Origin of the sequence: Mycobacterium sp. (assembly GCF_035697385.1) — a bacterium.
Taxonomy (GTDB): domain Bacteria; phylum Actinomycetota; class Actinomycetes; order Mycobacteriales; family Mycobacteriaceae; genus Mycobacterium.
On the sequence record NZ_DASSCY010000115.1, the window covers coordinates 1 to 56,695 of the forward strand.

58 protein-coding genes (1 of these 58 cut by a window edge) are annotated in these 56,695 nt (G+C 65.4%); 29 read left to right on the forward strand and 29 right to left on the reverse strand.

The features are described from left to right. Both VFH65_RS09825 and mmsB read left to right on the forward strand, forming a co-directional pair. The coding region (locus VFH65_RS09825) for a sugar ABC transporter ATP-binding protein (protein WP_353321034.1) at nt 1-922 on the forward strand (922 nt) is incomplete at its 5' end. Next, nucleotides 923-2,173, forward strand: coding sequence for a multiple monosaccharide ABC transporter permease (gene mmsB / locus VFH65_RS09830; RefSeq protein WP_353321035.1), 1,251 nt, complete (start codon nt 923-925; stop codon nt 2,171-2,173). Between the two features lie 5 nt (nt 2,174-2,178). Here the strand turns inward: mmsB and VFH65_RS09835 are convergent, their stop codons facing one another. Beyond that, nucleotides 2,179-3,192 carry a LacI family DNA-binding transcriptional regulator gene (locus VFH65_RS09835; protein ID WP_353321037.1) on the reverse strand — a complete coding sequence of 338 codons (1,014 nt, stop codon included), beginning with the start codon at nt 3,190-3,192 and terminating at the stop codon, nt 2,179-2,181. A gap of 101 nt (nt 3,193-3,293) precedes the next feature. Between VFH65_RS09835 and VFH65_RS09840 the strand changes: the two genes are divergently transcribed. Next, nucleotides 3,294-4,319 carry a zinc-binding dehydrogenase gene (locus tag VFH65_RS09840; protein ID WP_353321038.1) on the forward strand — a complete coding sequence of 342 codons (1,026 nt, stop codon included), beginning with the start codon at nt 3,294-3,296 and terminating at the stop codon, nt 4,317-4,319. On the opposite strand, the gene VFH65_RS09845 is transcribed toward VFH65_RS09840, so the two are convergent. The 6 genes from VFH65_RS09845 to VFH65_RS09870 are packed head-to-tail and all read right to left on the reverse strand — an operon-like array spanning nt 4,320 to nt 9,789. Further along, nucleotides 4,320-5,252 carry an aldose 1-epimerase family protein gene (locus VFH65_RS09845; RefSeq protein ID WP_353321040.1) on the reverse strand — a complete coding sequence of 311 codons (933 nt, stop codon included), beginning with the start codon at nt 5,250-5,252 and terminating at the stop codon, nt 4,320-4,322. A 33-nt stretch (nt 5,253-5,285) separates the two neighbouring features. Then, entirely contained in the window at nt 5,286-5,699 is a 414-nt protein-coding gene (locus VFH65_RS09850) for a nuclear transport factor 2 family protein (protein WP_353321041.1), read from the reverse strand. Further along, nucleotides 5,687-6,565: a TIGR03619 family F420-dependent LLM class oxidoreductase gene (locus VFH65_RS09855; protein WP_353321043.1), complete on the reverse strand. Its 879-nt coding sequence runs from the start codon at nt 6,563-6,565 to the stop codon at nt 5,687-5,689. Before VFH65_RS09855 ends, VFH65_RS09850 begins: the two co-directional genes overlap by 13 nt. Continuing rightward, entirely contained in the window at nt 6,562-7,731 is a 1,170-nt protein-coding gene (locus tag VFH65_RS09860; RefSeq protein WP_353321044.1) for a thiolase domain-containing protein, read from the reverse strand. The genes VFH65_RS09855 and VFH65_RS09860 overlap by 4 nt, the downstream gene beginning before the upstream one ends. 4 nt (nt 7,732-7,735) lie before the next feature. After that, nucleotides 7,736-8,791, reverse strand: a complete 1,056-nt coding sequence (locus VFH65_RS09865; protein WP_353321046.1) for a thiolase domain-containing protein — start codon at nt 8,789-8,791, stop codon at nt 7,736-7,738. A gap of 8 nt (nt 8,792-8,799) precedes the next feature. Further along, entirely contained in the window at nt 8,800-9,789 is a 990-nt protein-coding gene (locus tag VFH65_RS09870; RefSeq protein WP_353321047.1) for a Zn-ribbon domain-containing OB-fold protein, read from the reverse strand. Nucleotides 9,790-9,847: 58 nt separating this feature from the next. On the opposite strand from VFH65_RS09870, the gene VFH65_RS09875 reads away from it, so the two are divergent. The 3 genes from VFH65_RS09875 to VFH65_RS09885 are packed head-to-tail and all read left to right on the forward strand — an operon-like array spanning nt 9,848 to nt 12,847. Beyond that, nucleotides 9,848-10,879: an LLM class F420-dependent oxidoreductase gene (locus VFH65_RS09875; RefSeq protein WP_353321049.1), complete on the forward strand. Its 1,032-nt coding sequence runs from the start codon at nt 9,848-9,850 to the stop codon at nt 10,877-10,879. A 43-nt stretch (nt 10,880-10,922) separates the two neighbouring features. Continuing rightward, nucleotides 10,923-11,654, forward strand: a complete 732-nt coding sequence (locus VFH65_RS09880) for an acetoacetate decarboxylase family protein (RefSeq protein WP_353321050.1) — start codon at nt 10,923-10,925, stop codon at nt 11,652-11,654. Then, a complete protein-coding gene (locus VFH65_RS09885) occupies nt 11,651-12,847 on the forward strand; it encodes a cytochrome P450 (protein WP_353321052.1) in 1,197 nt (398 codons plus the stop codon). The genes VFH65_RS09880 and VFH65_RS09885 overlap by 4 nt, the downstream gene beginning before the upstream one ends. Before the next feature lie 54 nt (nt 12,848-12,901). Here the strand turns inward: VFH65_RS09885 and VFH65_RS09890 are convergent, their stop codons facing one another. Further along, entirely contained in the window at nt 12,902-13,738 is an 837-nt protein-coding gene (locus tag VFH65_RS09890) for a hypothetical protein (RefSeq protein ID WP_353321054.1), read from the reverse strand. A 101-nt stretch (nt 13,739-13,839) separates the two neighbouring features. Next, a complete protein-coding gene (locus VFH65_RS09895; RefSeq protein ID WP_353321055.1) occupies nt 13,840-14,640 on the reverse strand; it encodes a crotonase/enoyl-CoA hydratase family protein in 801 nt (266 codons plus the stop codon). 69 nt (nt 14,641-14,709) lie between these two features. Between VFH65_RS09895 and VFH65_RS09900 the strand changes: the two genes are divergently transcribed. Beyond that, nucleotides 14,710-16,362 (forward strand): acyl-CoA synthetase, encoded by a 1,653-nt coding sequence (locus VFH65_RS09900; protein WP_353321057.1) that lies wholly within the window; start codon nt 14,710-14,712, stop codon nt 16,360-16,362. After that, entirely contained in the window at nt 16,362-17,483 is a 1,122-nt protein-coding gene (locus VFH65_RS09905) for an NAD(P)H-dependent flavin oxidoreductase (RefSeq protein ID WP_353321059.1), read from the forward strand. The genes VFH65_RS09900 and VFH65_RS09905 overlap by 1 nt, the downstream gene beginning before the upstream one ends. A 4-nt stretch (nt 17,484-17,487) precedes the next feature. Here the strand turns inward: VFH65_RS09905 and VFH65_RS09910 are convergent, their stop codons facing one another. After that, a complete protein-coding gene (locus VFH65_RS09910; protein ID WP_353321060.1) occupies nt 17,488-18,204 on the reverse strand; it encodes an LpqN/LpqT family lipoprotein in 717 nt (238 codons plus the stop codon). A 253-nt stretch (nt 18,205-18,457) separates the two neighbouring features. Here VFH65_RS09910 and VFH65_RS09915 point away from each other — a divergent pair, with 253 nt between their 5' ends. Next, complete coding sequence (locus VFH65_RS09915) at nt 18,458-18,847, forward strand: VOC family protein (protein ID WP_353321062.1); 390 nt, start codon at nt 18,458-18,460, stop codon at nt 18,845-18,847. Here the strand turns inward: VFH65_RS09915 and VFH65_RS09920 are convergent. After that, entirely contained in the window at nt 18,784-19,512 is a 729-nt protein-coding gene (locus VFH65_RS09920) for an AraC family transcriptional regulator (protein WP_353321064.1), read from the reverse strand. The genes VFH65_RS09915 and VFH65_RS09920 overlap by 64 nt on opposite strands. Nucleotides 19,513-19,535: 23 nt before the next feature. Between VFH65_RS09920 and VFH65_RS09925 the strand changes: the two genes are divergently transcribed. Then, the gene (locus VFH65_RS09925) at nt 19,536-20,045 is read left to right on the forward strand and encodes a hypothetical protein (protein ID WP_353321066.1); all 510 of its coding nucleotides are present in this window, start codon (nt 19,536-19,538) and stop codon (nt 20,043-20,045) included. Here the strand turns inward: VFH65_RS09925 and fadD17 are convergent. The 3 genes from fadD17 to VFH65_RS09940 are packed head-to-tail and all read right to left on the reverse strand — an operon-like array spanning nt 20,042 to nt 23,874. Beyond that, nucleotides 20,042-21,550 (reverse strand): long-chain-fatty-acid--CoA ligase FadD17, encoded by a 1,509-nt coding sequence (gene fadD17 / locus VFH65_RS09930; RefSeq protein WP_353321068.1) that lies wholly within the window; start codon nt 21,548-21,550, stop codon nt 20,042-20,044. The genes VFH65_RS09925 and fadD17 overlap by 4 nt on opposite strands. A 35-nt stretch (nt 21,551-21,585) precedes the next feature. Then, nucleotides 21,586-22,683 (reverse strand): acyl-CoA dehydrogenase family protein, encoded by a 1,098-nt coding sequence (locus VFH65_RS09935; RefSeq protein WP_353321070.1) that lies wholly within the window; start codon nt 22,681-22,683, stop codon nt 21,586-21,588. A 9-nt stretch (nt 22,684-22,692) separates the two neighbouring features. Continuing rightward, entirely contained in the window at nt 22,693-23,874 is a 1,182-nt protein-coding gene (locus VFH65_RS09940) for an acyl-CoA dehydrogenase (RefSeq protein ID WP_353321144.1), read from the reverse strand. 139 nt (nt 23,875-24,013) lie between these two features. Here VFH65_RS09940 and VFH65_RS09945 point away from each other — a divergent pair, with 139 nt between their 5' ends. From VFH65_RS09945 to VFH65_RS10000, 12 genes are all read left to right on the forward strand, one after another. Beyond that, entirely contained in the window at nt 24,014-24,205 is a 192-nt protein-coding gene (locus tag VFH65_RS09945) for a ferredoxin (protein WP_353321072.1), read from the forward strand. Nucleotides 24,206-24,218: 13 nt separating this feature from the next. Then, on the forward strand, nt 24,219-25,139 hold the full coding sequence (locus VFH65_RS09950) for a 3-oxoacyl-ACP reductase (RefSeq protein ID WP_414688390.1): 921 nt from the start codon (nt 24,219-24,221) through the stop codon (nt 25,137-25,139). Nucleotides 25,140-25,400: 261 nt separating this feature from the next. Beyond that, complete coding sequence (locus VFH65_RS09955) at nt 25,401-26,162, forward strand: MlaE family ABC transporter permease (protein WP_353321074.1); 762 nt, start codon at nt 25,401-25,403, stop codon at nt 26,160-26,162. A gap of 31 nt (nt 26,163-26,193) precedes the next feature. Then, nucleotides 26,194-27,048 (forward strand): MlaE family ABC transporter permease, encoded by an 855-nt coding sequence (locus VFH65_RS09960; protein ID WP_353321076.1) that lies wholly within the window; start codon nt 26,194-26,196, stop codon nt 27,046-27,048. A 13-nt stretch (nt 27,049-27,061) separates the two neighbouring features. Continuing rightward, nucleotides 27,062-28,252: an MCE family protein gene (locus VFH65_RS09965; protein WP_353321078.1), complete on the forward strand. Its 1,191-nt coding sequence runs from the start codon at nt 27,062-27,064 to the stop codon at nt 28,250-28,252. Beyond that, entirely contained in the window at nt 28,252-29,286 is a 1,035-nt protein-coding gene (locus tag VFH65_RS09970) for an MCE family protein (protein WP_353321079.1), read from the forward strand. Before VFH65_RS09965 ends, VFH65_RS09970 begins: the two co-directional genes overlap by 1 nt. Then, entirely contained in the window at nt 29,279-30,325 is a 1,047-nt protein-coding gene (locus tag VFH65_RS09975; RefSeq protein WP_353321081.1) for a virulence factor Mce family protein, read from the forward strand. Before VFH65_RS09970 ends, VFH65_RS09975 begins: the two co-directional genes overlap by 8 nt. Then, a complete protein-coding gene (locus VFH65_RS09980; protein WP_353321083.1) occupies nt 30,322-31,743 on the forward strand; it encodes an MCE family protein in 1,422 nt (473 codons plus the stop codon). The genes VFH65_RS09975 and VFH65_RS09980 overlap by 4 nt, the downstream gene beginning before the upstream one ends. Before the next feature lie 5 nt (nt 31,744-31,748). Further along, complete coding sequence (locus VFH65_RS09985; RefSeq protein ID WP_353321148.1) at nt 31,749-32,936, forward strand: MCE family protein; 1,188 nt, start codon at nt 31,749-31,751, stop codon at nt 32,934-32,936. Beyond that, the gene (locus VFH65_RS09990; protein WP_353321085.1) at nt 32,936-34,663 is read left to right on the forward strand and encodes an MCE family protein; all 1,728 of its coding nucleotides are present in this window, start codon (nt 32,936-32,938) and stop codon (nt 34,661-34,663) included. Before VFH65_RS09985 ends, VFH65_RS09990 begins: the two co-directional genes overlap by 1 nt. Next, a complete protein-coding gene (locus VFH65_RS09995) occupies nt 34,663-35,355 on the forward strand; it encodes a mammalian cell entry protein (RefSeq protein WP_353321087.1) in 693 nt (230 codons plus the stop codon). Before VFH65_RS09990 ends, VFH65_RS09995 begins: the two co-directional genes overlap by 1 nt. Further along, nucleotides 35,355-35,843: a mammalian cell entry protein gene (locus VFH65_RS10000; RefSeq protein ID WP_353321089.1), complete on the forward strand. Its 489-nt coding sequence runs from the start codon at nt 35,355-35,357 to the stop codon at nt 35,841-35,843. The genes VFH65_RS09995 and VFH65_RS10000 overlap by 1 nt, the downstream gene beginning before the upstream one ends. Here VFH65_RS10000 and VFH65_RS10005 read toward each other — a convergent pair. The 4 genes from VFH65_RS10005 to VFH65_RS10020 form a co-directional block, all read right to left on the reverse strand. Next, nucleotides 35,830-37,296 (reverse strand): alpha,alpha-trehalose-phosphate synthase (UDP-forming), encoded by a 1,467-nt coding sequence (locus VFH65_RS10005; protein WP_353321090.1) that lies wholly within the window; start codon nt 37,294-37,296, stop codon nt 35,830-35,832. The two genes, VFH65_RS10000 and VFH65_RS10005, sit on opposite strands and share 14 nt — an antisense overlap. Then, complete coding sequence (locus VFH65_RS10010) at nt 37,297-37,461, reverse strand: hypothetical protein (RefSeq protein ID WP_353321091.1); 165 nt, start codon at nt 37,459-37,461, stop codon at nt 37,297-37,299. It lies immediately after the preceding gene. A 51-nt stretch (nt 37,462-37,512) separates the two neighbouring features. After that, on the reverse strand, nt 37,513-37,905 hold the full coding sequence (locus tag VFH65_RS10015) for an intersectin-EH binding protein Ibp1 (RefSeq protein WP_353321092.1): 393 nt from the start codon (nt 37,903-37,905) through the stop codon (nt 37,513-37,515). 220 nt (nt 37,906-38,125) lie between these two features. Then, a complete protein-coding gene (locus VFH65_RS10020; protein ID WP_353321149.1) occupies nt 38,126-38,470 on the reverse strand; it encodes an intersectin-EH binding protein Ibp1 in 345 nt (114 codons plus the stop codon). A gap of 251 nt (nt 38,471-38,721) precedes the next feature. Here VFH65_RS10020 and VFH65_RS10025 point away from each other — a divergent pair, with 251 nt between their 5' ends. Both VFH65_RS10025 and VFH65_RS10030 read left to right on the forward strand, forming a co-directional pair. Further along, complete coding sequence (locus VFH65_RS10025; RefSeq protein WP_353321094.1) at nt 38,722-39,657, forward strand: enoyl-CoA hydratase; 936 nt, start codon at nt 38,722-38,724, stop codon at nt 39,655-39,657. 44 nt (nt 39,658-39,701) lie between these two features. Continuing rightward, nucleotides 39,702-40,538, forward strand: coding sequence for an SDR family oxidoreductase (locus VFH65_RS10030; protein WP_353321096.1), 837 nt, complete (start codon nt 39,702-39,704; stop codon nt 40,536-40,538). An 80-nt stretch (nt 40,539-40,618) separates the two neighbouring features. On the opposite strand, the gene VFH65_RS10035 is transcribed toward VFH65_RS10030, so the two are convergent. The 8 genes from VFH65_RS10035 to VFH65_RS10070 form a co-directional block, all read right to left on the reverse strand. Next, on the reverse strand, nt 40,619-41,515 hold the full coding sequence (locus VFH65_RS10035; protein ID WP_353321098.1) for an NAD(P)-dependent oxidoreductase: 897 nt from the start codon (nt 41,513-41,515) through the stop codon (nt 40,619-40,621). Then, nucleotides 41,512-42,378: a hypothetical protein gene (locus tag VFH65_RS10040; RefSeq protein WP_353321099.1), complete on the reverse strand. Its 867-nt coding sequence runs from the start codon at nt 42,376-42,378 to the stop codon at nt 41,512-41,514. Before VFH65_RS10040 ends, VFH65_RS10035 begins: the two co-directional genes overlap by 4 nt. 109 nt (nt 42,379-42,487) lie before the next feature. Further along, nucleotides 42,488-42,802 carry a DUF732 domain-containing protein gene (locus tag VFH65_RS10045; RefSeq protein WP_353321101.1) on the reverse strand — a complete coding sequence of 105 codons (315 nt, stop codon included), beginning with the start codon at nt 42,800-42,802 and terminating at the stop codon, nt 42,488-42,490. A 66-nt stretch (nt 42,803-42,868) separates the two neighbouring features. After that, nucleotides 42,869-43,339: a (2Fe-2S)-binding protein gene (locus VFH65_RS10050; RefSeq protein WP_353321103.1), complete on the reverse strand. Its 471-nt coding sequence runs from the start codon at nt 43,337-43,339 to the stop codon at nt 42,869-42,871. Then, nucleotides 43,332-44,222, reverse strand: coding sequence for an FAD binding domain-containing protein (locus VFH65_RS10055; protein ID WP_353321105.1), 891 nt, complete (start codon nt 44,220-44,222; stop codon nt 43,332-43,334). Before VFH65_RS10055 ends, VFH65_RS10050 begins: the two co-directional genes overlap by 8 nt. Further along, a complete protein-coding gene (locus VFH65_RS10060) occupies nt 44,219-44,842 on the reverse strand; it encodes an SRPBCC family protein (protein ID WP_353321107.1) in 624 nt (207 codons plus the stop codon). Before VFH65_RS10060 ends, VFH65_RS10055 begins: the two co-directional genes overlap by 4 nt. Nucleotides 44,843-44,844: 2 nt before the next feature. Then, nucleotides 44,845-47,193 (reverse strand): xanthine dehydrogenase family protein molybdopterin-binding subunit, encoded by a 2,349-nt coding sequence (locus tag VFH65_RS10065; protein ID WP_353321109.1) that lies wholly within the window; start codon nt 47,191-47,193, stop codon nt 44,845-44,847. Nucleotides 47,194-47,292: 99 nt separating this feature from the next. Next, nucleotides 47,293-48,414 carry an XdhC family protein gene (locus tag VFH65_RS10070; protein WP_353321110.1) on the reverse strand — a complete coding sequence of 374 codons (1,122 nt, stop codon included), beginning with the start codon at nt 48,412-48,414 and terminating at the stop codon, nt 47,293-47,295. A gap of 122 nt (nt 48,415-48,536) precedes the next feature. Here VFH65_RS10070 and VFH65_RS10075 point away from each other — a divergent pair, with 122 nt between their 5' ends. From VFH65_RS10075 to VFH65_RS10090, 4 genes are read left to right on the forward strand one after another with little or no spacing between them, the layout of a single operon-like run. Continuing rightward, a complete protein-coding gene (locus VFH65_RS10075) occupies nt 48,537-49,394 on the forward strand; it encodes an alpha/beta fold hydrolase (protein ID WP_353321111.1) in 858 nt (285 codons plus the stop codon). A gap of 3 nt (nt 49,395-49,397) precedes the next feature. Next, nucleotides 49,398-50,777 carry a WS/DGAT/MGAT family O-acyltransferase gene (locus VFH65_RS10080; RefSeq protein WP_353321113.1) on the forward strand — a complete coding sequence of 460 codons (1,380 nt, stop codon included), beginning with the start codon at nt 49,398-49,400 and terminating at the stop codon, nt 50,775-50,777. Between the two features lie 47 nt (nt 50,778-50,824). Continuing rightward, entirely contained in the window at nt 50,825-51,418 is a 594-nt protein-coding gene (locus VFH65_RS10085; protein WP_414688391.1) for a M15 family metallopeptidase, read from the forward strand. 16 nt (nt 51,419-51,434) lie between these two features. Further along, complete coding sequence (locus VFH65_RS10090) at nt 51,435-52,304, forward strand: DKNYY domain-containing protein (protein ID WP_353321116.1); 870 nt, start codon at nt 51,435-51,437, stop codon at nt 52,302-52,304. On the opposite strand, the gene VFH65_RS10095 is transcribed toward VFH65_RS10090, so the two are convergent. The 3 genes from VFH65_RS10095 to VFH65_RS10105 form a co-directional block, all read right to left on the reverse strand. Further along, nucleotides 52,301-52,771, reverse strand: coding sequence for a hypothetical protein (locus VFH65_RS10095; RefSeq protein WP_353321117.1), 471 nt, complete (start codon nt 52,769-52,771; stop codon nt 52,301-52,303). The genes VFH65_RS10090 and VFH65_RS10095 overlap by 4 nt on opposite strands. 4 nt (nt 52,772-52,775) lie before the next feature. Next, on the reverse strand, nt 52,776-54,884 hold the full coding sequence (locus tag VFH65_RS10100) for a DUF4185 domain-containing protein (RefSeq protein ID WP_353321118.1): 2,109 nt from the start codon (nt 54,882-54,884) through the stop codon (nt 52,776-52,778). A 158-nt stretch (nt 54,885-55,042) separates the two neighbouring features. Then, nucleotides 55,043-55,411 carry a hypothetical protein gene (locus tag VFH65_RS10105; RefSeq protein ID WP_353321120.1) on the reverse strand — a complete coding sequence of 123 codons (369 nt, stop codon included), beginning with the start codon at nt 55,409-55,411 and terminating at the stop codon, nt 55,043-55,045. 59 nt (nt 55,412-55,470) lie between these two features. Between VFH65_RS10105 and VFH65_RS10110 the strand changes: the two genes are divergently transcribed. After that, nucleotides 55,471-56,695, forward strand: the 5' portion of a protein-coding gene (locus tag VFH65_RS10110; protein ID WP_353321122.1) for a spinster family MFS transporter. The gene runs 29 nt beyond the window's last position; 1,225 of the gene's 1,254 nt are visible here — the first part of the coding sequence; the start codon lies at nt 55,471-55,473; its stop codon lies off the right edge, out of view.

A 56,695-nucleotide genomic window follows, 5' to 3' on the forward strand; every position in this document is an offset into this window, starting at 1 on the left:
CAACGAGGTGATGCAGGTCGCAGACACGGTGACGATTCTGCGCGACGGCAGCGCGATCGAGACCATCGACGTCGACGACGGGCTCACCGAGGACCGCATCGTTCGCGGAATGGTGGGCCGTGACCTCACCCACCGCTTCCCGCCCCGCGCGGCCCGCGAGATCGGCGACGTGGTGTTCGGTGTCGCGCACTGGACGGTGCTTCATCCGATCGACCAGCACCGCAAGGTCGTCGATGACGTATCGCTTCAGGTGCGTGCCGGCGAGATCGTCGGTATTGCCGGCCTGATGGGCGCGGGCCGAACCGAACTCGCCATGAGCATCTTCGGCCGAATGTACGGAAAGTATCTGAGCGGCAAGGTGTTCAAGGATGGCCGCGAAGTCAGCACCAAGACCGTCTCTGACGCGATCAAACACGGGATCGCCTACGCCACCGAGGACCGCAAGCAGCTTGGCCTGAACCTGATGGACAGCATCGCGAAGAGCATCAGCCTGGCCTCGCTGCGCAAGGTGAGCAAGCGATGGGTGATCAACGAGCACGAAGAGGCTGGTGTCGCCGAGCGGTTCCGCGCGTCGATGAGGATCAAGGCCTCGTCGGTGTCGGCGGCCACCGGCAAGCTGTCGGGCGGTAACCAGCAGAAGGTCGTGCTGAGCAAGTGGCTCTTCACCGATCCCGATGTGCTGATCCTCGATGAGCCAACGCGCGGTATCGACGTCGGCGCGAAGTACGAGATCTACACGCTCATAAACGAACTCGCCGCGCGGGGTAAGGCCGTCATCGTCATCTCCTCCGAACTGCCCGAGTTGCTCGGTCTGTGCGACCGCATCTACACCCTCAGCCAGGGCCGGCTCACCGGAGAGGTGACGCAGGCCGACGCCACCCAGGAGACCCTGATGCGCTACATGATGAAAGGACGTGCCTAGGTGACCACCACCGTCGAGCAATCGCCGCAGAACCCAGCGGCCCCGCCGGACGGCGGCGACACCCCGCCTGCGTCGCCAAGCCTGAGACAACGCGTTTCGGCGTTTCTGATGTCGCATGTGCGTCAGTCCGGGATGGTCGTCGCCCTTGTCGCCATTGTGTTGCTCTTCCAGGTCTGGACCGTCGGCATCCTGCTCAAGCCGCTCAATGTCACCAACATCATTCAGCAAAACGGCTACATCCTCGTGCTGGCGATCGGCATGGTGATCGTCATCATCTCCGGCCATATCGACCTGTCCGTCGGATCGATCGCCGGCTTCATCGGGGCGATGGCCGGGGTGCTCATGGTGCGTAACGACATGCCGTGGGTGATAGCCGTCGGGGTGTGCGTGGGGATGGGCGCGCTGATCGGCGCCTGGCAGGGATTCTGGATCGCCTACGTCGGAATTCCGTCGTTCATCGTAACCCTCGGCGGCATGCTCGTATTCCGCGGTGCCACACAGTATCTGCTCGAAGGTCAGTCCATCGCCCCGCTACCGCACGGGCTGGAACAGGTCAGCAGCGGCTTCTTGCCGGAACTCGGCGTCGACGCCGTCTACCACTGGCCGACTGTGATTCTTGGCGTCGTGATCATCGCCGCTGCCCTTGTCGTGCAAGTTCGGCGCAGGCGCTCGCAGCGCCGCTACGGTCAAGAGGTCTCACGGACAACGATTTTCGCCGCCAAGTGCGCGGGGATCGTCGCGGCTCTTGCGGCTGTGACGCTGTTGCTCGCCAGCTACCGCGGCGTGCCGATCGTCGGCATCATCCTGGTGGTGCTGACCATCGTGTACGCCTTCGTCATGCGCAACACGGTCGTCGGAAGGCAGGTCTACGCGGTCGGCGGAAACTCCTCCGCTGCACAGCTTTCCGGCATCCGCAACCAGCGGGTCACACTGCTGGTCTTCGTAAACATGGGTGTCCTCGCTGCCGTCGCCGGCCTGCTGTTCGCGGCGCGGCTGAACTCGGCGACGCCGCAGGCGGGTGTCAACTTCGAACTCGAGGCCATCGCGGCCGCGTTCATCGGCGGCGCATCGTCGAGCGGCGGTGTGGGCACCGTCTTCGGCGCGATCGTCGGCGGACTGGTTCTCGGCGTACTCAACAACGGCATGTCGATCCTCGGCATCGGCAGCGACGTCCAGCAGGTGATCAAGGGCCTGGTGCTGCTCGCGGCCGTCGGCTTCGACGTCTACAACAAGCGGAAGGGCGGGCGTTGACCGGCTCAGCGTCTGCGGGTGCTCTGCCGGATGACCAGTTGCGCGGGCACCAGAATCGGTTCGTCGGTGGTCCACTGCCCGCCGTCGCCGTCGATGCACTCGATGACCATCTCCACGCTTTTACGTCCCACCGTCGGAAAGTCCTGGCGGACGGTGGTCAGGGGAGGGGAGTAGAACTCCGCCTCTGGCACGTCGTCGAAGCCTGCGACGAGAACGTCGTCCGGCACCGACCGGCCTGCCTCGGCGAACGCGCGCAGCAAGCCCAGCGCCATCTGATCGTTGGCGACGAAGATCGCGTCGACCTCAGGGCGACGCACGAGTTCGATCCCAGCTTGGTATCCCGAAGCGGGTAACCAGTTGCCGCGCACCGGTTCTGGAGCGGAGCGGCCGTTGGCCGCCAGCTCCTCGCGCCACCCGGCCAGGCGGGCATCGGTTTCGGTCCAGCCCTGAGCGCCGGTGACGTGCCAGACATTCTTGGCACCCTGCTCGAGCAGATGCCGGGTGACCTGCCGTGCGCCGTCGAACTGGTCCACGCTGACGGTCGGCAGGCCGAGTCCGCCCGCCCCGTCGACAGCCACGAGCGGCATATCGCCGCGCAACCGCAGGAGCGCCTGGCGCGTTTCCGACAGCGGCGCGATGACCACGACGCCCTCAACTGCTTGCTCCTCGAGCCGGCGCAGCGCGTTTGGCAGCGTCGTGCTGTCGATGGTGGGTTCGCTTGCCACGCTGACGTAATAGCCCGCTTCGCGCGCGGCGTGCTCGATGGCGTACAGCATGCTTGCCGGCCCGTAGAGCGTGCTGTCGAAGCACACGACGCCGATCGTCTTGGACCGGTGGGTCGCAAGTGCGCGTGCCGCGAGGTTACGCCGGTAACCGAGCTGGTCGATCGCCTCGTTCACCCGGCGGCGGGTGGACTCCTTGACCGCGGCTGAACCGTTGAGCACGCGGGAAACCGTCTGATGGGAGACGCCCGCCACCCTGGCAACGTCGAGCATGTTGACCGACCGGCGTTCGCTCACGCTCGAATCGTAGTCCGGTGCGCGCAGGGATTCCCAACGCCCAATGTTAGCGTTAACATCGACGGAGTAGATTCGGAAATTTAAGCGCAGCTGGAGTTTTCATGACGTTGACTTTGCAGACCGTAGCCCGGCTGCACGGCATCGGGGATGTCCGCCCCGAGACCGAACGCGTTCCGAAACCCGGCCGCGATGAGGAGTTGGTGCGGGTCACCGCCGTAGGGCTGTGTGGATCGGACGTGCACTGGTTCACCGAGGCCGGAATCGGCGATGCCCGGCTCTTGAGCCCGGTCGTGCCTGGCCATGAGCTGGCCGGCGTGATCGAGGGCGGTCCGCGTCACGGAATACCGGTGGCAATCGACCCGGCGCTGCCGTGCCGGCAGTGCGATACGTGTCTGCGTGGTGACCAGAACCTGTGTCCCGACGTGGTTTTCGCCGGGCATTCGGGCCGCGACGGCGGATTGCAGCAATACCTGGTGTGGCCATCGTGGGCGCTTCATCCGCTGCCCTCCGGCATCGACGGGGTCGACGGCGCCATGCTCGAGCCGCTCGGTGTCGCCTTGCACGCGCTGGACCTTGGACACATGCGAATCGGCGCGGTCGTGGTCATCGTCGGTGCGGGTCCGATCGGACTGCTTCTGCTGCAAGCGCTTCGACGATCAGGTGCCACCCGCGTCGTCGTGGTCGAGCCGCTCGCGCACCGACGCGATGCCGCACTGCGGTACGGCGCCGACGCCGCTCTGGATGTCGACGAGGCGGACGAGGCGGCGCTGACCGACGCGACCGGAGCTTCGGGCGCCGACGTCGTCTTCGAAATGGCAGGCTGCGATCAAGCGGTCGAGATCGGGCTGCGCGCTGCGCGACCGGGTGCCCGCGTGGTGCTTGGCGGCATCCCCGACGGGGACCGGACGTCGTTTCCCGCCTCGCTGGCGCGGCGCAAGGGACTCACGCTGGTTCTGGTCAGGCGAATGAATGATGCGTATCCACGCGCAATTCGGCTCGTCGAGCATGGCATGGTCGACGTGTCCTCGATAGTGACGCATCGGTATCCGCTCGATCGTGTCACCGAAGCCTTCGCAATGGCCGCTCGTCGTGGGGGTTTGAAAGTGGTCGTCGAGCCCGGCGCTTGATTACCCGCCGTCCTGGTACCGGATCGCCCACTGTGCCGACCAGTCTTCGCCGGGGTGAAGCCAGCGCAGTCCTTCGCCGCTGTTGAAGGCGTCGGCAGGCGCGGTCATCGGCTCGATTGCGACGGCGGCCTGGTAGCCGCCTTCGCGCGGGAACTTCCTCGTGATGAACACCTGCACGTAGCCGAAATGTTCATCGGCCCAAAGCGAGACGGTTCGCCCGTCGGGCGCACGTAGGGTTTGCGTACTCCCTCCATCGAGAACGGTTACGCCGGACCAGGCGTCGTCGAGTTCGAGTGTCCCGACGGCGCGGCCCCCGCGCAGATCCCACGCGGTGCCCTGCACAGGAGTCATGCCAATCGGGTTGAGCCGATCGTCCACGTCGATGTGGTGGTCCGCCGAAACGGTCAACACAAGCTCGTCTGCGGCGACGTCACCCATGGTGAGAAACGGGTGCGCACCCAGAGCCACTGGCGCGCAGACGGATCCGGCATTGCGTACGGTGTGGGTGACTTCGAGACCGGTATGGGCCAAGGTGTACTGCACCCGCGTGTCGAGGTGGAACGGATATCCGTTCTGCGGGAACACCTGTGCGCCGAGCGTCACCGAACACGCCGTACGCTCCACGAGTTGGTATGGCGTGCTGTGCAGAAGGCCGTGCAGCGCATTGCCGCGTTCGGGTTCGGTGATATCGAGTTGCAGCGTGCGCCCTTCGTGAGTCCACCGACCGTCTCGCACCCGGTTCGGCCAGGGCACCAGCACGATGCCGCTGCTGAACGGCGCGGGGGCATCGGCGGGATAGCTTGCGGTGAGCTCGACACCGTCAACCGACAGGTGCCGCACCGCGGCTGCGACTTCGGTGATCACCGCGCGCACGGAGCGGCCAGCGGCTTCCAGCGTCAGCTCGTGCTGTTCTCCGAGCGCGGGCCTTTCCACACCTGGATGTTAGCGTTCACATCCCGGTCACGGCTAGGTCTTGCGGGCGCTCGCAGTCGCCTTGTCGAGTTCCCAATAGGCGCGCAGCGCGACGATCTTGCCGTCGTCGTTGACGCGGTAGGTGAATACACCCTCGGCTGTGACTTCGTATCCGGCGGCCCGGATCACGATGTTGCCGACGTTGGCTTCCTCGTTGCCGCACTGATAGGTCTTCTCGAAGTTGAACGTCAACTCGCTGGGCGCGATGGCGTTGTCGTAGAAGGCTGCGATTGCCTCCTTGCCGCGGTGGCCCTTGCCTTCCGGGTCGAAGTGCGACGGTCCGATCGGGTCTTCGACGATCGCGTCGTCGGCGAAATTGTCCAGCCACGCCTGCTTGTCGTGGGCCATGGCGGCTTCCCGCGAGCGCTTACCCGCCAGATGCGCTGGACTGTCCGTCACTGCTGCCATCCCGAATTGATATAGGTGTCGGCGAATCGCTTCAGCGAGTCCTTCTTCTTCTCCAGCGGCGCGTCGAAGCTCAAGCCCTCGAAAAGCCATGGAATCACGATGTTGTCGGTGACACCCGACTCGGCGAGCTCGCGATGCCCGTCGACACCGAACTTGTCGACGCAGACGGCCTGGAACTCGAACGGCTCGTCGTCCCTGCCGTATTCGGCGCGCAGTTCGTTCAGCTTGCCGATGGTCTGGGCCAACTCATCGCCGGTCATCATCGCGCTGGTCCAACCGTCGCCGACCCGTGCGGCCCGGCGCAGTGCGACGTCGGTGTGGCCGCCGACGTAGAACGGCACCGGCTTGGTCGGCGCCGGGCTCATCTGCAGCTTGTCGAAGTTGTAGAACTCGCCATGAAACTCGACCATGCCGCCGCCAAGGACGAGCTTGATCACCTCGATCATCTCGTCGACGCGCTTTCCGCGCTTGGCGTATGGCTGCCCGCACCACTCGAATTCCTCTGGTGCCCAGCCGATCCCGACGCCGAAGCCGAAACGGTTGTTGGTCAGGTTCGCCACCGAACCCACCTGGCGGGCCAGCAGCAACGGGTTGCGGGAGCCCAGCTTCATAACGTTGGTGTAGAACTGCAGCGTCGTCGTCACCGCACCCATCGCGCCCGCGGCGATCAGCGGGTCAACCCACGGCGTGTCGGCATTCCACATCCGCGAGCCGTCGGGGGTGTACGGATAGTCCGCCGACTGCTGCTCCATGTAGAACAGCGAGTCGGGCAGCGCGATCGAGTCGAAGCCGACTTCCTCGGCGGTCTTGGCTATATCGATGAGCTCATCGACCGGGCCCATCGCGACGCTGCAGGTGTACTTCATGGCTTGTCGGCTCCGACCACCCACATGGAGTAGTACTGCGAACCACCGCCGTAGGCGTGGCCCAAAGCCTTGCGGGCGTTGGGTACTTGGTGCTCGCCCGCCTTGCCCATCACCTGGATTGCCGCCTCGGCGAAGCGGATCATGCCCGATGCGCCGATCGGATTGGACGACAGCACGCCGCCGGACGGGTTGACCGGGAGCCTGCCGCCGATCGCGGTCTCGCCGGCCTCGGTGAGTTTCCAGCCCTCGCCTTCGGGCATGAAGCCCAGGTTCTCCAGCCACATGGGCTCGAACCAGGAGAACGGGACGTAGATCTCGGCGACGTCGATCTCGTCGATCGGGCTGGTGATGCCCGCCGATTTCCACAGCGCCTTGGCTGCGTCGCGGCCGGCCTGCGGGTTGACCTGATCTCGGCCGGAGTACGCGAGCGGCTCGGTGCGCAGCGCCGTGGCGTGGATCCACGCGACCGGGTGGCCGTCGGCGACGCGTTTGTCCGCGATCTCCTCGTTGCCGATCACCAAGGCGCATGCGCCGTCAGAGGAGGGACACGTCTCGTCGAATCGGATTGGGTCCCACAGCATCTGGCTCGCCAGCACCTTCTCCAAGGTGATGTCGGGCTGATGCAGGTGCGCCAGCGGGTTCTTGGCGCCGTTGAGCCTGTCCTTCACCGCCACCATGGCGCCGATGTGCGTCGGTGCGCCCGACCGGCGAATGTAGGCGCGCACGTGCGGGGCGAAATAGCCGCCGGCACCGGCACCCACAGGCTTGGTGAACGGCACCGGAATGCTCAACGCCCACATGGCGTTCGACTCGGACTGCTTCTCCCACGCCATCGCGAGTACGCGGCGGTACTTGCCCGACTGAACCAGGCTGGCCGCCACGACGCCGGTCGAACCTCCGACCGACCCCGCAGTGTGCACGCGGATCAACGGCTTGCCGGTGGCGCCAACGGCGTCGGCCAGGAACAGTTCGGGCATCATCACGCCCTCGAAGAAGTCCGGCGCCTTGCCGACAACCACAGCGTCGATGTCGTCGAACGTCGAACCTGAATCGGCCAGCGCCTTGTCGATCGCATCGCGGACAAGGCCGGCCATCGAGACGTCTTGGCGCTTCGCGACGTACTTGGTCTGCCCGGTGCCCAGCACCGCTGCGAGTTGGCCCGCCATTTCTCTACTTCCCTTCCAGAACAGCGACCAGATTCTGTTGCAGCGCAGGACCACTGGTGGCGTGGGCCAGCACCCGCTGTGCAGAACCGTTGAAGATGTGTTGGGCCGCAAAGCCGATGCGTTCCAGTCCCGCAGAGAACATCGGGTTGGCCGCCAGCGTGCCGCCCGACGGGTTCACCTTCGTCGATGACCCGAGGCCGATCGCCTCGGTCAGGATCAGGTGCTGGTGTGTGAACGGTGCGTAGATCTCGGCGACCTCGATCGAACCGACGTCACCGCCGGTGGCGGCCTTTGCCGAGGCAGACGTCGACGGCGAGGTCGTCAGGTCGCGCGCACCGAGGACTGGTGTTTCGATGCGGTGCTCGAAGCCGGTGATCCAGGCGGGGTTCTCGCGAAGCTCGCGGGCACGGTCGCCAGCGGCCAGCACGATGGCCGATGCGCCGTCGGTGATCGGCGCGATGTCGTGGCGGCGCAACGGGTCAGCGAAAAACGGCCTCGCCAGCAGTTCGTCGATGCTCTTGGCCGGTGTCTCGGAGTCGGTCCGCTGGGCCACGGCGAACGAGTCCAACGCCACCTGGGCCATCTGCTCGGCGGTCCACTTACCGGCGTCGAGGCCGAACCGCGCCTGCAGGCCGGCGATCGACACCGCGTCGGGCCACAGCGGCGCAACGGAATACGGGTCGGTCTGCAGTGCGAGCACCCGGCGCAATGTCCCCGCCGACGACTTGCCGAACCCGTAGACCAGCGCGGTGTCCACCTCACCGGTCAGCAGTTTGACGTAGGCCTCGTACAGCGCCCAGGCCGCGTCCATCTCGACGTGCGACTCGTTGATCGGCGGGACTGCGCCGATCGAGTCGATCGCCGAGATGAACGAAAACGCCCGTCCGGCAAGGTAGTCCGACGACCCTGAGCACCAGAAGCCGATGTCGGTCTGCGCCAGGCCGAGCTCCGCGTAGAGCTGGGCGAAGCAGGGCATCAGCATCTCGACGCCGTTGGTGGTGCCCTCGGTGCGGCGCACGTGCGGCGCGTGGGCGAAGCCCACGACGGCTATCTCAGTCATAGGTCCTCTTATTGGTGGTGCTTGTAGGTGTCGTAGTCGGCGTCGGGTTCACCCGTCGGCCGGAAATGGGAGATGTTGTCGATGCCGAGGCCCCACTCCTCGCGGGGCTTCCACACCGCCTCCACCCGCATGCCCATCCGAACCTCCGAAGCCTCGATCTCGGTGACCAAGTGAAGGAATGGGATGTCGGCGCCGTCCAGCAGCACATACGCCGCAACGTAAGGCGGCTTGATGCGCTGGCCGGCGAAGGGAATGTTGATGACCGCGAACGTCGTCACCGTGCCCTTGTCGGGCAACTCGATGAACTCGTCGAGCTGCCTGCCCGTCGCGGGATCGGCTTCCCGCGCAGGGAAATACACCTTTCCATCTTTGCCCGAGCGTGCCCCGAGCAGCTTGCCCTCCTCGAGCCCGCGCAGGAAGACACTCTCGGGAAGCGATGCAGTGTGCTGGATTTCGATGCTGCTGGGGCTGACGAGGACGGTCACCGGCTCACGGTCGTCGGCCTGGCCCTCGGGTTCGGCGTTCTCACCGAGCGCGAAGTACGCGATGTCGGTGATGGCGCCGACGGGCTCGTCGACCCAGTGCGCATGCACCCGGGCGCCCGTGCTGATTGCGTCCGATGAGTTTGCATCGACAGCGTGCAGCAGCGGGGTGTCTGCGCCGTCGAGCTTGATCAGCGCCCATGCAAACGGGCGGTCCAGCGGCTGGCCCTCCAGCGGCCCCGGCTGCCAGGTCCACGAGACCACGGTTCCGACGCTGCTCACCGGTACGATCTCGGTCAATCGCTCGTAGGTGACAGGGTCGTATTCGGCCGGTGGCACATGCACTCGGCCGTCCGAACCGCGCACGCCGACGATGCGTCGCTGGCGTAGGGCGGTGAAGAACTGGGACAGGAGTGGTCCGACTGAACGGGTGTAGTCGAAGGAGAGCCTCAGCGGCGCTGAAAGAGGCGGCTCATGCGTGTCGATCTGCACCGGGCTGCTTTGGCTGGCGGTCACAGCATCGAGTAGAACAGGTTCTAAGAACGGTTTCAACCACGGGTCGAGAGGCAGGCTAATGAAGCTCGGACTTCAGCTGGGATATTGGGGCGCGAAGCCGCCAGAGAACGCACCCGAATTGGTGGCAGCCGCCGAGGACGCCGGCTTCGACACGGTGTTCACGGCCGAGGCGTGGGGTTCGGATGCCTACACGCCGCTGGCCTGGTTGGGGGCGTCGACGAGTCGGATGCGCCTTGGCACGTCGGTTGTTCAGCTGTCGGCGCGGACGCCGACCGCATGCGCGATGGCCGCGCTGACGCTGGATCACCTCTCCGGCGGGCGGCACATCCTGGGCCTGGGGGTTTCGGGGCCGCAGGTGGTTGAGGGCTGGTACGGACAGAAGTTCCCCAAGCCGCTGGCCCGCACCCGCGAGTACGTCGACATTCTCCGCCAGGTGTGGGCGCGGGAAGCCCCGGTGACCAGCGACGGGCCGCATTACCCGCTGCCGCTGTCGGGTGAGGGCACCACCGGTCTCGGTAAGGCGCTCAAGCCGATCACCCACCCGCTGCGGGCCGACATCCCGGTCATGCTGGGCGCCGAAGGTCCGAAGAATGTGGCGCTGGCCGCCGAAATCTGCGACGGGTGGCTACCGATCTTCTACTCGCCGCGAATGGCCGACACGTACAACGAGTGGCTCGACGAGGGATTCGCGCGGCCGGGCGCCCGCCGCAGCCGGGAGAACTTCGAGATCTGCGCGACCGCGAACATCGTCATCACCGACGACCGCGCGGCGGCGTTCGAGGCCATGAAGCCCTACATCGCGCTCTACATGGGTGGCATGGGCGCCGAGGACACCAACTTCCACGCCGACGTCTACCGCCGGATGGGCTACGCCGAGGTGGTCGATGAAGTCACCAAGCTGTTCCGCAGCGACCGCAAGGACGAAGCGGCGAAGATCATCCCCGACGAACTCTTGGACGACGCGGCGATCGTCGGCGACCTGGACTACGTGCGTGAGCAGATCAAGGTGTGGGAGGCCGCGGGCGTGACCATGATGGTGGTCTCCGGCCGCACCGCCGAGCAGATCCGGGAGCTGGCAACGCTGGTCTGACCGGCTATAGACGCGCCACTAGAACGCGTTCTAGATTGACCGGATGACTGCATCGCAGCACACCATCGCCGGCACGGTACTCACGATGCCGGTGAAGATCCGCACGGCGAATCAACACATGGCGATGTTCTCGGTGAACGCCGACGCCGCCCAGCACATGATCGACTACAGCGGCCTGCAGGTCTGCCGGTACCTGCCCGGGCGAGCGATCGTCGTCTTGATGCTGATGCATTACATTGACGGCGACCTTGGCGAGTACTACGAGTACGGCACCAACGTGATGGTGAATCCGCCAGGGGTCGACCGCCCCCCCGGCAGTTGGAGCCCCCGCGCCCTGGGTTCTGCGGGCGCCTTCATCCATCACCTTCCGGTCGACCAGGCGTTCACCTTGGAGGCGGGCACCACCATTTGGGGATTTCCGAAGGTGATGGCGGACTTCACGGTTCGCGAGGGCCGTCAATTCGGATTCGACCTCACGATCGACGGCCAGCACGCGGTGAGCATGGAGTTCCAGCCCGGCGTGCCGATTCCGATGAGTGCGGGGACGCAGACGCAGCGCAGCTATTCGCATCGCGACGGCGTCACCCGCGAGATCCCCTTCGAGATGTCGCCCAGCGGGCTGCGGTACCGACTGGGCGGGGCAAAAGTGCGACTCGGCGAACACCCCTATGCGAAAGAACTCGCCTCGCTAGGCTTCCCGAAACGCGCGCTGTTCTCCGGTTCGGCTGCCAACGTCCAGATGTCGTTCGACGACGCGCAGGAGGTTCGACGGTGACCGCGATAAAACCAGACGTCGATCTCACCGACGGCACGTTCTATGCCGGTGACTCGCGGGCGATCTACCGGTGGATGCGCGAGAACGAGCCGGTCTTTCGGGACCGCAACGGCTTGGCCGCGGCGGCGACATACCAGGCGGTGATCGAGGCCGAGCGCAATCCCGAGCTGTTCTCCAACGCGGGCGGCATCCGGCCCGACCAGCCGGGTGTGGAGATGATGATCGAGATGGACGACCCGCAACATCTGTTGCGGCGCAAGCTCGTCAACGCGGGCTTCACGCGCAAACGCGTGAAGGATCTGGAGTCCTCGATCGGTTGGCTGTGCGACACGCTGATCGACGCGGTATGTGAGCGAGGAGAGTGTGACTTCGTCTGGGACCTCGCCGCGCCGCTGCCGATGGCCGTCATCGGCGACATGCTCGGCGTGCGGCCAGAGGAACGCGAGATGTTCCTCAAGTGGTCCGACGAGCTGGTCGGCTCGCTGAGCAGCACTGCGGCCGAGGCCGACGTGCAGGTGACGATGGAAGCGTTCGCCGCCTACTCCGAATACATGATGGGCATGATCGCCGCACGCAAGGAGGAGCCGACCGACGACCTGGTGAGTGTGCTCGTGCACGCGGAGGTGGAGGGCTCGAAGCTGGAGGACCACCAGATCGTCACCGAGGTCCTCCTGCTGCTGATCGGCGGCGACGAGACCACTCGCCACACGTTGTCCGGTGGCACCCGGCAGCTGCTCAGTCATCCCGATCAGCACCAGCGTCTTGCCAACGATTTGGCGTTGCTGCCCAACGCGATTGAAGAGATGCTGCGCTGGACCGCGCCGGTGAAGAACATGGCGCGAACCATCACCGCCGACACGGAGTTTCACGGCACCCGCTTGACTGCGGGCGAGAAGATGCTGCTGTTGTTCGAGTCCGCCAACTTCGACGAGAACGTGTTCGAGGAGCCGGAGCACTTCAACATCGACCGCTACCCCAACAACCACCTGGCGTTCGGCTTCGGCACGCACTTCTGCCTTGGCAACCAGCTCGCCCGGCTGGAGCTGTCGATGATGCAGGAGCGGCTACTGAAGCGGCTGCCCGACATGCGATTGGCTTCCGAGGACGAGCTGCCCCTGCGGCCGGCGAACTTCGTGTCCGGCCTGGAAAAGATGCCGGTGGTCTTCACGCCGACCAAGCCGCTAAGCGGCTAGTTAGCGCCGAACGTGCCTGCGTTGCGAAAAACTGGCCACTATTTCGCAATGACTTCACGTTCGGCGTCTCCACGCAGTAGTGAGCCGGCCGATGATGCCGCCTTCGGTGTCTTGCGAGGTGACGCGGATATCCGTCCACCCAAGGTCCGTGACGTCATCATGCCGCCGGATGTCTTTGTTGAAGCGCACCGGGTTTCGATGGTGCTCACCCTCGTAGTCGAGCGCAATCTTGACGTCCTCCCACCCCATGTCCAGCACCGCGATGAGTGCGCCATATTGGTCGTAAACGGGGATCTGCGTCTGGGGCCGCGGAAAGCCATTGCGGATCACCAATAACCGCAGCCATGTCTCGCGCGGCGACTCGGCTCCAGAGTCGACGAGGACAAGAACACTGCGGGCCTTGCGGATACCGCGACGACCCGCGTATCGGTCGGCCAGCAGTTCAACGTCGACCATCTTCAAATGCGTTGCGCGGGCGAGGGCGTCGATAGCAGCGACAGCTGCACCGTGCGGATATCGGCAAGCAAGGTCGAGCGCTGTGCGTGCCGGTGTCGTTACCCGAATCCCACCGATCACCTCGACCTCGTCGTCGGAGAACCGGTCCGACCACGCTCGGATACCAGCAGGAGGTCGCCGGTTCGGCCAGAGCACTTCAGCTGGCCGTTGAGCATCAACCCACTTCGCACCGTGCAAAGCCGCGGCGGACTGGCCGGCGACGACACCTTGCCGACGAGACCACAACCATGCGGCCTTCGCGCGGGTAACCGCGGTGACTTCCGTGTTCGTCTGCACGTAAACATCGGGACACATTGCAACGAATCGGCTTCGTAGTGCATACGGCGACAATCGGCCGGATGCGACGGCCTCACTGCCGATGAACGGATCCACCATGGCCGAAGTGTCGCGGACGCCCCCGACAATTCAACGAACGTGCGCTGACGGCGAAATATTGGCCGAAAATTCGCAACAGACGCACGTTCGGGGCGGGCGCTCTACTTCATCTTGAAGTTCGGCGCGCGCTTCTCCTTGAACGCCAGCGGGCCTTCCTTGGCGTCGTCGCTGAGGAACACCTTGATGCCGATCTGCGTGTCGACCTTGAACGCGTCGTTCTCGTTCATGCCCTCGGTCTCGCGGATGGACTTCAGGATCGCCTGCACCGCAAGCGGGCCGTTGTTGTTGATCACCTCGGCGATCTCGAGCGCCTTGTCCAGCGCCGAACCGTCCGGAACGACGTATCCGATCAATCCGTATTCCAGGGCCTGCGCCGCCGTGATGTGCCGACCGGTCAGCAGAAGATCCGCCGCGACCGTGTAGGGAATCTGGCGCACCAGGCGCACCGCGGAACCGCCCATCGGGTACAGGCTCCACTTGGCCTCGGAGATGCCGAACTTGGCGCTCTCGCCGGCCACCCGGATGTCGGTGCCCTGCAGGATCTCGGTGCCACCCGCGATGGCGGGTCCCTCGACGGCGGCGATCAGCGGCTTGGTCAACCGGCGCCCCTTGAGCAGACCGTCGATGCGCGACGGGTCGTAGCTGCCGTCCTTGAACGAGTCGCCTGGCGGCTTGGCAGTGGCCGCCTTGAGATCCATGCCCGCGCAGAAGTAGCCCCCGGCCCCGGTCAGGATGCAGCTGCGGATCTCGGGATCGCTGTCGACGCGGTCCCAGGCCTCCACCATGATCGAGAGCATCTCGGTGGAAAGCGCGTTGCGGGCCTCGGGACGGTTCAGCGTCACGATGAGGGTGTGTCCGCGCTGCTCAACGAGGGCGTCGGGGCCTTTTTGGGACTCGCTCACGGGTGCATACCTTCCTGCGTCGGAACCACAGACTTGTCAGAAAATGTAACACGTTCTAATTTAGGGTTCGTGGCCCTGAACATTGCGGATCTAGCCGAGCACGCCATCGACGCTGTGCCTGACCGTGTTGCCCTGATTTCGGGTGACGAGCAGCTGACCTACGGGCAGCTGGAGGAAAAGGCGAACCGCCTTGCCCACTATCTCATCGGCCAAGGCGTCAAGAAGGACGACAAGGTCGGGCTCTACTGCCGCAACCGCATCGAGATCGTGATCGCGATGCTCGGCATCGTGAAGGCCGGCGCGATCCTCGTTAACGTCAACTTCCGCTACGTCGAGGGCGAACTGAAGTACCTGTTCGAGAACTCGGACATGGTCGCGCTGGTGCACGAGCGGCGTTACGCCGACCGCGTCGCCAACGTGCTTCCCGAGACGCCGAACGTCAAGACCATCCTGGTGGTCGAGGACGGCAGCGACGATGACTTCGGCCGATACGGCGGCGTCGAGTTCGACGCTGCGCTGGAGCAGGGCTCACCCGAGCGGGACTTCGGCCAGCGCAGCCCCGACGACATCTACCTGCTCTATACCGGCGGCACCACCGGCTTCCCAAAGGGCGTGATGTGGCGTCACGAGGACATATACCGAGTCCTGTTCGGCGGCACCGACTTTGCGACGGGCGAACCCATCGCCGATGAATACGACTTGGCCAAGCAGGCCGCTGCGAACCCGCCGATGATCCGCTACCCGATCCCGCCGATGATTCACGGCGCGACGCAGTCGGCCACCTGGATGTCGCTGTTCTCCGGCCAAACCACCGTGCTCGCACCGGAATTCGACGCCGATGAAGTGTGGCAGACGATCGAGAAGTACAAGGTGAATCTGCTGTTCTTCACCGGCGACGCGATGGCGCGCCCGCTCCTCGACGCGTTGACCAAGCTGCATGACGCGGGCAAAGAGCCCGACCTGTCGAGCCTGTTCCTCCTCGCGAGCACCGCCGCACTGTTCTCGACCAGCATCAAGGAGAAGTTCCTCGAACTGCTGCCGAACCGCGTCATCACCGACTCGATCGGCTCTTCGGAGACGGGCTTCGGCGGTACCAGCATTGTGGCAAAGGGGCAGTCACATACAGGTGGACCGCGCGTCACGATCGACAAGACGACCGTTGTGCTCGACGAGGATGGCAACGAGGTCAAGCCGGGCTCAGGGGTGCGCGGCATCATCGCGAAGAAGGGCCACATTCCCGTCGGCTACTACAAGGACGAGAAGAAGACCGCCGAGACCTTCCGCACCTATAACGGTGTGCGCTACGCGATCCCCGGCGACTACGCCGAGGTCGAGGCCGACGGCAGCGTCACGATGCTCGGCCGCGGTTCGCAGTCCATTAACAGCGGCGGCGAGAAGATCTACCCCGAGGAGGTTGAAGCCGCGCTCAAGGGCCACCCGGATGTGTTCGACGCGCTGGTGGTCGGCGTACCCGACGACCGCTTCGGCCAGTGCGTGGCCGCGGTCGTCCATCGTCGGCCCGGCACCAACCCGACCCTGGCCGAACTCGACACGTTCGTGCGCCAGGAGATCGCGGGATACAAAGTGCCGCGCAAGGTTTGGTGGGTCGACGAGATTCACCGCACACCGGCCGGTAAGCCGGACTATCGCTGGGCCAAGGACACCACCGAGGAGCGGCCCGCCGACGACGCCCACGCCAACCACGTAGGAAGCCCGTCCTGATGCGAACCGAGCTGTGCGACCGCTTCGGCATCGACTATCCGATCTTCGTCTTCACGCCATCGGAAAAGGTTGCCGCTGCGGTCAGCAAGGCCGGCGGGCTCGGTGTGCTCGGCTGCGTGCGGTTCAACGAGGCCGACGATCTCGAAAACGTCCTGCAATGGATGGACCAGAACACCGACGGCAAGCCCTACGGCGTCGACATCGTCATGCCCGCCAAGGTGCCCACCGAGGGCACGGCCGTCGACATCGACAAGCTGATCCCGCAGAGCCATCGTGACTTCGTCTCCAAAACCCTTGCCGATCTTGGTGTTCCACCGCTGCCGGACGAGGAGGAGCGAAACGCGGGCGTGCTCGGCTGGCTACATTCGGTGGCCCGGTCACATGTCGAGGTGGCGCTCAAACACCCGATCAAGCTGATCGCCAACGCGCTTGGCTCGCCGCCGAAAGACGTCATCGACCAGGCTCATGAGGCCGGGGTACCGGTGGCCGCACTGGCTGGCAGCGCCAAGCATGCGCAGCGCCACGTCGAGAACGGTGTCGACATCGTGGTGGCGCAGGGCCATGAGGCCGGCGGCCACACCGGTGAGATCGGCTCGATGGTGCTGTGGCCGGAAATCGTTGACGCCGTTGGCGATACCGCCCCGGTGCTCGCTGCTGGTGGCATCGGGACCGGCAGGCAGGTGGCCGCCGCACTCGCGCTCGGCGCGCAGGGCGTGTGGATGGGCTCGGCGTTCCTGACATCGGCCGAATACGACCTCGGTCACCGCAAGCCCAGCGGCATCTCGACGATCCAGGAGGCGCTGCTGCGGGCCAACTCCAGCGACACCGTGCGCCGTCGCATCTATACCGGCAAGCCCGCGCGGCTGCTCAAGACGCGGTGGACCGACGCCTGGGACGCACCCGACGCGCCAGAGCCGCTGCCCATGCCGCTGCAGAACATCCTTGTCAGCGAGGCCCATCAGCGCATGAACGAGTCGGAGAATCCCGACACGGTCGCGATGCCGGTCGGCCAGATCGTCGGCCGGATGAACGAAATCCGTCCCGTCGCAGACATAATCGCCGAGTTGGTCTCCGGTTTCGAAGACGCAACTCGGCGATTAGACGGTATCCGAGAGGGCTAGCGCGTTACGGCGTGATCGTCGTCTGCTCGTCGATGACGTTCGTTGCAGCGCCCACAACCTCGGCCTGATCCTCCAGGCCGTCGACGTTGAGCTGCAGCACGTAAAGGCCATCGGCGCCAGGGATGACAACGGTCTTCTGCGCGACGATCTTCGTCTCGCCGTCCGAGTCCCACGTGCCGCCCAGCTGGTAGGCGGGGTACTCGCCAAGGGTGCTGACCTCGCCCTCGTTCATCGCGGTCCAGCCCGGCAGGTTCTGCAGTTCGCCGGGCGCAAGGTCGATGATCTGCTGTGGGTCGACGTTGCCGGTCAGCTTCGACACCAGCGCGACGATGCTCGGCGTGTACTCCGCGGCCTCCGGTCCGGTGTAGATGATGGCCCCGTAGGCCCATTCGGGGGTATCCGCGCCTGCGTCTTCCCACCCGGGAGGGAACGGCAGGTCGATGGTGGGCGCGCCGGGATCGCCACGCTTGACCGGGGTTTCCTGGATGTTGTTCTCCGCGATGTAGCTTGCGATCGTCGGGTTGGGTCCCGCCGCATCCTCATCACGCGGTGCCACCTTGGGCGTCGAGGGCGCGGCCTTGGCGGTCGTCGTCGTGGTAGTGGTGGTCTTCGTCTCGCTGGTGGTGCTCGGCTCGGACTTGGTGTCCGAACCGCAACCGGACAGCACAAGCGCGAGCGCCGCGGCCACCGCTGCCGCGCCCGAGATTGCTGTGCGTTTCATGTATTAACTCCTGTCGCTCTGGTGCTCGGCTGTGGCAGCCGACCGCAAACCCATTTGGTGTGTATGCCGTAGCGAAGCGTAGTCCAAAAGTGCAGTTATGCAGCGGGAGTAGATCTACTCAATCTGAAAATGCGGGACCGGTCGCAAGAACGCGACAGTTAGCCAAGGGCATTTGCTGGCGGCAATTCGTGTGTCCGATTTGTTCACGACAATCGACCAGGACTTGCCTAACGTGCCACGTATGGATATTCGCGTGACATCAACGGTGTTTCAGATTTTCGCCAACGACCTGCCGCGATCGATCGAGTTCTACCGGCTGATCGGCCTATCCGTGCCGGACGTCGGGGACCCGCCCCACGTCGCGGTCGAGCTGCCCGGTGGCAACACTCTGTCGTTCGATACGGAGGACACCATCGCAGGCATGCATCCCGGATGGGCGCCGCCGCCCTCACCAGAGAGCCGGCTCGCCTTGGCCTTCGGCGTCGATTCGCCGGAAGAGGTCGATGCGCTGTTCGAGAAGGTCACCGCTGCGGGCCACGCCGGACCGTTGAAGCCGTACGACGCGCCGTGGGGTCAGCGCTACGCGACCGTCGCCGATCCTGACGGCAACTGGGTCGACTTGTTCGCCCCGCTGAAATCCTGACGCAACGTCGCCAGCGGCACGCCTGCGAGATCGCGGACCTCGCGGTGCAGGTGCGGTTGGTCCGCGTATCCGGCGCGGGCGGCCACCTCGATATTCGGCAGCCCGTCACCGAGCAACCGCACCGCACACCGGAACCGCAGGATGCGGCGCAGAGTCGCGGGCCCGTAGCCGTACACGGCGGTGCACTGGCGCTGTAATGAGCGGCTGGACCATCCGATGTCGCGGGCCAATTCGCCGACGGGCGCGCCTGCGGCCAGGCGGGTCGTGACGTGGCGCAGCAGCGGCAGCGACCACGGCGCGGTTTCGGGCCGCGGCTCATCGGCGAGCAATGCGCCGGCCAGGTCAACCAGCGATCCGCGGCGCGGCAATCCGCCGCGCAGCTCGCGCAGCGGAACCCGGTTGTTGCGCAGTTCAGACGCAGGCACTCCGAGCAGCCGGGGCAGAACACCCGGCCGAAAGCGCAAACCTACGAAGGGTTCTCCGCGGCGGGGGCTCACTGATGCCGAGGTGTCGGGTCCGGCGACCGTGACTCGGCCCTCCATCCGGATGAGGTCCATGCACCCGTCCGGCAGCACGCGTACCGGGGCGGGTGGTCCGTCATCCACCCATGCGCATTCGACGAGGTCGTGTAACCCCGTGGGCGGCGGGAACTCGCGGTAGCCCACGTACGCCAGGCTACCGTTGGCCGATGACAACCACGGGCGAGCGGATCGTGCTGACCCGCTGGAGTCCACTGATGGCGCTCGGCGTCCTGGCGGTGACAGCAGTCCTGGCGGCCGGCCCGCTGTTCACCCTGCTGTCCGGCACCGGCACCCGCGGCGAACAGATTTTCATGGGCATGCTCGCCGCGGTCTTCGCCATCCCGTTGCTGTGGACGTTGTGGCGACTTCCGAAAGTCCTCCGCGGCATGGGCATCGCCATAAACGAGACCGGCATTCACCCGTTCGACGGCAAGACCACCGAAACCGTCACGTGGTCGCAGATCGAGGCAATCGGCTTCGGCTCACACGCGCGCACATATCGCGGGCTCAAGACGAAAACCATGGCGGGCCTCGAAATCTACGTGACGGGCGCAGACGCGGACGACTGCCTCCGCTACACCGTGTCGCCGTACGGCAAGGATGCCGAACGCATCGAGCGGGCGGTCAAGCGCTTTCACCCCGAATTGTGGGGCGGCCCGTACTTACACGAGAGTTAACGCTGGATCGGCAGCACCGGGTCGTCGCAGTCAGTGCCCTCCGCCGCCAGGTGGCGTTTGATCACCTTGAACGTCTCGGTACGCGGCAGTGCAGCGCTGACCCGGACAAACGACGGCCACTGCTTTGGGCCGAGGTCGGGCTGTTCGGCGAGGAAGGCGCGAAACTTGTCGGCATCGAAGTCAGCACCCTCGACAAGCTCGAGCGCCGCCATCACGCGATCGCCGACATCCGGCGCTGGAATCCCGTACACCGCGACCTCGACCACATCGGGATGGCGCAACAGGATTCGCTCGATCGGCGCGGTGCCGAGGTTCTCGCCGTCGACGCGTAGCCAATCACCCAGCCGCCCGGCGAAATACGCATAGCCGTTCTCGTCGCGGTAGGCCAGGTCGCCGCTGCGGTAGACGCCGCCGCGCATCCGCTCGGCGTCGGCCTCGGGGTCGTTGTAGTAGCCCTCGAACCGCCCTGCGTCCGACACATTCACCAGCTCACCCGTCACGCCAGGCGGGCAGGGCCGGCCGGTTTCGACATCGATGATCTCGGTGCCCTCCGGCAGCGGGCCCAGCGAGCCCGGCGGCGTGTCCGGCGTGCGGCCGATCGCGATGCCGCCCTCCGTCGAACCGAACCCGTCCATCACCAGCGTGCCGAACCGGCTGGCGAACCGTTCGACGTCGGCGGGCGCGCCTTCGTTTCCGTACACCGCCCGCAGCGGGTTGTCGGCGTCATCGGGTTGCTCGGGTGTGGCCAGGACGTACGACAACGGCTTGCCGACGTAGTTCGCATACGTCGCGCCGTAGCGCCGTACATCGGGAAGAAACTGCGACGCAGAGAACTTGCGCCGCAACGCAAGTGAGCCCCGGCACCCCAGCGCCACCGCCCAGCCCACCAGGACCGCGTTCGAATGGAACAACGGCATCGACACATAGCAGACGTCGGCGGGTCCGAGTTCGAAGCGTTGCGTCATCGTCATCCCCGCGATGGCGACCTTGCCGTGACTGCACTTGACCGCCTTGGGGTCGCCGCTGGTACCGGACGTGTAGATGAGCATGAACAAGTCGGCCGGATCGGCTTCGCGCGGGTTCACCGGGGCGTCCTTGTATGCGGCCACCTCGGCCGCCCACTCGGGGGAGTCGACGTCGATGTGGCCGGCCTCGCCGAGAGTTCCCGCCGACGCCGAATCCGCCAGCACCAGTTGGCAATCCGCATGATCGACGTCGCGGGCAAGCGCGGCACCCCGGCGCACCGGGTTCAGCCCGACGGGAACGATGCCCGATAACCCGGCCGCCACCAGCACAGCCGAGAAGAACGGCGTGTTCTGCAGCAGCACGCCGACATGCGGCGGCCGGTCGGGATCGAGGCGAGCCTTCAGCGCGGCCGCGACCGCGGCCCCATGCTGGATGTGCTCGCGCCAGGTGACGAAGGAGTCCTCGAAATACACGCCCCGGTCGTCGATTTCGACCAGCGGTTTCAGCAGGTCGGTGACGGTGGGCAGGCCATCGCTCATCGCTGCTGTCGGCTCTTCGCGCAAGCGCTCATCGCTCAGGCGGGCGTGTCGGCAAGCTCGCGCCCGATGCGCAGCAGTTGCCCCGTGGCGCCGCCGACCGCGAACTCCGTCTGCTTGGCGGCCAGGAAATACCGGTGCACCGGGTGGTCGATGTCGATGCCGACACCACCGTGCACGTGCACCGTGGTGTGCGCGACCCGGTGCCCGGCGTCGGCCGCCCAGAATGCCGCGCTGGCCACGTCTATATCGGCGGGAAGATCCTCCGACAGCCGCCAGGCCGCCTGCGTCAGCGTCAGCCGCAGACCCTTGATGTCGATGTATCCGTCGGCCAGCCGCGCCGAGACCGCCTGGAAGCTGCCGATCGGCCGGTCGAACTGCTCGCGCTCACGCGCGTACTCGGCGGTGAGCTCCAGGGCACGCTCCAGCACGCCGAGCTGAAACGCGGTGCGGCCCAGGGTGGCATGAGTGCCCAGCCACGTGACCGCCTCCGTGCCGCCGACGACACGTCCGCCGTCGACCTCGGTACCTTGCAGCTCGAGATGTCCGACGCTGCCGTGACCGGTGGTGTCCAATGGGGTCACCGCTACCCCGGCATCCGCCGAGGCGACGAGGAAAACCTTGGTCCCGGAATCGGTTTCGGCAGGCACCAGGAACGCGTCAGCGGCAGGGCCGTAGCCGACCAGTGTGCGGCTGCCGGTCAGCCGGAAACCCTCGCCGCTCGCTGTCGCCTGCACCGGGCCCTGGCCCATCTCACCGTCGAGCGCGACCGCGATGATCTTCTCGCCGTTGACCGCGGGCACCGCCCACTCCTGCGCAAGGGCGTCGGAGCCGAACTTGGCCAGCGCGCCGGCGCCCAGCACCACCGACTCGAGATAGGGCACAGCACCGAGCTGACGGCCGAGCGCTACGAGCACCGCCGTCTGCTCCAGCACACCGAAACCACCGCCGCCCAACGATTCCGGGGAGGCGGCGGACAGGATGTCGGCCTCGATCAGCTTCGCCCACAGGTCGCGGTCGAACCTTTGATCGAGTCCGTCGAGCTCACGCTGATGCTCCGGCGTGCACACCGACTCGGTGATGGTGCGCACCAGGCCGCCGAGGTCGTCGGCGGCTTCTGTCGTCTTGAAGTCCATTCTCAGTCCTTACCGGTTCACTCGGGGCAGGCCCAATGCGACCATCCCGATGATGTCGCGCTGGATCTCGTTGGTGCCGCCGCCGAACGTCAGGATCAGGCAGCTGCGGTGCATGCGCTCGACCCGGCCACGCAGCAGCGCCCCAGGGGAATCCGGTCGCAGCGTGGCGGCGGTGCCGAGCACCTCCATCAGCAACCGGTAAGCCTCGGTGGCCAACTCGGTGCCGAACACCTTCGCGGCCGACGCATCCGCGGGTGACGGCGCGACGTCGTCCGCCGACGCCAGCTCCCAGTTGATCAGCTTGAGCACCTCGGCCTTGGCATGCACCCGCGCCAGATTGAGTTGCACCCACTCGGCGTCGATGAGCCGATTGCCGTGCACGTCCTTGGTGTTCTGAGCCCACTCGCGAACACCGTTGAGCGCCACGAAGATCGGCTGCGCCGAGACCAGCGCGACGCGCTCGTGGTTGAGCTGGTTGGTGACCAGCTTCCAGCCGGCGTTCTCCTCACCGACCAGGTTGCTCGCAGGCACGCGTACGTCTTGGTAGTAGGTGGCGCTGGTGTCGACGCCGGCCATCGTGTGCACCGGTGTCCAGGAAAAGCCGTCCGCCGTGGTCGGCACGATCAACATCGAGATGCCGCGGTGCTTCTTGGCCTCGGGGTTGGTGCGCACCGCGAGCCAGACGTAGTCGGCGTACTGGATGAGGCTGGTCCACATCTTCTGGCCGTTGATCACGTAGTCGTCGCCGTCGCGCACGGCGGTGGTGCGCAGTGCGGCCAGGTCGGTGCCCGCGCCGGGTTCGGAGTAGCCGATCGAGAAGTGCAGATCACCCGATGCGATCTTGGGCAGGTAGAACTTCTTCTGCTCGTCGGTGCCGAACGCCATGATCGTCGGCGCGACGCTGTTGATGGTCAGGAACGGCACCGGTGCGCCGGCGATCGCGGCCTCGTCGGTGAAGATCAGCTGCTCCATGGGGGAGCGGGCCTGGCCGCCGTATTCGGTGGGCCAGCTCAGCGTCAGCCAGCCGTCGCGGCCCATCTGCGCGACCGTGTCGCGGTACGCGTTGCCCTTGCCGTACTCGCCTTCCGTCGAGCTCAGCGCCTCGACGCGGTCGGGCGTCATCAATTTGGAGAAGTAGGCCCGCAACTCGCGGCGCAACTCCTCCTGCTCTTGGCTGTAGCCGATCCGCATCGCCTCGTCCTCACTCTTGTCGGGCACGAATTCCCACCCGTCGACTCACCCGGTTGTAACACGTTCTAGTCTTGGGGTCCAGCGAGCGTGGTCGTATTCTGACGACGATGCCAAGAGCCCAGCCTCAAGGAGGGGTGTCGTGCGAGTTGAAGTTGACCGTGATCGATGTGAAGGTAACGCCGTGTGTCTCGGCCTTGCGCCGGACATTTTCGATCTCGACGACGACGATTACGCCGTTGTGAAGACCGACCCGGTGCCTGCCGATCAGGAAGAACTGGCCGAGCAGGCAATAGCCGAATGCCCACGTGCGGCCCTGATTCGCAAAGACTAGAGGTATTCATAAATTGACTCCTAACTCGTACGCGACCGATCTGTCCGGACTGGTCGCGGTGGTGACGGGCGCGGCGGCGGGGCTGGGCCGGGCTGAGGCCATCGGGCTTGCTCGCGCGGGCGCCACGATCGTGGTCAACGACATCGCTGGTGCGCTGGACTCCTCGGACGTCATCGATGAGATCGCCACCGCCGGATCCAAGGCTGTCGCCGTCGCCGGTGACATCAGCCAGCGGTCAACGGCCGACGAGCTCATCGAAACCGCAGACGGCCTCGGCGGCCTGAGCATCCTCGTCAACAACGCGGGCATCACCCGAGACCGCATGTTGTTCAACATGACCGACGAGGACTGGGACGCTGTCATCGCCGTACATCTGCGCGGCCACTTCCTGCTGACCCGCAACGCCGCCACCTATTGGCGGGCCAAGGCCAAGGACGCGGGCGGACGCGTGTACGGCCGCATCATCAACACGTCCTCGGAGGCCGGCCTGGCCGGCCCGGTTGGCCAGGCCAATTACGGCGCGGCCAAGGCCGGCATCACCGCGCTGACGTTGTCGGCCGCGCGGGCACTGGAGCGCTACGGGGTGCGGGCCAACGCCATCGCTCCGAGGGCGCGCACGGCGATGACCGCGGATGTGTTCGGCGATGAGCCGGAGCTGGCCGAGGGTCAGATCGACCCGCTGTCGCCGGATCATGTCGTGAACCTGGTGCGCTTTCTTGCCTCGCCCGCATCGGAAGGCGTCAACGGACAGTTGTTCATCGTTTACGGTCCTACTGTGACGTTGGTTGCGGCGCCCACCGCGGAGAAACGGTTCAGTGCGGAAGCCGATGCGTGGGACCCCGCCGACCTCAGTGCAACGCTGCACGAATACTTTGCTGGCCGTGATCCTGAACGCAATTTCTCGGCCACAGCCCTGATGGGTCAGCAAGACTGACGGTTCGGATTGTCACAGGCCCGCAAGCACTAGAACACGTTTCAGAATGATCTACGTCACACCCGCTCTGACCAGCGTAAAGATTACAATATGACCCTATTTTGTAGTTCTTTGACACTGCGAACTTGTTCTAGTTAGTATGATCCGGCTCACTAAGAGCAACGCTTAAACCAGGGGTGGGAAGGCCGCCGTGGCAAGCAAGTTCGAACTCTTCGCCATGGCGATTCTTTGCAAACGCCCCGCCCCGAGAAGGAGCCGAGGTTGATCGAACAGCTTGCGGTTCCGGCCCGGGCCGTGGGCGGGTTCTTCGAAATGTCCCTCGACACCTTCTTCAAGACCTTCCGTCGCCCCTTTCAGTTCAGGGAATTCCTGGATCAGACCTGGATGATCGCCAGGGTCTCGATCCTGCCGACACTGCTGATCGCGATTCCGTTCACGGTGCTGGTTTCCTTTACCCTCAACATCCTGCTGCGCGAGATCGGCGCCGCGGACCTGTCTGGCTCCGGTACAGCGTTTGGCACGGTGACTCAGCTGGGTCCGGTCTCGACGGTGCTCGTCGTGGCCGGCGCGGGCGCGACGGCGATCTGCGCCGACCTCGGTGCCCGCACGATCCGTGAGGAAATCGACGCGATGCGGGTGCTGGGCATCGACCCGATCCAGCGGCTGGTCGTGCCTCGCGTGCTGGCGTCGACGTTGGTGGCGCTGCTGCTCAACGGTCTGGTGATCGCGATCGGCCTTAGCGGCGGCTACGTATTCTCCGTGTTGCTGCAGGGGGTGAACCCAGGGGCGTTCATCAACGGCCTGACCATCCTGACCGGGCTTGGCGAGCTGGTGGTCTCAGAATTCAAGGCTCTGCTGTTCGGTGTCATGGCGGGGCTCGTCGGTTGCTACCGCGGCCTCACCGTCAAGGGCGGTCCAAAGGGTGTCGGGGAAGCCGTCAACGAGACCGTCGTCTATGCCTTCGTCTGCCTGTTCGTGATCAACGTGATCATGACGGCGATCGGCGTCAGGGTGCTGAGCTGATGAGCGCTTGCGCGAAGAAGAGACAGCGGCGATGAGTCAGCTGGGGAATTACGACATCACGCTGCGGATGCGGCGGGCGTTTCGATGGCTGCCGCGGGCCGTCGACACCTTCGGCGACCAGGCGTTGTTCTACGGCCAATCGATCCGCTGGATACCGCACGCGGTTACCCGCTACGGCAAGGAGACGGTCCGGCTGATCGCCGAGATGACCCTCGGCACAGGCGCGCTGTTGCTCATCGGCGGCACCGTCGGTGTCGCGGCATTTATGACGCTGGCTTCCGGCGGCGTGATCGCCGTGCAGGGCTACTCGTCGCTCGGCGACATCGGCATCGAGGCGCTGACGGGGTTCCTTTCGGCGTTCCTCAACGTGCGCATCGTGGCCCCGATCATCGCGGGCATCGCGCTCGCGGCCACCATCGGCGCGGGCGCCACCGCGCAACTGGGCGCCATGCGCATCGCCGAAGAGATCGACGCCACCGAGGCGATGGCCATACATTCGGTGTCCTACCTGGTGTCGACGCGCATCATCGCCGGGCTGGTCGCGATCATCCCGCTGTATTCGCTGGCAACGCTTGCCGCGTTCTTTTCTGCCCGGACTATCACCGTCTACGTCAACGGCCAGTCGGGGGGTCTGTACGACCATTATTTCAATACCTTCCTCAATCCCACTGACTTGTTGTGGTCGTTCCTTCAGGCCATCCTGATGGCGGTCGCCGTGATGCTGATACATACGTACTACGGCTACAACGCATCCGGTGGCCCCGTCGGAGTCGGCGTTGCGGTGGGCCAGGCGGTGCGCGCTTCGCTCATTACCGTCGTCGTCATCACTTTGTTCATCGCCCTCGCCGTATACGGCGCCTCCGGTAACTTCAACCTGTCGGGGTAAGGGGAGATACTTCGTGTCTAACACCACCGCGATCAGGGTCGCCGCCGCAGTGTTGGCGGCGATCCTCGTGGCGTTCACGGTGTTTACCTATCTGGCGTATTCGGCCGCGTTCACCCGGACCGACACCGTGACGGTGATGTCGTCGCGGGCCGGTTTGGTGATGGACCGCGAAGCAAAGGTCAAGTACCGCGGTATCCAGATCGGCAAGGTCGAAGACATCGCGTATTCCGGTGATCAGGCGAAGTTGACGCTGGTGATCAACCGCGACCAGATGCGCTACGTACCGTCGAACGCGCCGGTTCGCATCGCCAGTACCACGGTGTTCGGCGCGAAGTCGGTGGAGTTCATTGCGCCGGAGCAGCCGTCCGGCACGCCGTTGCGCGCCGGCGCCCACGTCCAGGCTGAGTCCGTGCAGTTGGAAGCCAACACGTTGTTCCAGACCCTGACCGACGTGCTGCACAAGATCGACCCGGTGCATCTGAACGCCACCATGACGGCGATCGCCGAGGGCCTGCGCGGTAATGGCGACGATTTCGGCTCTACCCTTGCAGGCTTGAATTCGTATCTGGTGCAATTGAATCCGAAGCTGCCGACGGTTGAGTCGGATATCGCGCAGACAGCGACGGTGGCCAACATCTACGGCGATGCCGCCCCCGATCTGGTCACTGTGATCGACAACGTGCCGACGATCAGCAACACGATCATCGATGAGCAGGACAACCTGAACGCGACGCTGCTCGCGACGATCGGCTTGGCGAGCGAAGGAACCGCCACGCTTGAGCCGGCGGCAGACGATTACATCGCCGGGATCCAGCGGTTGCGAGCGCCGTTGAAGGTACTTGGCGACTATTCGCCGGTACTGGGCTGCATCGTGCAAGGCGTCAAGAATGGCGGCGAGCGGGGAGGACGCCTCGTCGGTGGTCTCAAACCGGGCGCAATGGTGAGTTCCAGCTTCATCCTTGGCGTGCCGTCCTACACCTACCCTGAAAGCCTGCCGATCGTGAACGCGTCCGGCGGGCCCAATTGCCGCGGATTGCCCGACATTCCCAGCAAGCAGTACGGCGGCTCCTGGTATCGCGCGCCGTTCCTGGTCACCGACAACGCCTACATCCCGTACGAGCCCTTCACCGAAGTGCAGGTCGACGCCCCGAACACCCTGCAGTTCCTGTTCCACGGCGCATTCGCAGAACGGGACGATTTCTGATGGGCGACCGAGGAAACCTGATCAAGGTCAGCATCTTCGCGGTGGTGATGCTGTTGGTCTCAGCCGGTTTGGTGGTGATCTTCGGCGAGTTCCGGTTCGCCTCGACCAACACCTACCACGCCACGTTCACCGACGCCGCCCGAGTGCAAGGCGGCAACGACGTGCGGATCGCAGGCGTTCCGGTGGGCACTATTCGCGACGTAAAGCTGAACCCCGACAACACCGTCGACGTGGCCTTCACCGTCAACAAGAAATATCAGATGTACACGTCGACCCGGGCCGTGATCCGCTACGAGAACCTGGTCGGCGACCGTTACATGGAAGTCACCTCGGGCCCCGGCGACCTTCGGAAGCTGCCGCCGGGTGGCACGCTCGGCGTCAACCAGACCCAGCCGGCGTTGGATCTCGATGCATTGCTCGGCGGCCTGCGCCCAGTGGTCAAGGGCCTCAATGGCGAGCAGGTCGACCAGATCACCAACGCCATTCTCGAGCTGTTACAAGGTGAGGGTGGAGCGCTGTCGCAATTGCTTTCGGAGACTGGCACTTTCAGCCAAACGCTGGCCGACCGCTACCAGGTGATCTCGGAGGTGATCCACAATCTCAACGCGGTACTGGGGACCATCGACGAGAAGAGCGCCCAGTTCGATGCCAGCGTGGACCAGCTCCAGAAGCTGGTCACCGGGCTGGCGGAGGGCAGGGACCCGATCGCAGGGGCCATTCCGCCGCTGGCGTCCGCGGAGACGGATCTGACCGACATGCTGGTGAACTCACGACGGCCCCTGCAGGGCGTGCTCGAGAACCTTCGCCCACTGTCCACCGAGCTCGACAACCGCAAGGATGAGGTCAACCGGGTCATCGAGCCGCTCGCCGAGAACTACTTGCGGCTCAACGCCCTTGGCTCGTACGGCGCGTACTTCAACTACTACATCTGCGACCTGAGGCTCAAGTTCAACGGTCCAGCGGGCAGCGACATCATCCTGCCGATGGGCGGAGTCCCAGACCCGTCGAAGGGCAGGTGTTCAGAAAATGGATAAGACGATCCGGACGGGCATCTTCGGAATTGCGATCGTCGCGTGTGTTTTGATGGTCGCCTTCGGCTACAGCAGCCTGCCGTTTTATCCGCAAGGCAAGTCGTACGAGGCCTACTTCGCCGACGCCGGTGGCATCTCGCCGGGTAACGACGTCAACGTCTCCGGCATCGAGGTCGGCAAAGTGTCCGGGGTCGCGCTCGCCGGCGACGTCGCGAAAGTGACATTCACCGTCGACCGCAAGGTCAGGCTGGGCGATCAAACGCTGGCATCGATCAAGACCGACACCGTCCTTGGTGAGAGATCGCTGGCGGTGACCCCGCGAGGCAGCGGGTCGGTGACCTCAATCCCATTGGGCCGCACGACCGTTCCGTACACGTTGAACATGGCACTGCAGGATCTCGGTCAGAACACCAGGGAACTCGACAAGGATCAGTTGACTCAGGCGTTGGGTGTGCTGACCGATTCGCTCCGCGACGCGACGCCGCAGCTGCGCCGAACACTCGACGGGGTAGCCGCGTTGTCCCGCAGCATCAATGCCAACGACGAGGCATTGGGCCAGCTGTTGGCCCGCGCGAGGTCGGTCACCAAGGTGCTCGCCGACCGGGCCGGTCAGGTGAACCAGCTCATCATCGACGGTAATCAACTGTTCGCCGCGCTCGACGAACGCCGGGCCGCGCTGAGTACTTTGATTGCCGGCATCGATGATGTGTCAGAACAGATTTCGGGATTCGTGGCCGACAACCGCCGCGAGTTCGGTCCAGCACTGAAGAAGCTGAACCTCGTGCTGGACAACCTGCTTGAACGGCGCGAGCACATCAGCGAGGCACTGCGGCGACTGCCGCCCTACGCCACCGCGCTCGGCGAGTCGGTCGGCTCCGGTTCGGGTTTCAGCGTCAACCTGCCCAACTCGGTACCAAACATTCCGCAGGGCGAGCTGCTATTGGATCTCTACTTCCAACCGGGCAAGATTCCGGACAGCCTGGCCGATATGCTGCGCGGATTCATCACCGAGCGGCTGATCATAAGGCCGAAGTCGCCATGAGCCGATCACTGCGTTACGGAATCATCGCCGCTCTCGTGGTGGCGCTGATCGGTGGCATCTACGTGGTGTTGCCCCGGGCCACCACCTACAGGGTGGTTGGATACTTCCCGTCGGCAGTGGGCCTGTATCCCGGTGACGACGTCCGCGTCGTCGGGGTACCGATCGGCTCGATCGAATCGATCTCGGCAGAGGCCGATGCCGTCAAAATCACGATGACGGTGCAGGACAGCGTCAAGTTGCCAGCCGACGCCAGCGCGGTGGTCGTGGCGCCGAACATCGTTTCAGCCAGGTTCATTCAGCTCACCCCGCCCTACAAACAGGGCCCGGTGATGGAGGACGGCGGCAGTATCGGGTTGGACCGCACGGGCGTGCCGGTGGAGTGGGACGACGTCAAGTCCGAGCTGACCGAACTCAGCCAGCAGCTCGGACCGCAGGCGGGCGGGGTTCAGGGCCCGTTGGACGGGTTCATCAACCAGGCCGCCGATACCTTCGACGGCAACGGCGACTCTTTCCGGCGAGCGTTACGCGAGTTGTCGCAGACCGCGGGGCGGCTGGGCGACTCGCGCACCGACCTGTTCGGCACGGTGAAGAATCTGCAGATCCTGATCGATGCCCTGTCGAGAAGCAACGAGCAAATCGTCCAATTCAGTGGGCATTTGGCCTCGGTCTCGCAGGTGTTGGCCGACAGCACGGTGGACCTGGACATCACGCTGGGTAGCCTCAACCAGGCCCTGTCGGACGTCCGTGGCTTCCTCGACGAGAACAACGAGACGCTGATCGGCAGCATCAACAAGGTCACCGACTTCACCAGCATCCTGTCGAACCAGAGCGACGACGTCGAGCAGATACTGCATGTCCTGCCCAACGCGATGGCGAACTTCTACAACATCTACAACCCGGCCCAGGGCACGGCGAACGGTCTGTTGGGCTTGCCGGAATTCACCAACCCGGTGCAGTTCATCTGCGGCAACTTCGACGCCGCCGGCACGACCGACAACGTAAAGCGAGCAGAGATCTGCCGCCAGCGGATGGCTCCGGTGCTGCGCCGCCTGACGATGAATTTCCCGCCCATCATGTCGCACGGGATCAACACGATCACCGCGTACAAGGGCCAGATCATCTACGACACTCCGGCAACCGAGGCCAAGGCGCAAACCTACATCCCTTATCTGGAGTGGGTCCCTTCGGACGGGCGTTACCCGCCTCGGGCCGGCGAGGGCGGGGATCCCGGTTCGTTGCTCCTGCCACCGAACCCGGCTCCGGGTCCGCCGCCACCGGCGCAGCCATACACGCTCGGTCCGGTAATACTGCCGCCAGGACCGGCGCCTGGTGCGCCACCGCCGGCACCAGCTGCGCCCGGCCCGCTGCCGGCCGAGGCCGGCGCGCCGATGCAGCAACAACACGGAGGCGGAGCGTGACACGAATGACATTGGGCGTCAACGGTCGTCGCGCAACTACCCGCACCGTGGCCATCGGTTCCGGCGTCGTACTGCTCGCCGGCTGCCAGTTCGGCGGCTTGAACTCGCTGACCATGCCGGGCACCGCCGGTCACGGCGCGGGCGCCTACACAGTCACCCTTGAGCTGCCCGACGTGGCCACACTGCCGCAGAATTCGCCGGTGATGGTTGACGACGTCACCGTCGGCAGCGTGTCTGGGGTCGAGGCCGTGCAGCGGGCGGACGGCACTTTCTACGCGGCGGTGCAAGTGTCCCTTGACCGCCAAGTCAAGTTGCCGGCGAACGCGACGGCGAAGGTCGCGCAGACATCACTATTGGGGTCCCAGCACATCGAGCTATCGCCTCCGCTGGACCAGCCACCAGTCGGCGAGCTACGTGACGGGTCGGAGATCCCCCGAAGCCAGGGCGGCCGCTACCCGACCACCGAGGAAGTGCTGTCCGCGTTGGGTGTGGTCGTCAATAAGGGCAATCTCGGTGCGCTGCAAGACATCACACAAGAGGTCTACAACGGGGTGGCCGGCCGTCAGGGCCAGTTCGCCGGCCTGATTCCAAGGCTCGCCGAGCTGACCGCGTCGTTGAATCGGCAGACCGAGGACATCATCGCCGCTGCCGAAGGCCTGAACCGTTTCGCCGGAGTCCTCGCACGCAACAAGGACAGTCTGGGCCGTGCCCTGGATACCCTTCCGGAAGCGCTGCAGGTGCTCAACGACAACCGGACCACCATCGTCGACGCGTTCGCCGCACTGCAGAGTTTCGCCACGGTGGCGGCACGCATCCTTTCGGAGACGAAGGAGGATTTCGCCGCGGACATCAAGGACCTCTACTCGGTCATCAAGCCGCTCAACGACAACCGCGCGGCTCTCGTGTCCAGCCTGGACAGCCTGGCGACCTTCCCGTTCCCTGGTAAGAACTTGCATCGAGTGGCCAGGGGCGACTACTTCAATATCTTCGCCACCTTCGATCTGACGATCCGGCGGCTCGGCGAAACCATCTTCACGACGTCGTTCTTCGACCCGAACATGAAGCGCCTCCCCGAAGTCCTCGATACGCCGGACTTCCTGGTTGGGGAGATGGCAAACCTGTCAGGGCAGGCGGCTGATCCGTTCAAAATCCCGCCCGGCACCGCGTCGGGCCAGGAGGTGCCGCCGGAGTAATGCTCAACCGAACCGCGCGAATCCAACTGTTGATCTTCGCCGTCGTGACCGTGCTCACCGTCGGCGCGATCTCGATGTTCTACCTGCGCGTCCCTTCCCGCCTGGGAATCGGTGCGTATGAGATCACGGCGAACTTCGTTGCCGGCGGCGGGCTCTACGAGAACGCCAATGTCACCTACCGCGGCGTGCAAGCCGGGCGCGTCGAGTCCGTTCAGCTGACCGACGACGGCGTCGCCGCGCGCATGCGGCTCAACAGCGACGTCAAGATCCCGGCGAACTCGACCGCCACGGTCAAGAGTGTGTCGGCAATTGGCGAACAATACGTAGATTTCGTTCCGCCTGAGGAGCCATCGCGGGCCCTACTGGGTGACGGCTCCACGATCCCCAAGGAGCGGACCGCGCTCCCGCAGGACATTGCCGAGCTGTTGCACGAGGCCGATCAGTTGGTGAGCGGCCTCAACAACACCCGGCTGCAGGACCTGCTGCGCGAGGCGTTCAAGGCGTTCAACGGCTCCGGGCCGGAACTGGCGCGGCTGATCCAATCCTCGCGGTTGCTGATCGACGAGGCCAACGCGAGCTGGCCGCAGACCTCGGCGCTGATCGACCAGGTTGGGCCGTTCCTGGAGGCGCAGATCCGCAGCGGCGACGACATCCGGTCGTGGGCCGACGGTCTCGCGCGTTTGACCACCGAAGTGGCCAATGCCGATCCGCAGGTGCGGACGCTGCTGGCGACCGCGCCGGGTGCCGCAGCCGAAGCCAGCGAGACGTTCGCGGGCATTCGCCCGTCGTTCCCGGTGCTGGCGGCCAACCTCGCCAACCTCGGCCGCATCGGTGTCATCTACCACAGGTCGATCGAACAGGCGCTGGTCATCTTTCCGGCGCTGCAGGCGGCTCTCCTCACGATCGCCGGCCAGCTGCCCGCGGACGAAGGCGGCAAGCAAGACTTCAAGATCTCGATCAACGACCCGCCGCCCTGCAACGTTGGATTCCTGCCACCAACGGAACATCGGTCACCTGGGGACACGACGTTGCGGGACCTACCGACGGACCTGTATTGCAAAGTGCCCCAGAACGATCCGACCGTGGTGCGCGGCGCAAGGAATTACCCGTGCCAGGAGTTCCCCGGTAAGCGCGCGCCGACGATACAGCTCTGCCGGGATCCCCAGGGCTACGTGCCGATCGGGAGCAATCCGTGGCGTGGGCCGCCGATACCGGTGGGCACACCGATGGACCAGTATGAGGACGATACGAACGAGCACGGGCAGCGAAACATCTTCCCGCCGAACAAGTTCCCATACATCCCACCGGAGAATGATCCGGACCCGGGATACCCCGTCGCACCGGGAATGGTGCCGCCTGGGGTGCAGCCCGGCCCTGGGCCGGCGCCGCATCAACCTTGGCCGTATATCCCCCCTCCGAACGACGGCCCCCCGCCGCCCCCGCTGACTGCGTGGATACCGCCGGCGCCGTATCCGGACGCGTGGCCACCGCCACCGATTCCGCCACCATCGCCGGTGTTTGCGGGCCCCTATGGCCCCGCGCCACCACCGCCACCACTGCCAGCGCCGGCACCACAGGCCAGTGGCGCCGCGTACGGCACGTATGACCAGAACACCGGTGTGTTCGTCGACCCTGCCGGCGGTACAGGGGTGTACGCGCCCGGTGCGGCTAACATGCAGCCACAAGAGAACTGGGTAGATCTCATGCTTTATCCGGAGCAGACCTGATGACTTCCACTTCGACAAGTCCGCGGCAGGCCGTGCGCCGCCGCGCATCCCGGGCCGCTGGCCCGGCCAAGGGTAAGGCCGCCGAGGCTACCGCCGTGCTTGTCGCGGCACCGGTTTCGGCCGGCACAACGCCTACTCGCAAGTCCGGCAAGGCAGCGCCACCGGCACGCCGGCCGGCGCACCGTCGGCTGGTCGCGATCGTTGCGCTGGTGTTCGTGTTTGTCGCGACGGGTGTGCTCAGCGCTGCGGTGGCGGTGATGATCGTCCAGAAGAACAACACAGAAGCAACACAGGCGCGCAATCAGCGGTTCGTCGACACCGCTACCCAGACCGTGGTGAACATGTTCAGCTTCAAGCAGGACAACATCTCCGAAAGCGTCGACCGGTTCTACAACGGCACCAGTGGGCCGCTGCGCGACATGCTCAGCCAGACCAACAACGTCGAGAACCTCAAGGCGATTTTCCGGGACACCGGCGGCAGTTCGGAGGCTGTGATCAACGGGGCCGCGCTTGAAGGCATCGATGGCATCAGCAAGAACGCATCGGTGCTGGTCTCAGCGCGGGTCACGGCTAGTGACATGAACGGGAACAACAAGCCGTCGCAGCCATACCGGCTGCGGATCGTCGTGCATGAGCACGACGACGGACGGATGACGGCCTACGACGTCAAGTACCCGAACGGCGGCAATTGATGCGCTGGCTTGTGCGCGGCATGGCCGGCCTGATGACCGCTGCGTTCGTGGGCCTGGCCGCGGTGGGCGGTGCGCTGTATTGGCAACGAGTCGAAACGCGTGGTGAGCAAGGCGCCCGCGACGAACTCGGACCGCTTGCGCAGAAGCAGATCCCTACCGTGTTCAACTACGACTACAAGACCGTCGAGCGCAGCCTCACCGACGCCTACACCATGCTCACGCCCGACTACCGCAGGGAGTTCGAGGACAGGGCGAATTCCGACATCATCCCGCAGGCTCGGGAGCGCGAAGTGGTGAGTCAAGCCAACGTGGTAGGCGTCGGGGTAATGGATGCGCAGCGCAACTCGGCAGCGGTGATGGTGTACATCAACCGGACGATTTCCGATAAGGCGACTCGCGACCAGCCGATCTATGACGGCTCGCGACTGCGGGTGGAGTACAAGCGCATCGACGGCAAGTGGCTGATCAACTACATCACCCCGATTTAGTGGCACCGCTTTTCGTGGACGCCAGCGCGTCGAGGAATGAGCGCGCCCAGCGGTCCACGTCGTGCGCGAGAACCTGTCGGCGAAGGGCGCGCATCCGTCGTCGGCCTTCTTCGGGCGACTGATCCAGCGCGGCCTCGATCGCATCCTTGACGCCCTCGAGGTGATGCGGATTGGCCAGGTATGACTGACGCAGTTCCGCTGCGGCACCGGTGAATTCGCTGAGCACCAGCGCGCCGCCCAGATCGCTGCGGCAGGCCACGTACTCCTTGGCGACCAGGTTCATGCCGTCGCGCAGCGGCGTCACGAGCATGACGTCGGCGGCCACGAAGAAGGCGATCAATTCGTCTCGGGGGACCGGCCGGTGAATGTAATGCACTATCGGATGGCCGACTTCGCCGTACTCACCGTTGATATGCCCGACCTGACGCTCGATGTCTTCGCGCATCACCTTGTAGCTCTCGACGCGTTCGCGGCTCGGAGTTGCGAGCTGGACTAGCACTGTGTCGTCGCGCTTGGCCCGATGCTCGTCGAGCAGTTCCGAAAACGCCCGCAGCCGAACGTCAATCCCCTTGGTGTAGTCCAGCCGATCGACGCCCAGCAGGATCTTGCGCGGGTTGCCGAGCTCGCTGCGGATCTCGCGGGCCCGCTGGCGGATGCTCCGGCTGCGCGCCTGCTGATCGAGGGCCGTCGAATCGATGGAGATCGGAAAGGCACCGACTTTCACGGTGCGGAAGCCGGTGTGAACCTCGCCGAACCTCGACCGCACGCCGACAGACGCGCGCGAGGTGTTCGCGCCGACCAGGCGGCGGGCGAGCACCAGGAAGTTCTGTGCACCACCGGGCAAGTGGAAGCCGACCAGATCGGCGCCGAGCAAGCCCTCGATGATCTCGGTGCGCCACGGCATCTGCATGAAAATCTCCACAGGGGGAAATGGGATATGCAGAAAGAAGCCAATGGTGAGGTCCGGCCGCAGCATGCGCAGCATTTTCGGAACAAGCTGTAATTGGTAGTCCTGGATCCACACCGTCGCGCCGTGGGCCGCTGCTCGCGCCGTCGCCTCGGCGAACCGCCGGTTCACTTCGACGTAGCTATCCCACCACTCGCGGTGATAAATGGGCTTGACGATGAGATCGTGGTAAAGCGGCCACAGCGTCGCGTTCGAAAAGCCCTCGTAATACTTGGCGATGTCGTCTGCAGACAGCCGTACCGGGTACAGCTGCAGGCCGTCGTCGTCAATCGGCTCTTCGTCGGCGTCGGGTACGCCTGCCCAGCCAATCCACGCGCCGCTGCGGCGGCGCAGCAGTGGTTCGAGCGCGGTGACGAGACCGCCGGGGCTCCGTTTCCACTCCGTGCTGCCGTCAGGCAGGCGCTCCATGTCGATCGGCAGCCGGTTGGCCACCACGACGAAGTCGGAATCCCCGGAGCCGACCGCCTGGCCGCTCCGCGGAGTCACTTAGACCTCTTGTTTCGCCGGACCGATGCCGAGCATGGACAGGAAAATCCGGCATTCATCGGCGTCGGTCGCGTATGCGGCGACCACGCGCCTGGCCTGGCGTGCGGTGCTGTCGGCTAAGGGTTCGACGTCGCCCAGTTCGGCGGGGTCTGATTTCGCAGGCATAACCCCAACTCTAGGCGACCCGGGCCAGGCCCGGGTCGCCGCCTGCGGGTACTAGCCGATGTGGCCGGTCACCGTAGGGCTCGAGCCGACCGAGGACTCGGGCACTGCTTGAGGGCCCGCGGCTGCTGCTTCCTCGGCAAGGCCGATGCATTGACCTGAGTTATGGCCGGTGCAGGGGATGGCCCCGCCGCCGCCGGGCAGGTTCACTGCGGGGATGCTCGGGTTGCCCGGAATGGAGCTGAACTGCGAGCCTGCGTTCGGAACTGTGTGAGGCACGCAGACCCCGGTGAACTGGTCTGACTCTTCGCCAGGGGGGCACTGGGCCACCGGTGCGGCGTCGGGGGTTGGCACTGCGAAGACGGCGATCGCCGGTGCGGCGGCAACTGCGACCGCAAATCCACCGGCAAGGATCAGTCGTCGTGCTGAATGCTGGAAGGTCGCCATCGTCACGCTTTCTGTAGTTATTGACCAAGTCGTCGGGTGGATTGTATGGAAGCTGAAAGGAATCTGCATACGTTCCACCAGTTCCCTGGGAATGTGTCGCGTCGAATTGCGGTTTTCGGCCCCAGCAGTTAATGACGCCAGCCCGCTGTTACCGACGGGTAGGCGTGAAAAAGCCGAGGCACCAATGCGGCGCCTCGGCTATGAAAGGGTGACCGGTTGGTTACGGGCTGGAACTGACCGTGGAACGCGGAATTGGCTGCGGACCCTCGGCCTGCTGTTCTTCTGCCAGGCCGATGCACTGGCCCGAATTGCCGCCCGTGCAAGGGACGCCGTCGATTTCTGGCAGTCCGCCCGGCGAGGTCTCGCCGAACGCGGGTGAATTCGGCACCAAGTGCGGGACACACACCGTTGTGAAGCTGTCCGGTTCCTCGCCGCCCGGGCACTGGGCCATCGGCGCGGAGTTGGTTGGCATTGCGAAGACGGCGATCGCCGGGGCGGCGGCAACTGCGACCGCAAATCCACCGGCAAAGATGAGTCGTCGTGCTGAATGCTGGAAGGTCGCCATCGTCATGCTTTCTCTAGTTTTGCTGAAGGTTCGTCGGTCCGCCTCGGAATCGCGACGGGGAGAGAGCTCTCCATACGCGAACATTACTCCGGTGAAACGAGTCTCGCCCTCGCATCGGAGAAGAAAGTGGTGCGCGAGTCCCATTTCTGAAAGGTTGCTGTCAAGTTGCTGTGCCACCCCTGCGCAACAGAAAGGCGCGGCACCGTAATGTGCAAACCGTTGACATTGCTTAGCGAGCGAGGTGGTCCGCTGTGGCGAGCCCAGATCTGACTAGCGCCGAACCGGCCGGAGGCGATGCGCCCCAACAGGTGACGTACGAGACGCTCGATGAGGGGCGAATCGCGCGAATCTGGTTGAACCGCCCAGAAGCGCAGAACGCCCAGTCGCGAACGTTGTTGGTGCAGTTGGACGAGGCGTTCGGCCGGGCCGAGGCCGACGATCAGGTGCGGGTGGTGATTCTGGCCGCGCGAGGCAAGAACTTCTCGGCCGGACACGATCTCGGCTCGGAGGCAGCCCTCCTCGAGCGCAAACCCGGTCCGGCACAGCATCCGACGTTCCGTTCGCACGGCGCGACTGTGCCGGCCGTGGCGGAGAGAACGTATCTGCAGGAGTGGCACTTCTTCTTCGAGAACACCCGCCGCTGGCGGGATCTGCGCAAGATCACCATCGCTTCGGTGCAGGGCAACGCTATTTCGGCTGCGCTGATGTTGATCTGGGCCTGCGACCTCATCGTCGCCGCCGACGATGCGAAGTTCAGCGACGTCGTCGGCGTCCGGATGGGCATGCCAGGCGTCGAGTATTACGCGCACCCATGGGAATTCGGCCCGCGCAAGGCCAAAGAACTTCTCCTGACCGGTGATTCGATCGACGCTGAGGATGCATACCGGCTCGGGATGGTGTCGAAGATCTTCGCCCGCGACGAACTCGAGGACAAGACACTCGAATTCGCGCGTCGCATCGCCGAGCGCCCGACCATGGCGGCACTGCTGATCAAGGATTCGGTCAACGCGGCCAGCGATGCGATGGGGTTCACCGAGGCGCTCCGGCACGGCTTCCACATCCACGAGCTCGGGCATGCGCATTGGGCGGCGCACAACGAGAACCGGTATCCGGTCGGCCTGCCGCCTGACGTTCCGGATTGGCGGACGCTGGGAGCGCCGAAGCTTGCGCGTCGCGACGAGCCGTAACGTATAACTAGAACCTGTTCTAGTTATCGGACGAAGGGGTCGCTGTGCAGCTGTCGTTGGCGGATCAAACGGTACTGGTCACTGGCGGTGGCAGCGGGATCGGCAAGGGCGTTGCCGCTGCGGTGGTGGCCGCAGGTGGCAGGGCGATGCTGGTCGGTCGCAACGCCGACAAGCTGTCGGCTGCCGCGGACGAGATCAAGGCGCAGGCCGGCGATGGTGAGGTGTTGTACGAGCCCGCGGACGTCACCAACGAGGACGAGGTAGCCCGCGTCGTGGAGGCCACCACCGCGTGGACAGGACGGCTGCACGGCGTGGTGCACTGCGCCGGTGGCAGCGAGACGATCGGCCCGGTCACGCAGATCGACTCCGATGCGTGGCGACGCACGGTCGACCTGAACGTCAACGGCTCGATGTATGTGCTCAAGCATGCCGCCAGGGAGATGGTCCGCGGCGGCGGTGGTTCGTTCATCGGGATCTCGTCGATCGCGTCGAGCAATACGCATCGGTGGTTCGGTGCATACGGAGTGAGCAAGTCGGCCGTCGACCATCTGATGATGTTGGCGGCAGATGAGCTCGGCGCGTCTTGGGTGCGGGTCAACTGCATCCGGCCGGGGCTGATCCGCACGGATCTCGTTGCGCCCATTCTGAGTTCGCCTGAGATCAGCGGTGACTATGCGGCGTGCACGCCGCTGCCGCGAGCCGGCGAGGTCGAGGACATCGCGAACGCCTCGGTGTTCTTGCTCAGCGATGCCGCCAGTTGGATCACCGGCCAGGTGATCAATGTCGACGGCGGGCACGGGCTGCGTCGCGGGCCAGACATGTCGGCAATGCTCGAGCCGGTGTTCGGCGCCGACGGCCTACGTGGAGTGGTGTCGAGCTAGCCCTTTTGCTCCGGGTATCCACAGGCGATCACGACGTCACGCATCGGTGACTGAGCTGGACACCGTTCTGAGGGGCTGAATTAGTCATGCGGCGTTGGCCTGGTGCCGCCGGCTTCCCAGGACGCGAGGCCACCGATGGCCGACCAATCCAGATTCGCTCCGCCGTGGGCCAGCAGTGTCAAGAAGCGGTCCCGCAACAGGCTGGCGATGGGCAGTGGCACCTGTAGCGCCTCGCCCGCGGAGAGAACCAGCCGGACGTCCTTGAGCCCGAGCGCGGCGGCGAAACCGGCCGGTTCGAACTCCTCGCGAGCGATGAGGCCGCCGTACGTCTTGTAGACCGGCGCACCGAAAAGCGTCGACGTCAGGATGTCGATGTACTCCTGCTTGTCGACACCGGCCTTGCTGACCAAGGCCACTGCCTCACCCAGCGATTCGATGACCGAAGCGATGAGGAAGTTTCCGCTGAGCTTCACCAGACTGGCGGCCTTCGGTTCCTGCGAAACGACGAACGTCTGCTGACCGATCGCGTCGAACACCGGCGTAACCGCTTCCAACGTCGCCTCTGCGCCGGCCGCGACCACGAAAAGCTTTGCCGCCGCGGCCGCTTCGGGACGACCGAACACCGGTGCCGCGACGAAGCCCTGGCCCGCGTTGGCGTGCGCGGTGGTCAACCGCTCCGACAACGCGACACTGATGGTGCTCGACGAAACATGCGTGGCGCCCGGCGCCAGCGACGCGAGGATGCCGTCGTCGCCGAACGTGACCGCTTCGACAGCATCATCGTTGGCCAGCATCGAGATGACGATGTCGCCGTCGCACGCTTCCGCCACCGAGCGTGCCGGCCGCGCGCCCTGTTTGGCCAGCTCGTCGACCTTGTCCTGCGACCGGTTGTATGCCGTCACCTCATGGCCGGCCTTGACCAAGTTCAAGGCCATCCCGCCGCCCATGTTTCCCAACCCGATGAAGCCGATTTTCACACGGCGCTCGCTATATCGACGAAGTCCGGCAGTCGCGCTCCCCAGAAATTCAGGTGGTTCGCCGAATGCTGCAGCGCCGTCCAGCCCGGGATGATCTGCCAGACCCCGTACTTGTCGTGCGGGTTGTCCCGAAGGAACACGCCGAGATCGAAACCGGTCTTGATAGCGCGGAAGATGTCAGGAGGCCCGAGCTCACCGGTCTGCAACCACCGCGCGATGTTCGCCGCGATGCGGGCGATCATCGTGAACGGGTCGGCGAGCGACAGCGGCGTCACGAGGTCGTAGCCCTGCTTCAGGTATGTGCCGAAGATGTCGGCGTCGCCATAGATGTCACCGGGCAGGCAGTAGTCGAACCAGTCGATGGTCCCGGTGTTCCTGATGTTGTCGCCCGAGATGCCCTCGTACGCCAGCTGGTTTCCCAGGTGGAAAGTGCGCCCGCGGCCACGATGCGGGGACGCGATGGCGTGCAACCACCGGCAGTCGGCTTGGCGCGACGTCAGCGAGCCGGACACCAACTCACGCCCCACCAGCGAGACAACCGCCCCGCCCTGGCTGTAGCCGAGCAGCCCGAACGATCCTTCGTGTTCGCCGATCAACCGCTTCACTTCGGCGACGCCCATGTCTCGCGAGTCGATGTAGGACGGGTCACCCAGGGCGTCGAGCAGGTTTTGGCCCGGGCCTGGAATAGGACCGAAGCTAGCCGGATAGTCGACGTAGACGACGTCGAACACCCGCCTGTCGAGGAGGTTGGTGATGCCGGTGAGCATGCCGACTTCGGCGGTCGGCGTGATCTCTGCACGGTTGTCGGCCGCCTCGACGACCTCCCATGTGCCTGGTACGCAAAACAGTTTGTGCTTGGCCATGACTCGAGTATGCGCTCACCGACCGACACGATGGTGTAGCGCGAATACGAAGTTGCCGCAAGGCTTTTGGCGGCTATTCGCTGTGTATGGACCGCGCAAATGACTTCGGCTACTGCGGCAGCTTGTCCTGACAGAAGGCGTAGACCGCAAGGCCGCCGAAGTTGACGGATTTCTGGTCCGGCCACTTGGTCTTGTTTTTGATCGCCAGCAGCGCCTCTTCGACCGTCCGGCCACTGTTGAGCAGGTCGCACGTCGAGTGGGCGAGGTCGAGGGCGAACTCATCAGACTTGACGGTGATGCCCTTGTCCCGCAGGGCCGTGAGGAACGCTTGGTCAAGCTGCTCGTCGGCGTGGGCCGGCGCCGCGAATGCCGTCGCCGTGCCCATAGCCACAGCGACCGCTGCCAACATGAGCTTAGGTCTCATCTGTCTCCCCAGTAACGTCCCCGGCCACCAGGAAGCGTACTTCAGCAAACGTGTACTTGCCTAGAGTCAGGTCATCTCAGCCGCGCGATGCACGGCGTTAACGATGCCCTGATACCCCGTACACCGGCAGAAGTTGCCCGACAGGCCCTCACGAATCTCCTCGTCGGTCGGGTTGGGGTTGTCCCGTAGCAACGCGGTGATCGATACGACGAAGCCCGGTGTGCAAAACCCGCACTGCAGTCCATGACATTCGCGCATCGCGGATTGCACCGGTGACAGTTCGCCGTCGTCGGCGGCGATACCTTCGACGGTAGTGACCTCCTGGCCGTCGGCCTGCACCGCGAAGATCAGACATGATCGCACTGCCTGACCGTCCAGGAGCACTGTGCACGCCCCGCATGCGCCATGTTCGCAACCCAGATGGGTGCCCGTGAGGCCGCACTTCTCGCGCAGGAAATCGGCGAGCGTGACGCGGGGTTCGACGGTCCCTTCGCGCGTGTGCCCGTTGACCGACACCTGGACCGGCAGCTCATGCATGGATGGCCTCCTTCGTCGTCGCCGCCGCAACCGCGCCATTCCAGGCCCGCGCCACCATCGCCGCACCCACCCTGGCGCGATAGTCGGCCGATCCCTGCAGGTCGGCAGGAATGTCCGTAAGCCCGCTGATCGCCAGCCTGCCGATCTCGTCTGCGGCAAGGTCATCCACCCGCGCGCCGATGATGGCCTGCTCCGCAACCGAACCGCGCAGCGGCGTCGAGCCAAGGCCCAACAGACCGATGCCGCACCGGCGCACGTGCTCGTCGTCGTCGAGTTCCAGCGCGACGGCCGCACCGGCGATCGCGAAATCACCGTGGCGACGCGCGAATTCCTCGATCGCGAATCCCGATCGAGGGCCCCACACTGGGAACCGCACGGTGGTCAGGATCTCGTCGGACGCCAACGACGTCTCCCACAGGCCGGTGAAGAACTCGGCCGCCGGGATCTGCCGACGCCCACGCGACGACGTCGCCTCCATGGTCGCGTCAAGGGCAAGCGCCACCGCGGCGTACTCCGCTGCGGGGTCGGCGTGTGCGATCGCACCGCCGAGCGTGCCCCTTGTCCGGATCTGGAAGTGGCCGATGTACGGGGTCGACAACGTCAGCAGCGGTACCGAGTCAGCCACGTCGTCGTCCATGCCCACCAGCGCGTGCGGTGTGCCCGCGCCAATCCACACCTCGTCGCCGCGCAGCTCGATGTTCTTCAACTCGTCCACGCGAGAGATGTCGATGAGGTTCTCGAAGTACGTCAGCCGCATCGCCAACATCGGCACCAGACTCTGGCCCCCGGCAAGGATCTTCGCGTCCTCACCGAACTCGCCGAGCATCTGCGCGGCCTCGGCCACCGTGTCGGGTCGGTGGTACGCGAATGAGGCTGCCTTCATGACAGCGGCCTGCGACGGCCCACAAGGAAGCCGATCGCCACGCCCGCGGCCACCCCGGCCACCACCGGCGCGAAACGTTTGGCCAGCGGTACCGCAACGACTTTCAGCAGATCCACCGAGTCGCCGGCATCGGTTGAGGCGCTCGCAGCAGATGTCGCCGAAGCGGCCGGTGCGGAATCACCGAGCACGCTGGCTTCCAGGCTCTTTGCGAACTGTCCGATCAGGTTGCCTGCCACGTCGGCGAGCACTCCGCGGCCGAACTGCGCGGCCTTGCCGGAGATCGTCAGGTCCGTGGTGATGACCACGGTGGTGGCGTCCCCCTCGTCTTTCAACTGCGCGGTGACGACAGCCGCGGCGCTGCCGCTGCCCCTCGTCTCCTTGCCGCTAGCCTTGAGCACTACGCGCTGCGCTGCGGCGTCCTTCTCCTGAAACGTGGCTTCGCCCTTGTAGGACACCGTGATTGGGCCGACCTTGACCTTGACGGCCCCGGTGAAATCGTCACCGTCGACGGACAGCAGGGTCGCGCCCGGCAGGCAGGGCGCCACCCGCTCGACGTCGGTGAGCAATTCCCACACCTTCGCCGCAGGCACTGCGACACGGAATTCGTTGTTCAGCTCCACGGCTAGGTGCCCTTTCGTGCTTGTTCGATGAGGTCGACGATCGCGGCGGGGCTGGCTGGCAGCCGGGTGAGCTCGACGCCGAGCGGCGCGAGCGCATCGTTGATCGCATTGATCACCGCGGGTGTGGAGCCGATGGCCCCGCCCTCACCGCAGCCCTTGTAGCCTCCGACTCCTGGTCCCGGGATCTCGACGTGGCCGTATTCGATCGGCGGCACCTCGGTGGCGGTCGGCAGCAGGTAGTCGACAAACGTTGAGGACAGCGGGTTTCCGTCCGCGTCGTAGGCCATGTCTTCGAGCAGTGCGCCGCCGATGCCCTGCACGGTGCCGCCGGCGATCTGGCCCTCGACCACGTTCGGGTTGATCATCGGTCCGACGTCCTCGCTCACGATGTACCGCGTCAGCGTGACATGTCCGGTGTCGAGGTCCACTTCGCAGGTGCACGCGTGTGTCGCGTTGGCCCAGTGGATCATGGTCTGCGAGGTGAAGCGGGCGGTGGCCTCCAGCGTGGCGGACATGCCGGGTGGTAGCTGTTGGGGCTCGTAGTGCGCGCGGTAGGCGAGGTCGGCGAAAGAGACGCTCCGCGAGGACTCAGCCGGGTCATTCCTTACGGTTGCTTTCGAGCCTGCCAGTTCGATCTCGGCTTCATCGACACCCAACCGTGCAGCGGCCATCGCCAGGATCTGTTGGCGCAGTATGGTTCCGGCCTCGTTGACGGCTCCCGCGGTCATCGGTCCGCTGCGGCTGCCCTGGGTGCCCGCGCCGTACGGCGTTACCGCCGTATCGCCCTGAATCGTGGCGACGTCGTCGATGTCGGCGCCAAGCGCGTCGGCGGTCAACTGCACGACCGTGGTTTCGATGCTGTTGCCGGTCGACCCGCCGTTCACGTAGACGTTGATCTTGCCCGTCGGCTCCATGCGAATTGTCGCGCCTTCGGTCGCCAGGTGGCCGGTCGCGGCACCCGTCGGCTCGATGTACGCGGAGAAGCCGAGGCCGATGTAGCGGCCCTGCGCCAGCGCGTCGCGTTGCTCTTTGCGGAAACCCTCGTGGTCAAGGATTTTCACCGCCTGCTCGAATGTCTCGATCGGGGCGACGTGGTCGTAGGGCATCCCGTTGGGATTGAAATAGGGCATCTCGTCGCGGCGCAGCAGGTTCTTGCGGCGAAGGTCGACGGGATCGACGTTCATCTTCCGCGCGGCGACGTCGAGAAGTATTTCGCGCGTGAGGGTTTCGTACTGCCACGGGCCGCGGTAGGCCGCGAGGCCCGCGGTGTTCGAGAACACCGTCTTGTAGTTGAAGCTCGCCTTCGGCACCCGGTACGGGCCCGGGAAGAACATGCCGATCGCCGCGGTGGTCAACACCGGGTACGGCGTGGGATACGCGCCGACGTCCTGGACGAAGTCGATGTCGGCGGCCAGGATCGTGCCGTCGTCGTCAAATGCCATGCGCGCGTTGCCGTCTACGTGGCGAGCCTGCCCGGCTGACATCAGGTTTTCGCGCCGGTCCTCGATCCACTTCAGCGCCGCCGGCACCTTGCGCGCGGCCAGCATGATGCACATGTCCTCGCGCATCGGCACGACCTTCTGGCCGAACCCGCCACCGGTGTCGCGCATGATGACCCGCACGTTCTGCGCCGGGATGCCGAGCAGCCGGGCACAGAATGCACGCAGTTCGTGAGGCGTCTGCGTGGAGGCCCACATCGTCAGCTCGCCAGAAGCCCACTCGACGACCATGCCGCGCGTCTCGATCGGTACCGGCGCGTAGATCTGCTGGTACACGTTCGCCGACGCGACGTGCGCGGCCGAGGAGAACGTCTCCTCGTCAGGCGGTGCTCCGCCCATGCCGCCGGCGACGTTGTCGGGATACGCCTCGTGTACGACCACGTCGGAACCCACGGCCTGAGTGAAGTCGGCGACGGCGGGCAGCGGCTCGTAGTCCACCTCCACGAGATCGACGGCGTCCTCGGCGATGTACCGGCTCTGCGCGACGACGAGCGCGACCGGGTCGCCGACGAACTTCACCTCCCCCTCGGCCAGAGGCGGACGCGGGGTGTCGGGAATGTCCTTGCCCGCCACCGCGTGCCAGGCTTCCTTGACGTCCGGGTTGAGATCGGCCGCGGTGAACACCGCGACCACACCGGGCAGAGCGGTCGCCGCCGAGGCGTCGATGCCGTTGATGCGGGCATGTGCGAACGGGCTACGCACGAAGCAGGCGTGCAGCATGCCGGGGCGGGTGATGTCGTCGACGAAGGTGCCGTGACCGGTCAGCAGTCGAGTGTCCTCGACGCGCGGGACCCGGCTACCCGCATAGCGGGTCGCGACGGTCTCCGACGTGCCCGAAGTTGTGGCAGTCATGGCAGCTCCAACGTGCTAAGCAGTCGCACAGCGTCAGCGTACCGGATACGTGATTCTCGGTTTACAGCATATGGGATTCTCGCCCGTGAGCGGGCCGAATCAGCCGTCGTGATGGATGCGCCCGCCGATTTCGGCCAGCGGGCGACCTCCGCCGCCCCATCGCCGAGCGATGATCTCCGCGGCGATCGACACCGCCGTCTCCTCCGGGGTGCGCGCGCCGAGGTCAAGGCCTATGGGGCTGGCCAGCCTGCCAAGCTCGGTGTCGGTCAGCCCGGCCTCGCGAAGCCGGCTCATCCTGTCCTCGTGTGTGCGGCGCGACCCCATCACGCCGATGTAGCCGACCTGCGGAATTCGCACCGCGACCTGCAGGGCGGGCACGTCGAACTTCGGGTCGTGGGTGAGCACGCAGATCGCCGTGCGGGAGTCGATGGCGCCCGCGGCCGCCTGCGCCGAGAGGTAGCGGTCGGGCCATTCGACAACGACCTCCTCGGCGGCGGGGAAACGCGCGGCGGTGGCGAACACCGGCCTGGCGTCACACACGGTGACCCGGTATCCGAGGAACGCGCCCTGCTGGGCCAGCGCCGCGGCGAAGTCGATGGCGCCGAAGATCAGCATCCGCGGTCGCGGCGCGTGGCTTGCGACGAACACCTCCATGCCGGCTTCCTGGCGCTGGCCGTCCGGGCCGTAGGTCAGCACGTCGGTGCGGCCCGCGGCGAGCAGCCCGCGGGTGTCGTCGATGATCGCGGCATCGGCCCGTGCTGAGCCGAGTGATCCCTGACAGGAGTGCGGGTCCATGACCAGCCTGCGCCCGACCCACTGCGGGTTGGGATGTTCGATGACGGTCGCGATCGCGGTCGGGCGGTGCGCCGCGATGTCGTCGGCGACCGCCTGCAGTTGCGGGAAGTGCTCCCGCGAGACCGGCTCGGCGAAGATGTCGATGATCCCGCCACAGGTCAGCCCGACGGCGAACGCGTCGTCGTCGCTGACGCCGTAGCGCTGCAGTTCCGGCCGCCCGCTCGCCATGACCTCGTTAGCGAGCTCGTAGACGGCCGCCTCCACGCAGCCTCCCGAAACCGATCCCGCGACGGTTCCGTCGGGGGCGACCACCATGGTCGCGCCGGGCGGACGCGGCGCGGACTTCATCGTGCGAACCACGGTGGCCAGGCCCGCGGTGCCGCCGGCTTTCCACACGGTCAGCAACTCGTCCATTACGTCGCGCACCCTGCGAGTCTAGGCGCGCGGCGCTGGGCGGATGCTCAGCGACCAGAACCTATACTGGCGACATCGACGGCTATTGGCGCCCGCGAGGCCTGGCACTGCCGCGGCTACCACGAGTTCCCGCGTTGGCCCCGGTCGGCCAGGTTCCCGAAGGCCGGATCGTCGAACTTCCCGGCCGCGGAACGACGTACGTGGTCGATTCGGGACCCGCGGACGCTCCTGCCTATGTGCTGCTTCACTCGGTTGCGTGCACGGGATTGATGACCTGGTATCCGGCTCTGGACATGGTGCGCGAGTTCGGCCGGGTCGTCGTGTTCGACCAGCGGTGCCACGGCCAGGGAATCACCACGCCACGGTTCCTGCTCGAAGACTGCGCCGATGACGTCGCTGCCCTGGCCGACGTCCTCGGTATCTCCACCTTTGTGCCGGTTGGCTTCTCGATGGGCTCGCTGATCGCCCAGCTGGTGTGGAAGCGCCACCGGGAGCGTGTCGACGGGTTGGTGTTGTGCGCCGCGACCGCGGCGGTGAGCCGCGCAAGCTACGAGCGAGTCGCCACCGGCTTGTTCGCGGCGCTCATCGAGGCGGTCAGCCCGCCGGCTCGCCGATTCGGGCCCGCCGGCGCGGTGACCGAAGGATTCCTGCGCGACCACCAGTGGCTGGTCGGGCAACTGCGCAACACGTCGCCAGGTGCGATCACCCGCTCCGTCGCCGAGGTCATTCGCTTCGACTCCACCTCGTGGGTCGACGAAATCAACGTGCCCACTTCGGTTTTGGTTACCTTGCGAGATCGCGCCTTCGGCGTGCAACGCCAAAGGTGGTTGGCCGACCGGATACCAGGAGCCGAGATGGTGGCGGTCGAAGCTGGACACGCGAGCTGCACGCTGCAGTCCGCCAAATTCGTTCCAGCACTGCGGCAGGCGATCGAATCGGTACACCGCAGGCTTCCGTCCACGACCAGTGGGGCGTTGAGAGCGGGCGGCTGATCCGTGAAGCGACTCAGCGGTTGGGATTCACTGCTGTTGTCGAGCGAAACACCCAACGTGCATCAGCACACCGTCAAGTTGGCGGTGGTCGACACGTCGGAGTTCGAGGGCGAACCGAGTTTCGAGATCTTCCGTGAGACATTGCGCAGTCGCCTCCATCTGCTCGACCCGCTGCGCTATCGACTGGTGGACATTCCTTTTCGGCTACACCGCCCGATGTGGCTCGAGAATTGCGAGCTGAACCTCGACGACCACGTGCGTCCGGTCCGCGTTGCGGCTCCCGGCGGTCGGCGCGAACTCGACGCGCTGATCGGCAAGATAGCAAGCACGCCATTGGACCGCGATAGACCGCTGTGGCGGTTGTATTACGTCGAGGGCCTCGGTGATCACCGAGTCGCGGTGATCGGCAAGGTACATCACGCGCTGGCTGACGGGATCGCATCGGCGAACCTCATGGCGCGCGCGATGGAGTGGCCCGACTCCGCACTGACCGAACGGGAATTGCCAAGGCCCGCAAACACTCCCACAACTCGCGAGCTGATACGAGCCGCCGGCCGAGACCACTTTGACAAGATGACGGAGTTGCCGTCTGTGATTCGGGACGGAGCGCTCGGCGTCTACCGCATGCAGCGACGCGCGCGGCAACGCCGTCGTGAACCCGACCTGGCCAGCCGCTTCCACCCGCCTCCGACCTTCCTGAATCACAAACTGTCACAGGGTCGGACATTCGCGAGTGCGACTTTGTCGTTGGCCGATGTCAAAGGCGCCAGCAAGCGCCTCGGCGTCACCATCAACGACCTGGTGTTGGCGATCGCGGCCGGGGGGCTACGCGACCTGCTCGAAAACTACGAAGGGGGAGCACCGGAACCGCTCATCGCGTCGGTGCCCGCCGCAACCGACACCTCACCCGACCGCATCTCCGGTAACGCATTGGCCACCATGCTGGTATCGCTGCCCGTCCACGTGGATGACCCACTCGAGCGCGTCCGCCTGGTTCAGACGTCGACGCGAATCGCGAAGGAAGACTACGAACTGCTGGGACCGGAAACGGTCGGCAAGTGGCTGGAGTACGTGCCGCCGACGCTCACGCGAAACATCTTCCGGTGGTCGTCGCGGCGGGAGGCGCCGAATCAGCTGTTCAACGTGATCGTCTCGAACGTGCCAGGTCCGCGCGAACGGGGTCGCATCACCGGGGCGGTGGTGAGTGAGATCTACTCGGTCGGGCCGCTCGCCGCTGGATCGGCTATTAACGTCACGGTGTGGAGTTACGTCGATCAGGTCAACATCTCGGTACTGGCGGACGATCAGACGTTCATCGACACACACGATGCGACCGATGCGTTCATCCGGGCGTTCGACGAGATTCAGCACGCGGCTGGCTGATGAACAGTCTGCGGTATGTCGTCGGCTGCATTGTGCTGTCCGGTGCGATGAGCGCAGTGCCGCCTGCGGCGGCGTCCCCGCCTGTTGCGCCCGTTTCCGAGGAGGCGCGCGCCGCTGGGCTGGTCGACGTGAGAACCGTGGTGCCGGATGCGGTCATCGATCTGCGCTATGCGACGTCGAACAACTTCGTCGGCACGCCGATGTATCCGGCCGATGCCCGTTGCCTTGTGCACGAATCGATGGCGGCGGGCCTAGCCGCCGCGGCCGAGGCGCTGCGACCCGACGTGCTGGTGTTCTGGGACTGCTACCGGCCACACCACGTCCAGGTGCAGATGTTCGACGCGGTCTCCAACCCTGCCTGGGTGGCCAGGCCGGGGCCGTACTCAAGCAGCCACGAAACGGGTCGTTCGGTCGACGTGACGATCGCCCGGGCCGACATGGGAACCGACTTCGACGAGTTCTCGCCGCGCGCCACAGCCTTCGCCACCGACGGCGTCAGCGCGACAGCGCAGGCGAACCGGGCCCGACTGCGCGAGGCGATGGCGGCAGGCGGGCTCAGCGTGTATTCGGGCGAGTGGTGGCATTTCGACACCGATGACGCCGACGTCAAGCGCCCGATCGTCGATGTGCCCGTGAATTAGGTGATTTGATTCCCCGATGCGGAGCTTGCTTGCAGCGGTGTGCATCGTGGCTGTGGCGCTCGTGCCGGCATGCAGCCAGGACAAGCCGCCGAACTCGTGGTTCGACAGTCCGGGGTATCACGTTCGCGAGAACAAGGTGTACTACCTGGTCGGCTTCCCTGGTAAGGCATCCGAGATCGCCGGAGCAGACGCCGCGTCGTTTGAGACGTTCGACGGGACCTACGCGCGGGACAAGTCAACCGTGTACTTCACAGGCAGGCCCATTCCCGACGCCGACCCGGCAAGCTTTGAATTGCTCGACCGCCCAGGCTATTTCAAGGACCGTCAGCACGTCTATCTGCAGGACCGGCCGATCAGCGATGACCCGGCCCACTTCGAACTGCTCGACGGCGGCCTGGCCAAGGACAACAAGGACGTGTATTGGTCCGACGGCAGCGTGCTCTCCGACGATCCCGCACATTTCACAATCGTGTCGAACCAGGACCACTACTTGTTCACGAAGGACCGCCGCACCGTCCACGTCAACGGCAACCCGATCACCGGTGCCGACCCGGCGACGTTTGAGGTGCTTGCCGGCGCGTATTCCCGAGACGCCCAGCGCACCTTCTATTTCGCAGAGCAGATCGCGGACGCGGACCGTGGATCATTGCGCCCGCTCGACGGGCCGTACGCGAGCGACGACAGGCATGTCTACTGGATGGGCAAGCCGATCGACGGTGCCGATCCACGCACGTTCCGCGTGTTGAACGCGGACTTCGAATGCTCGGCCGATCAACAGCGTGCCTACTACCGGCTGACCGTCATCGCCAACGCCGATCCGCGGACCTTTCCGCCCGACCGCGCCGTAACCTACTGCGACGAAACGTCAATCAGGTTCAACAACTAGGCGTTTCGCTCCCACAGGCAGTTCCCGCCGAGTTGCAGGTCGAACAGTCTCGGCACCAACTGAACCTCAAGCGGTTGGCCCGGCTGGCCCTCGGCCACTTGTGGTGGTCCGACCACGCCTGGGCTGACGACCGCCGACTGCTCTGCGCGGCACCGGCTGTTGGGATCCTGTGGTGTCGCCGTCCACTCGCCCGACTTGACGCTCGGATTGCGTCGCCCCTCGCCGTGCAGCGTCATTTCGGGACCGTAGCTCAGCCATCGGTCGCTGGGCGGCTGAGGTGACGTGAGGGCCTGCCAGCGGCCGTCCTGGCACACCAACGGCAGCCTGGCGCCCGCAGGCAGCGTCATCGCGTCGGCGTAGTTCGACGAGCACGGTGAATCCGACTGCGGCGCAACGGGGTCCGCAGAAGCAACCGCTGGCGAAAGCGCCAGGGCCAGCGCCGACACGGCGAACGCCGCGCTCTTCACCGGTCTACACCTTCGTGAGGTCGGTGCGCATCAGCATCACGTTGTACTCCGACCACAGCGACAGATTCCAATACAGGTCAGTGCCGGTGCCCAGCGTGGATGGCGACCACGGATGCATCATCGGCGCGTAGATTCCGCCGCTCTGCTGCGGCATCAACACCTTTGCCGACGACCACGTCCCCTGCGGGGTGTCCGATGTCCGCATCACGATGTTGTTGAACTGGTCGCCGTAGAGCGTGACGTACTTGTTCAACGACTTGTTGTACTGCACCGACATCTCACTGACCTGGTTGCCCGCGTTGGCAACGCCGCACGCCCCGGTGTCCTGTCCGAAGACCGCGGTGGCCGCCGCTGGATTGTTCCTGTGCCACCCCGCGGGCGTAGCTCCCCATCCGAACCACCCGCCCGGCGAGCCGGCGCTGTAGTAGTCGTACTTGGTCAGGTCGAGGATGTCTCGCTCGGCGACGCGCGCCAGGTAGGCGGCGCCCTGCCGGCCGTTCGGCGTGCCATACATGTAGACGTAACCATCGCCGGGCCGCACGAACGCCGACTGCTGGAAGTTCTGGTTACCGCCCCACGGTTGGTTGTACCGCACGGTGCTCGGTGCGACGTGGAAGGTTTCGCCGTTGTCGTCAGACCATGCGATCGCGGAGTAGTTCGTCGTCCACTGTCCCGGAGCGCCCCACTGCGACACCGACATGAAGCTCACGTACTGAATTGCCCCAAACCGCGAGCCCGCGACGGGAACGGAGATGCCTGCCGTCGGGATGAGCGTCACCCCGGCGGGCAGACCCTCGGGGAAGATGACCTGCCTCGCGGTGGTCGAATTCGGGCCAAGCGGCGCGCCGCCGAACATGTTCCCGTTGAACCACTGGCCGTTCGGGATCTCCATCCCGTTCGCGAGGTTGATATCCGAACTGCGGAAGATCGTGTTGGACCGCCATGCGCCGGTCATGTTGTCGCCGCTGAACGTGTCGCCGAGGGCGATCAGGATCTGGTGTTCGTTGATCAGCGTCGTCGGGTCGTCGGGAATCCCGTTGTCCCACATGGTTCCGACATCGGTGCCCCAAACCGAGTACCGCCCAACCGTATTCGCCAGCAGTGGATTGGAGTACACGTACGGGCCCGTCACCCATCCGACGAACTGCGTCGACGGGCTGACCTGCGCGTTGGGGAACGGAAGGTACGGGTCGTCGACCGCGGCCGCCGCGAGCGCAAGACTCGTTGTCGTCTGGGAGGCGGCGAGATTGGTGGTGTTGGTGGACCGTCCGCTCAGCGCGTTGAAGAAGTTCTCGAATTCGCGACGTGCGAAGGCCAGCAGGCCCCAGATCAACGGCGGCTGAGCGGGTGTTGTCGGTGCGGCGCCGGCCAGCGGGTTCAGCACCCAGTTGACGACGCTCGAGACGACGTTGACCGCAGCCGTCAGCAGGTCCTGCGGTGCTGCGGCCGCCGGTGCCACCGCCGGTGTGGGGGACGTGGTTTGGGCGGCCTGTGCGGCCATCATCGGCGAGACGTTCACCGGCCCGGCCGCCGCGAGGGTGCGCGCATCGGCGAACACCGCGACGTTGTGGGGCTCTTGAAGCGTCGATGCCGGGTCTGGCAGCGATTGGACCGTGCGGGCAGAGGTCGCGCTGGTCGGGTCCGGCGCGGTGCTGGACGCGGTGTTGCTGTTGTTGTTCGACGTCGCCGGGTCCGGGTCCGCAGTCGGCTCCTCGGCCTCGGTCGGCTCCGCGGGCTCTTCGGTCTCGGTGGGCTCTTCGGTCGCCGAAGGCTCCTCGGTCTCCGTAGGCTCCGTCGGCTCTTCCGGAAGGGTGCCCGAAGTCCCCGTATTGGTCTGGGCACTCACCACTCCACCGGCGACGGTGGTGGACGTCGTCGTCTCGGTGGTCGTGGCTTCCGACTCTTCGGGTTCGGTGTTTTCTGGGGTCGTCGTCGAGTCGACCGAAGTGGTGCTGGTCGACGAGAGATCAGTGGAAGAGGAGTTAGTGGGCGGCGGCGATGGCGAGTCGGTCGTTTCGGCCGATGCCACGCCATGCCCGGTGGCGATCGCCGTCCCGACACCCAAGGCGACGGCTAGACCGCCGACGCGTCCCACATAACTGGCTGCTCCCATGATTTCCCTCCAAGACGCAATCCCCCTCCCCGTCAATTAGGCCTATTAGATAGCACGCCGATCCGGCCCACAGCAAAAGGGACAAATGTCCCACAAACCCCAGAGGTCGCTGTGGTTTTGATCTTGGTGGACTTTTGCGGGAACGGCCAACGGCGTGGCTACCGGTCCAGGCCGGCCTTTCGCAAAGCCTGCTGGTAGAGGTCGATGGCGTCGCCGAGCCCGTCGTTGACCCAGGCGTCGACGATGCCGACCCGGTCGGCGACCAGCTGCACTTGGGTGACCCAGCTGGCAAAGTCGGCGTCGCGACGAAGCGCGTCGATCTGCTCCTGGCTGCCCTGGATGAGGATGAAGCCGCCCAGCTCGGTGCTCTGCGGTTTGAGGATGGCGGTGTCAAAGCGCTCGATGCGCCCGTCTTGGGCCAGCCGTTCGAGGTACCCCGTAGTCGTCTCCTTGAGAAGGTCGAGGGCCTGCGTTTCGCGACCGCGCGCGGGAATCCCCCAAGCCACCCAGAGACCTGCTTGTGCCATTGCTTCCTTTTACACCAGATGCGTGACATCGCCGACGCGATCTGTGAAGCTTCGGCGCGATGACTTCGCATGGGCCGCGCCGCGCCTGGGCAGCCGTCGTGCTTCTGGCGATCGTCGGTACCCTCAACTACGCCGACCGCTTCCTGCCCGCCGTTCTGGCCGAGCCCATCAGGACCGAACTGGCGCTTTCGGACACGGCTCTCGGCGTCATCAACGGATTCGGATTCCTCATCGTGTACGCGGTCTTGGGCATCGCGATCGCGCGGATCGCGGACCGCGGTGCGTTCGGCCTGGTGATTTCGGTGTGCCTGACGTTGTGGGGCGCGATGACGATGCTGGGCGGAGCGGTGCAGTCCGGCTTCCAGCTCGCGCTGACGCGGGTCGGCGTCGCGGTGGGGGAGGCAGGCAGCACACCTGCCGCGCATGCCTACGTGGCGCGCAACTTCGCGCCGGAGCGTCGCGCGGCCCCGCTGGCCGTCATCACGATGTCGATCCCGCTGGCAAGCGCAGCGAGTCTCCTCGGCGGCGGGCTGCTGGCCGAATCGCTGGGCTGGCGAACGGCTTTCGTGGTGATGGGCGCGATCAGCGTCCTCGTCGCACCCATCGTGATCGTCGTGTTGGGGCGGCGCCAGGATATGCCTGCGGAAAAACTGCGCCCAGATGAGCACTCCGCCAAGGCATGGGATCTGCTGAAGAAGCCGAGCTATCTCGCCATCGTGTCCGGTGCTGCGTGCATTTCCGTCGCCGGATACTCGTTGACGGCGTTCGCTCCCGCATACCTTGTGCGAGTCCGCGGCATGTCGCTGGGCGAGGTCGGCTTGCAGTACGGGCTTGCCAGCGGCCTGACCGGCATTGTGGGGTTGCTGCTCGTCGGCCGATTGGCAGATCGGCTGTCGCGCAAGGACCCTCGTTGGCTGCTATGGCTGGTGGCGCTGATGACCGCGGCGATGATCCCCTTCTCGGCCCTGGCATTCGTGGTCGACAACCGGCTGCTCTGCGTGTGGTTCATCGCGCTGAGCTATGTCGTCGGGACGGCGTACATGGCACCGTCCATCGCCGCCATTCAGCGCCTCGCGCGCCCCGAGCAACGGGCGACGGCCTCGGCGATCTTTCTGTTCTTCAGCGCGGTCGTCGGTGCGGCGGGGCCGTTCGTGACGGGCGTCATCAGTGACGCGTTGAAAGCCGACCTTGGAAACATGGCTTTGGGTCGCGCGCTGCTCATCGTGCCTGCGATACAGGTGGTGGCCGTCCTCTGCTATTTGGTGGCCAGCCGACGGTTCGTCC

Excerpts from the sequence above, each read along its gene's own strand:
- VFH65_RS09980 (WP_353321083.1), top strand. The coding sequence starts at position 30,322 with ATGAGCCGATCACTGCGTTACGGAATCATCGCCGCTCTCGTGGTGGCG.
- VFH65_RS09935 (WP_353321070.1), bottom strand. The coding sequence starts at position 22,683 with ATGGACTTCAAGACGACAGAAGCCGCCGACGACCTCGGCGGCCTGGTG.
- VFH65_RS10000 (WP_353321089.1), top strand. The coding sequence starts at position 35,355 with ATGCGCTGGCTTGTGCGCGGCATGGCCGGCCTGATGACCGCTGCGTTC.
- VFH65_RS10065 (WP_353321109.1), bottom strand. The coding sequence starts at position 47,193 with ATGACTGCCACAACTTCGGGCACGTCGGAGACCGTCGCGACCCGCTAT.
- VFH65_RS09840 (WP_353321038.1), top strand. The coding sequence starts at position 3,294 with ATGACGTTGACTTTGCAGACCGTAGCCCGGCTGCACGGCATCGGGGAT.
- VFH65_RS09970 (WP_353321079.1), top strand. The coding sequence starts at position 28,252 with ATGGGCGACCGAGGAAACCTGATCAAGGTCAGCATCTTCGCGGTGGTG.
- VFH65_RS10050 (WP_353321103.1), bottom strand. The coding sequence starts at position 43,339 with ATGCATGAGCTGCCGGTCCAGGTGTCGGTCAACGGGCACACGCGCGAA.
- VFH65_RS09910 (WP_353321060.1), bottom strand. The coding sequence starts at position 18,204 with ATGAAACGCACAGCAATCTCGGGCGCGGCAGCGGTGGCCGCGGCGCTC.
- VFH65_RS09905 (WP_353321059.1), top strand. The coding sequence starts at position 16,362 with ATGCGAACCGAGCTGTGCGACCGCTTCGGCATCGACTATCCGATCTTC.
- VFH65_RS09855 (WP_353321043.1), bottom strand. The coding sequence starts at position 6,565 with ATGAAGTACACCTGCAGCGTCGCGATGGGCCCGGTCGATGAGCTCATC.
- VFH65_RS09995 (WP_353321087.1), top strand. The coding sequence starts at position 34,663 with ATGACTTCCACTTCGACAAGTCCGCGGCAGGCCGTGCGCCGCCGCGCA.
- VFH65_RS09960 (WP_353321076.1), top strand. The coding sequence starts at position 26,194 with ATGAGTCAGCTGGGGAATTACGACATCACGCTGCGGATGCGGCGGGCG.
- VFH65_RS10015 (WP_353321092.1), bottom strand. The coding sequence starts at position 37,905 with ATGGCGACCTTCCAGCATTCAGCACGACGACTGATCCTTGCCGGTGGA.
- VFH65_RS09880 (WP_353321050.1), top strand. The coding sequence starts at position 10,923 with ATGACTGCATCGCAGCACACCATCGCCGGCACGGTACTCACGATGCCG.
- VFH65_RS09985 (WP_353321148.1), top strand. The coding sequence starts at position 31,749 with ATGACATTGGGCGTCAACGGTCGTCGCGCAACTACCCGCACCGTGGCC.
- VFH65_RS09925 (WP_353321066.1), top strand. The coding sequence starts at position 19,536 with ATGACAACCACGGGCGAGCGGATCGTGCTGACCCGCTGGAGTCCACTG.
- VFH65_RS10055 (WP_353321105.1), bottom strand. The coding sequence starts at position 44,222 with ATGAAGGCAGCCTCATTCGCGTACCACCGACCCGACACGGTGGCCGAG.
- VFH65_RS10010 (WP_353321091.1), bottom strand. The coding sequence starts at position 37,461 with ATGCCTGCGAAATCAGACCCCGCCGAACTGGGCGACGTCGAACCCTTA.
- VFH65_RS10090 (WP_353321116.1), top strand. The coding sequence starts at position 51,435 with ATGCGGAGCTTGCTTGCAGCGGTGTGCATCGTGGCTGTGGCGCTCGTG.
- VFH65_RS09940 (WP_353321144.1), bottom strand. The coding sequence starts at position 23,874 with ATGCGGATCGGCTACAGCCAAGAGCAGGAGGAGTTGCGCCGCGAGTTG.
- VFH65_RS09975 (WP_353321081.1), top strand. The coding sequence starts at position 29,279 with ATGGATAAGACGATCCGGACGGGCATCTTCGGAATTGCGATCGTCGCG.
- VFH65_RS09850 (WP_353321041.1), bottom strand. The coding sequence starts at position 5,699 with ATGGCAGCAGTGACGGACAGTCCAGCGCATCTGGCGGGTAAGCGCTCG.
- VFH65_RS10100 (WP_353321118.1), bottom strand. The coding sequence starts at position 54,884 with ATGGGAGCAGCCAGTTATGTGGGACGCGTCGGCGGTCTAGCCGTCGCC.
- VFH65_RS10040 (WP_353321099.1), bottom strand. The coding sequence starts at position 42,378 with ATGGCCAAGCACAAACTGTTTTGCGTACCAGGCACATGGGAGGTCGTC.
- VFH65_RS09875 (WP_353321049.1), top strand. The coding sequence starts at position 9,848 with ATGAAGCTCGGACTTCAGCTGGGATATTGGGGCGCGAAGCCGCCAGAG.
- VFH65_RS10105 (WP_353321120.1), bottom strand. The coding sequence starts at position 55,411 with ATGGCACAAGCAGGTCTCTGGGTGGCTTGGGGGATTCCCGCGCGCGGT.
- VFH65_RS10045 (WP_353321101.1), bottom strand. The coding sequence starts at position 42,802 with ATGAGACCTAAGCTCATGTTGGCAGCGGTCGCTGTGGCTATGGGCACG.
- VFH65_RS09990 (WP_353321085.1), top strand. The coding sequence starts at position 32,936 with ATGCTCAACCGAACCGCGCGAATCCAACTGTTGATCTTCGCCGTCGTG.
- VFH65_RS09865 (WP_353321046.1), bottom strand. The coding sequence starts at position 8,791 with ATGACTGAGATAGCCGTCGTGGGCTTCGCCCACGCGCCGCACGTGCGC.
- fadD17 (WP_353321068.1), bottom strand. The coding sequence starts at position 21,550 with ATGAGCGATGGCCTGCCCACCGTCACCGACCTGCTGAAACCGCTGGTC.
- VFH65_RS10085 (WP_414688391.1), top strand. The coding sequence starts at position 50,825 with ATGAGCGCAGTGCCGCCTGCGGCGGCGTCCCCGCCTGTTGCGCCCGTT.
- VFH65_RS10020 (WP_353321149.1), bottom strand. The coding sequence starts at position 38,470 with ATGGCGACCTTCCAGCATTCAGCACGACGACTCATCTTTGCCGGTGGA.
- VFH65_RS09890 (WP_353321054.1), bottom strand. The coding sequence starts at position 13,738 with ATGGTGGATCCGTTCATCGGCAGTGAGGCCGTCGCATCCGGCCGATTG.
- VFH65_RS09860 (WP_353321044.1), bottom strand. The coding sequence starts at position 7,731 with ATGGCGGGCCAACTCGCAGCGGTGCTGGGCACCGGGCAGACCAAGTAC.